This is a genomic window from Pedobacter faecalis (assembly GCF_030182585.1).
Lineage (GTDB): Bacteria > Bacteroidota > Bacteroidia > Sphingobacteriales > Sphingobacteriaceae > Pedobacter > Pedobacter faecalis.
In genome coordinates this window covers 2707719-2765389 of sequence record NZ_JARXOW010000001.1, presented here as the reverse complement: position 1 = coordinate 2765389, position 57671 = coordinate 2707719, and the positions used below count along the sequence as shown (strand labels likewise).

General features: G+C 46.5%; 50 protein-coding genes (2 of these 50 cut by a window edge). 11 read left to right on the top strand and 39 right to left on the bottom strand.

Annotated features, from left to right (window positions below):
* The 5 genes in view from QEP07_RS12550 to QEP07_RS12530 are tightly spaced (at most 26 nt apart) and all read left to right on the top strand, a layout consistent with a single transcriptional unit that may run on beyond the window.
* On the top strand, window positions 1-230 hold the final stretch of the coding sequence (locus QEP07_RS12550; protein WP_285010480.1) for a cupin-like domain-containing protein. It extends 652 nt beyond the left edge of the window; the window shows 230 of its 882 coding nt (coding positions 653-882); the start codon falls outside the window, past its left edge; its stop codon occupies window positions 228-230.
* A gap of 26 nt (window positions 231-256) precedes the next feature.
* The gene (locus QEP07_RS12545; RefSeq protein WP_256002043.1) at window positions 257-1351 is read left to right on the top strand and encodes a vWA domain-containing protein; all 1095 of its coding nucleotides are present in this window, start codon (window positions 257-259) and stop codon (window positions 1349-1351) included.
* A gap of 9 nt (window positions 1352-1360) precedes the next feature.
* The gene (locus QEP07_RS12540; protein ID WP_285010479.1) at window positions 1361-2857 is read left to right on the top strand and encodes a sigma 54-interacting transcriptional regulator; all 1497 of its coding nucleotides are present in this window, start codon (window positions 1361-1363) and stop codon (window positions 2855-2857) included.
* A 10-nt stretch (window positions 2858-2867) separates the two neighbouring features.
* Entirely contained in the window at window positions 2868-4139 is a 1272-nt protein-coding gene (locus QEP07_RS12535) for a metallophosphoesterase (RefSeq protein WP_285010477.1), read from the top strand.
* Window positions 4140-4160: 21 nt separating this feature from the next.
* Window positions 4161-5054, top strand: coding sequence for a UbiA prenyltransferase family protein (locus QEP07_RS12530; RefSeq protein ID WP_285010475.1), 894 nt, complete (start codon window positions 4161-4163; stop codon window positions 5052-5054).
* 2 nt (window positions 5055-5056) lie between these two features.
* On the opposite strand, the gene QEP07_RS12525 is transcribed toward QEP07_RS12530, so the two are convergent.
* The 3 genes from QEP07_RS12525 to QEP07_RS12515 are packed head-to-tail and all read right to left on the bottom strand — an operon-like array spanning window position 5057 to window position 9317.
* A complete protein-coding gene (locus QEP07_RS12525) occupies window positions 5057-5743 on the bottom strand; it encodes a response regulator transcription factor (protein WP_256002047.1) in 687 nt (228 codons plus the stop codon).
* A gap of 5 nt (window positions 5744-5748) precedes the next feature.
* Entirely contained in the window at window positions 5749-7416 is a 1668-nt protein-coding gene (locus tag QEP07_RS12520) for a sensor histidine kinase (RefSeq protein WP_285010474.1), read from the bottom strand.
* Between the two features lie 8 nt (window positions 7417-7424).
* Entirely contained in the window at window positions 7425-9317 is a 1893-nt protein-coding gene (locus QEP07_RS12515) for a S9 family peptidase (protein WP_285010472.1), read from the bottom strand.
* Window positions 9318-9423: 106 nt separating this feature from the next.
* Here QEP07_RS12515 and QEP07_RS12510 point away from each other — a divergent pair, with 106 nt between their 5' ends.
* On the top strand, window positions 9424-11232 hold the full coding sequence (locus tag QEP07_RS12510) for a tetratricopeptide repeat protein (protein WP_285010470.1): 1809 nt from the start codon (window positions 9424-9426) through the stop codon (window positions 11230-11232).
* 16 nt (window positions 11233-11248) lie between these two features.
* Complete coding sequence (locus tag QEP07_RS12505) at window positions 11249-11548, top strand: DUF4286 family protein (RefSeq protein WP_285010468.1); 300 nt, start codon at window positions 11249-11251, stop codon at window positions 11546-11548.
* Between the two features lie 2 nt (window positions 11549-11550).
* On the opposite strand, the gene QEP07_RS12500 is transcribed toward QEP07_RS12505, so the two are convergent.
* The 26 genes from QEP07_RS12500 to QEP07_RS12375 form a co-directional block, all read right to left on the bottom strand.
* Entirely contained in the window at window positions 11551-12393 is an 843-nt protein-coding gene (locus tag QEP07_RS12500) for an OmpA/MotB family protein (protein ID WP_285010466.1), read from the bottom strand.
* A gap of 34 nt (window positions 12394-12427) precedes the next feature.
* Window positions 12428-13090: a DUF2461 domain-containing protein gene (locus QEP07_RS12495; RefSeq protein ID WP_285010465.1), complete on the bottom strand. Its 663-nt coding sequence runs from the start codon at window positions 13088-13090 to the stop codon at window positions 12428-12430.
* On the bottom strand, window positions 13087-13485 hold the full coding sequence (locus tag QEP07_RS12490; RefSeq protein WP_285010463.1) for a DUF983 domain-containing protein: 399 nt from the start codon (window positions 13483-13485) through the stop codon (window positions 13087-13089). Before QEP07_RS12490 ends, QEP07_RS12495 begins: the two co-directional genes overlap by 4 nt.
* Entirely contained in the window at window positions 13469-13723 is a 255-nt protein-coding gene (locus QEP07_RS12485; RefSeq protein ID WP_285010462.1) for a hypothetical protein, read from the bottom strand. Before QEP07_RS12485 ends, QEP07_RS12490 begins: the two co-directional genes overlap by 17 nt.
* A gap of 70 nt (window positions 13724-13793) precedes the next feature.
* Window positions 13794-15104 carry a DUF4302 domain-containing protein gene (locus QEP07_RS12480; RefSeq protein WP_285010460.1) on the bottom strand — a complete coding sequence of 437 codons (1311 nt, stop codon included), beginning with the start codon at window positions 15102-15104 and terminating at the stop codon, window positions 13794-13796.
* Between the two features lie 4 nt (window positions 15105-15108).
* On the bottom strand, window positions 15109-16440 hold the full coding sequence (locus QEP07_RS12475; protein ID WP_285010459.1) for a zinc-binding metallopeptidase: 1332 nt from the start codon (window positions 16438-16440) through the stop codon (window positions 15109-15111).
* Between the two features lie 17 nt (window positions 16441-16457).
* Window positions 16458-17906 (bottom strand): RagB/SusD family nutrient uptake outer membrane protein, encoded by a 1449-nt coding sequence (locus tag QEP07_RS12470; protein WP_285010457.1) that lies wholly within the window; start codon window positions 17904-17906, stop codon window positions 16458-16460.
* A gap of 12 nt (window positions 17907-17918) precedes the next feature.
* Complete coding sequence (locus tag QEP07_RS12465) at window positions 17919-21530, bottom strand: SusC/RagA family TonB-linked outer membrane protein (RefSeq protein WP_285010456.1); 3612 nt, start codon at window positions 21528-21530, stop codon at window positions 17919-17921.
* A 25-nt stretch (window positions 21531-21555) separates the two neighbouring features.
* Entirely contained in the window at window positions 21556-22521 is a 966-nt protein-coding gene (locus QEP07_RS12460) for a FecR family protein (protein ID WP_285010455.1), read from the bottom strand.
* 107 nt (window positions 22522-22628) lie between these two features.
* Window positions 22629-23243, bottom strand: a complete 615-nt coding sequence (locus QEP07_RS12455) for an RNA polymerase sigma-70 factor (protein ID WP_285010454.1) — start codon at window positions 23241-23243, stop codon at window positions 22629-22631.
* A 131-nt stretch (window positions 23244-23374) separates the two neighbouring features.
* Window positions 23375-23947: a DUF420 domain-containing protein gene (locus tag QEP07_RS12450; RefSeq protein ID WP_285010452.1), complete on the bottom strand. Its 573-nt coding sequence runs from the start codon at window positions 23945-23947 to the stop codon at window positions 23375-23377.
* Between the two features lie 16 nt (window positions 23948-23963).
* Window positions 23964-24674: an SCO family protein gene (locus QEP07_RS12445; RefSeq protein ID WP_285010451.1), complete on the bottom strand. Its 711-nt coding sequence runs from the start codon at window positions 24672-24674 to the stop codon at window positions 23964-23966.
* A gap of 3 nt (window positions 24675-24677) precedes the next feature.
* Window positions 24678-25031 (bottom strand): cytochrome C oxidase subunit IV family protein, encoded by a 354-nt coding sequence (locus tag QEP07_RS12440; protein WP_256002058.1) that lies wholly within the window; start codon window positions 25029-25031, stop codon window positions 24678-24680.
* 12 nt (window positions 25032-25043) lie between these two features.
* Window positions 25044-25751, bottom strand: a complete 708-nt coding sequence (locus tag QEP07_RS12435) for a cytochrome c oxidase subunit 3 (protein WP_256002059.1) — start codon at window positions 25749-25751, stop codon at window positions 25044-25046.
* 30 nt (window positions 25752-25781) lie between these two features.
* On the bottom strand, window positions 25782-26372 hold the full coding sequence (locus tag QEP07_RS12430) for a cytochrome c oxidase subunit 3 (protein WP_285010450.1): 591 nt from the start codon (window positions 26370-26372) through the stop codon (window positions 25782-25784).
* A gap of 2 nt (window positions 26373-26374) precedes the next feature.
* Window positions 26375-27253 carry a heme o synthase gene (gene cyoE / locus QEP07_RS12425; protein WP_285010448.1) on the bottom strand — a complete coding sequence of 293 codons (879 nt, stop codon included), beginning with the start codon at window positions 27251-27253 and terminating at the stop codon, window positions 26375-26377.
* A 10-nt stretch (window positions 27254-27263) separates the two neighbouring features.
* Window positions 27264-28328 carry a COX15/CtaA family protein gene (locus QEP07_RS12420; protein ID WP_285010447.1) on the bottom strand — a complete coding sequence of 355 codons (1065 nt, stop codon included), beginning with the start codon at window positions 28326-28328 and terminating at the stop codon, window positions 27264-27266.
* Window positions 28329-28407: 79 nt separating this feature from the next.
* Window positions 28408-30297 carry a cytochrome c oxidase subunit I gene (locus QEP07_RS12415; protein WP_256002063.1) on the bottom strand — a complete coding sequence of 630 codons (1890 nt, stop codon included), beginning with the start codon at window positions 30295-30297 and terminating at the stop codon, window positions 28408-28410.
* 23 nt (window positions 30298-30320) lie between these two features.
* Window positions 30321-31556 (bottom strand): cytochrome c oxidase subunit II, encoded by a 1236-nt coding sequence (locus tag QEP07_RS12410; protein WP_256002064.1) that lies wholly within the window; start codon window positions 31554-31556, stop codon window positions 30321-30323.
* Between the two features lie 65 nt (window positions 31557-31621).
* Window positions 31622-32842, bottom strand: coding sequence for a quinol:cytochrome C oxidoreductase (locus tag QEP07_RS12405; RefSeq protein WP_285010446.1), 1221 nt, complete (start codon window positions 32840-32842; stop codon window positions 31622-31624).
* Between the two features lie 12 nt (window positions 32843-32854).
* Complete coding sequence (locus QEP07_RS12400; RefSeq protein ID WP_350223373.1) at window positions 32855-33442, bottom strand: c-type cytochrome; 588 nt, start codon at window positions 33440-33442, stop codon at window positions 32855-32857.
* Window positions 33435-33971: a DUF3341 domain-containing protein gene (locus QEP07_RS12395; RefSeq protein WP_256002067.1), complete on the bottom strand. Its 537-nt coding sequence runs from the start codon at window positions 33969-33971 to the stop codon at window positions 33435-33437. Before QEP07_RS12395 ends, QEP07_RS12400 begins: the two co-directional genes overlap by 8 nt.
* Window positions 33972-33973: 2 nt before the next feature.
* Window positions 33974-35446 (bottom strand): NrfD/PsrC family molybdoenzyme membrane anchor subunit, encoded by a 1473-nt coding sequence (nrfD, locus tag QEP07_RS12390; protein ID WP_285010443.1) that lies wholly within the window; start codon window positions 35444-35446, stop codon window positions 33974-33976.
* A gap of 18 nt (window positions 35447-35464) precedes the next feature.
* Entirely contained in the window at window positions 35465-38557 is a 3093-nt protein-coding gene (locus tag QEP07_RS12385) for a TAT-variant-translocated molybdopterin oxidoreductase (RefSeq protein ID WP_285010442.1), read from the bottom strand.
* Window positions 38558-38604: 47 nt separating this feature from the next.
* Entirely contained in the window at window positions 38605-39909 is a 1305-nt protein-coding gene (locus tag QEP07_RS12380; RefSeq protein ID WP_285010441.1) for a c-type cytochrome, read from the bottom strand.
* Between the two features lie 253 nt (window positions 39910-40162).
* Window positions 40163-41143, bottom strand: coding sequence for a deoxyhypusine synthase family protein (locus QEP07_RS12375; protein WP_285010439.1), 981 nt, complete (start codon window positions 41141-41143; stop codon window positions 40163-40165).
* Between the two features lie 279 nt (window positions 41144-41422).
* Between QEP07_RS12375 and QEP07_RS12370 the strand changes: the two genes are divergently transcribed.
* Window positions 41423-42553, top strand: coding sequence for a BamA/TamA family outer membrane protein (locus QEP07_RS12370; RefSeq protein ID WP_285010437.1), 1131 nt, complete (start codon window positions 41423-41425; stop codon window positions 42551-42553).
* Here the strand turns inward: QEP07_RS12370 and QEP07_RS12365 are convergent.
* Window positions 42550-43332, bottom strand: a complete 783-nt coding sequence (locus QEP07_RS12365; RefSeq protein WP_285010434.1) for an O-methyltransferase — start codon at window positions 43330-43332, stop codon at window positions 42550-42552. The two genes, QEP07_RS12370 and QEP07_RS12365, sit on opposite strands and share 4 nt — an antisense overlap.
* 40 nt (window positions 43333-43372) lie before the next feature.
* Here QEP07_RS12365 and QEP07_RS12360 point away from each other — a divergent pair, with 40 nt between their 5' ends.
* Window positions 43373-44242: a transglutaminase-like domain-containing protein gene (locus QEP07_RS12360; protein WP_256002074.1), complete on the top strand. Its 870-nt coding sequence runs from the start codon at window positions 43373-43375 to the stop codon at window positions 44240-44242.
* A gap of 20 nt (window positions 44243-44262) precedes the next feature.
* Here the strand turns inward: QEP07_RS12360 and prfB are convergent.
* A protein-coding gene (gene prfB / locus QEP07_RS12355; protein ID WP_256002075.1) for a peptide chain release factor 2 occupies window positions 44263-45337 on the bottom strand; the annotation gives its coding sequence in 2 pieces (ribosomal slippage) (window positions 44263-45276 and window positions 45278-45337; 1074 coding nt in all).
* Window positions 45338-45388: 51 nt separating this feature from the next.
* Here prfB and pgi point away from each other — a divergent pair.
* The gene (pgi, locus tag QEP07_RS12350; protein WP_285010432.1) at window positions 45389-47035 is read left to right on the top strand and encodes a glucose-6-phosphate isomerase; all 1647 of its coding nucleotides are present in this window, start codon (window positions 45389-45391) and stop codon (window positions 47033-47035) included.
* A gap of 113 nt (window positions 47036-47148) precedes the next feature.
* The gene (locus QEP07_RS12345; protein ID WP_285010430.1) at window positions 47149-47685 is read left to right on the top strand and encodes a DUF4251 domain-containing protein; all 537 of its coding nucleotides are present in this window, start codon (window positions 47149-47151) and stop codon (window positions 47683-47685) included.
* Window positions 47686-47703: 18 nt separating this feature from the next.
* Here QEP07_RS12345 and QEP07_RS12340 read toward each other — a convergent pair whose 3' ends face one another.
* The 8 genes in view from QEP07_RS12340 to secA are tightly spaced (at most 53 nt apart) and all read right to left on the bottom strand, a layout consistent with a single transcriptional unit that may run on beyond the window.
* Window positions 47704-48753 (bottom strand): glutaminyl-peptide cyclotransferase, encoded by a 1050-nt coding sequence (locus tag QEP07_RS12340; RefSeq protein WP_285010428.1) that lies wholly within the window; start codon window positions 48751-48753, stop codon window positions 47704-47706.
* Between the two features lie 31 nt (window positions 48754-48784).
* Window positions 48785-49147, bottom strand: coding sequence for a YraN family protein (locus QEP07_RS12335; RefSeq protein ID WP_285010426.1), 363 nt, complete (start codon window positions 49145-49147; stop codon window positions 48785-48787).
* Window positions 49148-51109 carry a DNA primase gene (dnaG, locus tag QEP07_RS12330; RefSeq protein ID WP_285010425.1) on the bottom strand — a complete coding sequence of 654 codons (1962 nt, stop codon included), beginning with the start codon at window positions 51107-51109 and terminating at the stop codon, window positions 49148-49150.
* Window positions 51110-51120: 11 nt separating this feature from the next.
* Window positions 51121-51786, bottom strand: a complete 666-nt coding sequence (locus tag QEP07_RS12325; RefSeq protein WP_285010423.1) for an SGNH/GDSL hydrolase family protein — start codon at window positions 51784-51786, stop codon at window positions 51121-51123.
* A gap of 53 nt (window positions 51787-51839) precedes the next feature.
* The gene (locus QEP07_RS12320) at window positions 51840-52781 is read right to left on the bottom strand and encodes a hypothetical protein (protein ID WP_285010421.1); all 942 of its coding nucleotides are present in this window, start codon (window positions 52779-52781) and stop codon (window positions 51840-51842) included.
* A gap of 11 nt (window positions 52782-52792) precedes the next feature.
* The gene (locus tag QEP07_RS12315; RefSeq protein WP_285010419.1) at window positions 52793-53980 is read right to left on the bottom strand and encodes a M20 metallopeptidase family protein; all 1188 of its coding nucleotides are present in this window, start codon (window positions 53978-53980) and stop codon (window positions 52793-52795) included.
* Entirely contained in the window at window positions 53980-54408 is a 429-nt protein-coding gene (locus QEP07_RS12310) for an SPOR domain-containing protein (RefSeq protein WP_285010417.1), read from the bottom strand. Before QEP07_RS12310 ends, QEP07_RS12315 begins: the two co-directional genes overlap by 1 nt.
* A gap of 12 nt (window positions 54409-54420) precedes the next feature.
* Window positions 54421-57671, bottom strand: the 3' portion of a protein-coding gene (gene secA / locus QEP07_RS12305; protein WP_285010416.1) for a preprotein translocase subunit SecA. Its footprint extends 61 nt past the window's final position; 3251 of the gene's 3312 nt are visible here — the last part of the coding sequence; its start codon lies off the right edge, out of view — the gene reads right to left on this strand; its stop codon occupies window positions 54421-54423.

Sequence of the window (57671 nt, the reverse complement as noted above, 5' to 3'; positions counted from 1 at the left end):
CCACGGGATACTGGCACTGGATGAAATACCTTGACGGTTCCTTTTCGATCAGTCTGCGTGCATGGGATAAATCCTGGGCGGTAAAAGCGAAAAGCTTGTACAACCTGACCCTGCAGCGTAAGTTTGACGACTTTATGAAGGCGAACTTTCGGGAAAAATATATGTCCTGGAAAGAAAAACTGGCCGTTAAACGTGCAAACCGGGCGCTCGCGAACAAACAGCCATATTAAATCACCTAAAAAACCGTTGACCGTGTATGAGAGGGTTTCATTTTTCTGATTTTAAGCCCGATGATGCACCCAAAGGCGGATTCGAGGATTTACTGAAGTTGTTCATGCAACTGCTCAACTACACCTCGGGCGATGTGGGCGAGGCCTTGGCCTGGATGAACGAGCTGGATAAGCAGTATAAGCTTACGAACAACGAATATGGCATGGGCGACTTTATTGATGAACTGAAAGAGAAAGGTTACATCACTGAAGACGGGAATAGTAATATGACCATGACTGCCAAGGCGGAACAGACCATCCGTCAATCGGCCCTGGAAGAGATTTTTGGCAAGCTGAAGAAAGCCGGAAAGGGCAATCACAATTCAAACATTTCAGGCACAGGTGAAGAGAAAAATGCTGATCGCCGCGAGTTTGCTTTCGGCGACAGCCTGGACCAGATCGACATGACGGCCTCCATTCAGAATGCGCAGGTGAATCATGGCATCGGTAATTTCACGCTCACGGAGCGCGATCTGGAAGTGCAGGAGAGGGACTACAAGACGCTGACCTCCACGGTGCTGATGATCGACATTTCGCACTCCATGATCCTTTATGGGGAAGACCGCATTACGCCGGCAAAAAAGGTAGCCATGGCCCTGGCCGAGCTGATCCGTACGCGCTATCCGAAAGATACGCTCGACATTGTGGTGTTTGGCAATGATGCCTGGCCCATTACGGTGAAGGACCTGCCTTACCTGCAGGTTGGCCCTTATCATACCAATACCTATGCGGGTCTGGAGCTGGCGGCTGATTTGCTGCGCCGCAGGAAAACACATAACAAGCAGATCTTTATGATCACTGATGGCAAGCCGACCTGTCTGAAGGAAAACGGGAGGTATTATAAAAACAGCATCGGGCTGGACCGTAAGGTGATCAACAAGACCTTGAATATGGCGGCCCAGTGCAAACGCCTGAGGATTCCGATTACGACCTTCATGATCGCTAAAGACCCTTATCTGCAGGAGTTTGTACGCCAGTTTACCGAAACAAACGGAGGCAAGGCTTTTTACAGTTCGCTGAACGGCCTGGGGGAATATATATTTGAAGACTACATTAATAACAGAAGAAAGCGCTATAACTAAGATTATTACATGGATTACAATCATATAAAAACGCTCGGACAACTTAAGGCATCAGCATATCAGCCATTTTCTGTAAAAGACGAGCTCCGCAAGAACCTGATCAAACAGCTTCAGAACAAGGAGGCCGGATTTGAGGGCATACTGGGGTACGACGAAACGGTGATACCGGAACTGCAAACGGCTATACTTTCGAGACATAATATTCTGCTGCTGGGCTTACGGGGACAGGCAAAAACGCGTATTGCACGGCTAATGGTGAACCTGCTCGACGAGTATATTCCATACGTGACGGGCAGTGAGATCTTTGATGATCCGCTGAACCCTATTTCCTGGTATGCGAAACACGAGATCATGATCCACGGCGATGAGACGCCTATAAGCTGGCAGCACCGCAACGAACGGTACACGGAAAAGCTGGCTACGCCGGATGTGACGGTGGCCGACCTGATCGGGGATGTGGATCCGATTAAAGCGGCTACATTGAAGCTTACTTATAACGACGAAAGGGTGATCCATTTCGGACTTATTCCGCGGGCGCACCGCAGCATCTTTGTGATCAATGAGCTGCCCGACCTACAGGCGCGTATCCAGGTGGCGCTGTTTAATATGCTTCAGGAGAAAGACATTCAGATAAGGGGTTTTAAGCTGCGTTTGCCGCTCGACGTGCAGTTTGTGTTTACCGCCAATCCGGAAGATTATACCAACCGCGGCTCTATTGTAACGCCGCTTAAGGACCGTATCGAAAGCCAGATCCTGACGCACTATCCAAAGAGCATAGGCATTTCAAAGAAGATTACCTTCCAGGAGGCCAGGCTTACGGATACGCAGCGGCTGATTGAGGTAGACGGGCTGCTGAAGGACCTGGTAGAACAGGTGGCATTCGAGGCGCGAAAAAGTGAATTTATCGATCAGAAGTCGGGCGTATCTGCCAGGCTAACCATCAGTGCCTACGAGAACCTGGTGAGCACGGCAGAGCGAAGGATGCTGATCAATGGGGACAAGAACACGTTTGTGCGGCTGTCTGACCTGACGGGGATCATTCCGGCGGTAACCGGCAAGATAGAACTGGTTTATGAGGGCGAGCTGGAAGGGCCTGCCAAGGTGGCCAACATTCTGATCGGTAAAGCCATTAAAAGTCTTTTTGCAAAATATTTCCCCGATCCGGAAAAAGCAAAGAAAAGCAAATCGGCCAACCCTTATTCGGAGATCACTGCCTGGTTTACCGAAGGGAATACAATCGATATCTCTGACGCGCTGAGTACTTCTAAATATAAAAAGACCCTGATGCAGGTGACTGGCCTGAACGCGATGGTACGAAAGTTTCATCCTAAGCTGAGCGAAAATCAGACCCTGCTGCTGATGGAGTTTGTACTTCATGGCCTGGCCGAGTATTCGCAATTGAACAAAAACTACCTGGAAGGCGGCTTTGGCTTTGCAGATATGTTCGACAGCCTGTTTAACGCCGGGGATATGGACGATGAGGATGATTATTCGGATTTCAGATAACGCAGCATAGATGGGCCGTTTACCTCTTATTCTTCTCTTGTCGGTATTCCTGCTGGCATTCGATCTGTATTGCTTCAGGGCCATACTGAGTGTATTTAAATCGTGGCGACCAGCCACCCGCCGATGGTTCACCATCTTGTGGTGGGGCTATACGGGCCTGCTGGTTATCGGTGTGTTTGCTTCTATCTATCTCCCTTTGTTCCTCACGCTCCGTTCGGTAATACTGGTGGCCTTCTTTCTGACTGTAACCTGTAAGATCGTAATGCTGCCTTTTTTGCTTGTGGATGACCTCCGACGTGGGTTTATTGCTTTAACGGCTAGAAAACGGGCCAGGCCTGTCGACACAGCTGCGGTGACACCTGCAGGCACTGACCCTGCGCAAAAAGGCATCAGTCGATCGGAATTCATTATTAAAGCGGGACTGATCACTGCGGCTATTCCGCTGACTTCGCTGACCTGGGGCATTGCAAGTGGTGCCTACGATTACCGGGTTAAGCGCAGGAGACTGGTGTTGCCGAATCTCCCTTCTGCCTTTGAGGGCATGAAACTGGCCCAGGTGTCTGACATACACTCGGGAAGTTTTTATAACCAGCGGGCTGTGCGCGGGGGCGTGGAAATGCTGATGGCTGAGAAACCGGACCTGATCTTTTTCACGGGCGACCTGGTGAATAATGTAGCCAGTGAAATGCGCGACTACCAGGATATTTTCAGCAAACTGAACGCACCGCTGGGCGTGTATTCGGTATTGGGCAATCATGACTATGGGGACTACTTTTACGGGCGGGAGCCTTCTGCCGCAAAAGCGAAGAATCTACAGGATTTGATAAAAACCCACGAGCTTATGGGTTGGGACCTGCTGATGAACGAGCACCGGCGGATCAAAGTAGATGGCGCTGAGATTGGAATTCTAGGTATTGAAAACTGGGGTATGGGGCGTTTCCCGAAATACGGCAAAATGGATCTGGCAGTTAAGGACACGGACGACCTGCCGGTGAAGCTTCTGCTTTCGCATGATCCGTCGCATTGGCGGGGACAGGTGATCGGCGGCTATCCGCAGATCGATGCGATGTTCAGCGGTCACACACACGGGATGCAGTTTGGCGTGCAAACGGAAAGTTTTCAGTGGAGCCCCGTCCAGTATATCTATAAGGAATGGGCGGGTTTATACCGTGAAGCTGAGCAGCAATTGTATGTGAACGTAGGATACGGCTTCCTGGGCTATCCGGGAAGAGTTGGTATTTTGCCTGAAATCACGATATTTGAGTTGACCCGCAAGGCATAATGGCCTGTTAAGGCAGAACGTATGATGAAAAAAGTACTCCAGCCTGTACTCGATTTTCTGCTCTTTTCGAATCTGTTCATTGCCATTTGCGCAGTGGCGCAGGGATTGGTAACTTATCATTTGCTGAACGCAACGCCAGATATCTATATCCTGGCCTTTTTGTTTTTTGCCACGATAAGCCAGTATAATTTCAGCATGGTACTTTCCAAACCGAAGAACCCGTCGCATTCGCCCTATCTGCGTGTGAGGTGGATCTTCTCGCATTACCGCCTGATCATTTCCATTACCCTCATCGCGGGACTTTGCCTTATCCCGTTGTTTCTTTGGTACCTGAGTATTGAAGGCCAGTTGCTCATGATCTTTATAGGGGTTCTGGCGGTGGGCTACAGCCTCCCCTTCCTTACGCTTAATCACCAGAAGATCGGTCTGCGCAATATTCCGGGCATTAAGCTATTTTTAATCGCCTTTGTGTGGTCGGCCGGCACGGTACTGCTCCCGATTGTGGAGATGGAGCACAATCACCAGATCAACATTTCGACCGTAGACGCGTTGTTGCTGGTCGCCAAGCGCTTCCTGTTTGTAGCGGCCATAACAGTACCTTTTGATATCAGGGACTTGTTCCAGGACAAATTGTATGAGCTTAAAACTATTCCGGTGATGTTGGGTGAACGCAAGGCCTATATCTTTTGCCAGGTCCTGCTGGTAGGCTACCTCTTATTTCTGCTTTTATTTAATCAGGCAACAACCAGCGATGTGCTTGCACTAAGCGCTACGCTGATCGTTACCGGATGGCTCATTTTTCATTCGGGGATCAGAAAAAACGAGTATTACTATTTCCTCTGGCTTGATGGCACCATGCTGCTGCAATATCTTATGCTGCTAGCTTCGGGCTACATCACAACCGTCGTGGGTTAGTATTATGGATTGAAACGATAGCCCACACCGCGCACGGTTTGCAGCAGCTGCGGGTTATCCGGGTTTTCTTCTATTTTTTTACGCAGGCGTACAATGTGCATATCGAGTGTCCTGGTATTTACGTCGGAGTTATAGCCCCATACCACCAGCATGAGCTCGTCTCGGTTAATGACCTTGTTTGGATTCCGCAGGAAATACAGCAATATCCGGTTCTCGAGGATGGTAAGCTCGATCTTTCTACCATTCCTGAACAGCGTATGGATATTAGGCTGATGCTCCATATCGCCGAAACGGTGCACTTCTGTACGGTCGCTATTTAAAATGTACTTTACCTTGTTGTCGAGCATGGCCACCAGCACATCCATATTGAAAGGCTTGGTGACATAGTCTGACACGCCAACGTTATAAGCATCTATTTTGTCTACATCCTGGGCTTTGGCCGTCATCATAATGATCAGGTTATCGAAGCCCTGTCGGCGCACAGACTCACATACGTCTGCACCCTGCTTACCTGGCAGCATCCAGTCGAGCAGCACGATATCAGGCTTTTCTTCAAGGATGACCTTTTCTGCCGTTTCCCCATCTCCCACTTCCAGTATGTCATAGTCTTCAGCTTTCAGACGGTGCGCCACCAGAAATCTAAGATTTTCATCATCTTCAACAATTAGTATTTTAACCCCTTTTGACATACAATTTAATCATGATATGGTAATACAATTTTAAATTCAGTTCCTTTGTCGACCCGGCTTTTCACGCTGACCTCTCCGCCCATAAAGTTGACCAGTTCCTTACAGAAAGCCAGCCCCAGGCCTACGCTGCCGTTCTGGTTATATTGGTTCTGTATCCGGAAAAACTTCTTAAAGATATTATTTATTTCGGAAGCAGGTATACCGATACCCTGATCGGCAAACCTGAACACCGCTTTTCCCTTGACAAGCATAGCACTCACGTGCAGCTTTTTACGGTTGGGCGGCGAGTACTTATACGCGTTTTCGGCCAGGTTATCGAACAAACTTCCCAGCAAAACCGGATCGGTAATAATGGTCTTGAAGCCAGACACCTCGTAGGTAAATTCGAAGTCAGGGTGCTTGAGCTTATGCGATTCGACGGTACCTGAGATGAACTCCTCAATATTGATCAGGTCCTGATTAAGCTTAATAGCGCGGTTCTCGATTTGGGTGAAAGCCAGCAGCTTGTTCATTAAGCCGTTCAGCTTGTCAGCTTCTTCGTCGAGTATCTTTCCGTAATGCGACAGCTCACGCTGCGAAAGTGCCGCTGCGCTTTTTATGTTATTGCCGGCAATCTTAATGACGCTCACCGGCGTCTTAAATTCATGCGTCAGGTTGTTTACGAAATCGTACTGCAGTTTAAACATTTTCTGGTTGATGTTCAGGTTGCGGTAGATGAGGAAGGCCACCAGCACCACAATGCCGTAAAAGAGGAGTATCCCAATGGCAATCGGCAAAAAATAATTGAATATTTCTTTGTCGATGAAAGACTGCGAAGAGATTAGGTAAAGCTTATAGTCCGAAAAAGGCCCGGGAAGAGCAATTTCCGTAGAGACGTAGGATATAGAGGTATCGAGCGGATCGTAAGTAAGCGGCTCAATTCTAACGTGCTGATACAGGTGCGGGCGGGTATTGGCGATCCGTATCTTATAAGGGTCGAGCTGGAAGCTCAGCATGTCCTGCTGGTACACCGGCTGTGGTTCCAGGCGCCTGCGCATCATGCGTTTGTACATCTTCAGGTCTTCCATCCTTGGAATGTTCAGATAGCTGATCTTATTGGCCCGCACAATGCTGAAATTACTAAACAGTTCCTCCTGACTGGGCATACTAGTCGTATCCAGGCTTTCTACATAGGCCGCCAGTTTAAGTGCCAGCTGGTTAAAGTCATCACCAGCAATAAAGTTGCGCGTATGGTCGGTAGAAAAAAGCAGGACAGAATCGGCCGGTACCAGGCTGCCAAACTGATAGATGCGCTTGGGGCCGAAGGAAAACCGCCCGGTGTTTAAGCCGTCGCTTACCGGCGTATTGCGCACCTCCGAATCGTAAAAGATGACCTTAGACACGAAGGGATATTCCAGCAATACCGTATCCACAAAGTGGGAGGCCGTGGCAGAATCGAGATAGCCGTTATAATAAGAAACCTCGGGAAGCTTTTTCTGGAAGAAATCGTTATATGCTTTTATGCTTTCTTCCAGGACATTAACCTTCTCGGAAGCAAACTCATTCTCTATGATCTTGGTACTGAACCTGTACGCAAGGAACAGCGAGAGGATGAACAAGACCATCATCAGGATGATGAAGGTGATGATCAGCGAAAAATTCTTCCGGTAGCCGCTCTTTTTGTCTGAAGACATTACCTAAGTTACTTCTTTTTCAGGTTAACTTCCAGAAATTGTTCGAGCGCATGGTAATAACGCTGCCGGTTTGTGTCGTCTTTGCCGTGATGAACATTCCCTTCGTTTTCCAGATAGGTAACACTGACTTTGCGCTTTTGAAGGTTGCGGACGAACTGAACAGTTTCACTGGTATTGTTGTTCGGATCTTTAACGTCCTGTGCAATAAATACCGGGATGTTGATGCGCTCGGTTTGAAACAATGGCGAGGTATGCCTCATCTTGTCTACATCGGTTAGCGGATTGCCAAACACTTCGTAAAACATCTGCAGATTAGGCTTCAGATACGGCGGGATGGATTTAAGAAAGGTAAACAGGTTGATAACGCCTGAATTGGATGCCGCACAGGTAAAAAGCTCCGGTTCCGAACAGACGGCACTGAGCGCGATGTATCCGCCGAAACCGGTTCCGTATATCCCAACCCTGCGCGGGTCGGCAATCTTTTGATCTATAAGCCAGTTTACCCCATCGGTAACGTCGTTCTGCACTTTGCCGCCCCATTCCTTAAAGCCGGCCGACATAAATTCCTTGCCGTAGCCGGAAGAGCCCCGGTAATTGATCTGAAACACGGCGTAACCCCTGTTGGCCAGAAACTGCACCTCCGGATCGTAGCCCCAGAGATCACGACGTACGGGACCGTCGTGCGGAAGGACGACCACCGGCAAATTCTGCGACGCCCCGCCTGAAGGGAGCGTCAGATAACCGTTGATCTTCATGCCGTCGCGCGCCAGAAAACTTACAGGCTTCATATCGCACATAATAGCCTCGCGTATGGCCGGGTTAAAATCACTCAGTTTCCGGAGCTTGTTGGCGTTCTCAAAATACAGGTAATAAGCGCCTGGATTTCGGTCGGTAAACGTTCGTACAATATAAACAGACTCGGCCTCGTCGCGGTCAATGATCCTGGTCTCAGTTCCAGGAAGCAACTTGTCGAGTTTTTGATAAAGTGCCTTCACAGAATCGTCGAGGTAATGCTTTTCCTTTTTCCAGGTTTGATACACCACGAAGGCGATCTTCCGTTTTTTCCGGGAGTATTGGGCGTCGGTGATATTCAGTGTGTCGCTGGCAAACACCTGCCGGATCTCTTTGCCTGTACGGCAATCGAATTCTACCAAAGCACTTTTATCGCGGTTTATGCTGGAAATGGCGTATACAACGTGGGAACTTCCGAAGGCAAAGGCTACCGGCCTGAAGGCTGTTTTGAAGTTATTGGTAATTACTGGTTTAAAACTGCTCTGCTCACTTTCCCGGTACAGCAGGGTTTCGTTAATCCCGTCGCTGCTTGTGGCCAGGCGGAGCTTCCCCTCGGCATCTGTAGTCCAGCTTGTAATGTTTCCCGGGTTTTGGGCGGCCATTTCCATAGTGCCGCTACGCACATTGAGGCGGTAAACATCAAAAACTGTTGAATCGCGTTTGTTGGACGAGATCAGGATATACTGGTCGTCGATGAGCTGGTCTTCCAAAATTTTGATCTGCCCACGCTCGTTGCTGGTAAGCTGGCGCGTGTCTTTTCCGTCCTTGTTGACGATGAAAATATCAGACAATTTCTTTAGCGGGTCGGTTTGCTTGAAATAGATCAGCTCGTCCTGGTCCACCCAAAAGTAAAATCCGATATCCCTATCCTTCAGGTTGGTGATTTTCCTGGCCTTGCCTGTCTGGATGTCTTCCACGTACAGATTCTGATTTCTGTTTTCCAGCTTGAGGTAAGCCAGGTTGAGCCCATCCGGTGATATCCGGTAGCTGGTCCTGTCCTGCGCCTTAAAAAAGGCGTCGACCGGCAACCTTTCCATCTCCTGCCTTTGCTGGCAGCCTATGGCAAATACCGCCAGGACCAATAAGATATATTTTTTCAGATTGCTCATACTTTCTGCCCGACAAAACTACGCATCATCAGTTTGGTATAGCTACTCTACACTAATATTGTTACTTTGCTTTTGTAATTTGTAATTTTAAGAATTCCCTTCGAATATGAAAAATCTCATTGTTACGCTGTGCATATGGATGTCCTCGCTATGCTGCTTTGCGCAGCAGAACACCGGCGAGATGCAGGCTTATGAGCACTATCATCGGGGCGAATTTGACGAAGCCGCACGGCTTTTTGAACAGGCCTTTGCACGCTCGGGAAACGATCAGATCTATGATTTTTACGTTAACGCCCTGTTTAAACTGAAAAGACTGGAGGAGGTAGAGAGGCTGACTAAAAAACTGCTGAAACAGGATGCAAAAAACCCGCACTACCGCATTGCGCTGGGCAGGCTGCAGCTAGAGAAAGGTTCGGCGGAGGCAGCAAACCGGACCTTTGCTTCTGTGATCAACGACCTGCCGGCAAACGAGCTTCGGATACGCGAGCTTTCTAATATCTTCAATAGTTTTCAGGCGTACGACCAGAGCGTATCCACCTTGCTGCAGGGACGAAAAATACTCAATAACCCCATGGCCTTTCATTACGAACTAGTGAGTGTTTACCGCTTTCGTAAAGACAAGTACATGCTGATTGGCGAATACCTCAACGTACTCGAGGAAGAACCTGAACTTTTGCCTCAGGCAGAGAGTGTATTGTCGACCGTCCTCAGTGAACGCAGTGATTTTCTTACGCTTCAATCGGCGCTCCTCAAGAAATTACAAAAAAACCCGGACGCTGAAGCGCTTACGCAATTGCTTATTTGGCAATATATGCAGTTGCAGGAGTATGAGATGGTATTAAAGCAGCTGATCGCACTCGATAAACGGCTGAAGGGCGACGGAACGCCGCTGTTTCATGCGGCTTCGACTTTTTTGGGCAACAAGGCTTACCACACTGCTATAAAAGCTTTTGAATATCTGACGGCAAAGGGCCGCGAAAACCCTTACTTCATCCAGGCCAGGATCGGGCTCATTGAAACCAAATACGAGCTGGCTGTTTCGGGTAAGTTTGAACGGAAGGATATTCTGACGCTGGCGGCTCAATATGATACGCTGATCAACGAATTCGGCAAGACGGCGCAGACAGTATTTGCCATGAAGAAACTGGCCAACCTGCAGGCGCATTATGTTAAGGATCTCAAAGCAGCGGAAAGGACTTTAGAGGAAGCACTTGCTGTGCCGCAGCTCAGGCCTTTGCTGCTTGCTGAAATCAAGCTTGATCTGGGAGACATTTATGTGCTGACCAACCAGCCATGGGAGGCTTTCCTGGTGTATGAACAGGTATCGAAGCAGTTTGAAGGGCAGCCCGTAAGCAGCGAGGCCCGTTTCCGTTCCGCGCGGTTATCTTTTTACCAGGGAAATTTCGACTATGCACGCTCGCAGGCCGATGTGTTGAAGGCTTCGACTTCCCAGTTGATGGCAAATGATGCCCTTAATCTGAGCCTGCTTATTTCAGACAACCTGCAGAACCCGGCAGACAGCAGCGCGCTGAAGATGTACGCGGATGCGAAGATGCTCGAGTTTAGAAACCTGCGTCAGCAGGCGCTTGCGAAGCTGGACAGTATCGGCAAAGCCTTCCCGCAAAACAGCCTGGCCGACGACATACTGATGGCCAAGTCGGCCATTTACATCAGCACCGGCGAACTGCGTGAGGCAGAGAAAGTGCTTAAGGCGCTCATTGGCCTGGGCAATCAAAGCATCTGGGCGGACGATGCGCTGTTTACCCTGGCCGGTCTCTACGAGAAAGACCTGCAGCAGCCGGAACAGGCCAGGCTGCTGTACGAGCGACTTATCAACGAGCATCCGGGCAGCCTGCTTGCGGACGAAGCCAGGAAGCGCTTCCGTAAACTTCGGGGCGACAATATTGAGACTTAGTCGCTATCTTTACCACATGCTTTTATACAACGTTACCATTATTATTGAAGAAGATATTGCGGCCGACTGGCTCCGGTGGATGCAGGAAGATCATATCCCTAAAGTGCTGGCCACCGGCAAGTTTGTATCTAGCAGGCTCCTGAGAGTGCTCGATTCGCCGAATGAGGGGGTAACCTATTGCGCACAGTATGTTGCGGAGAATATGGAGGAGTATAACGACTACCAGCAACGTTTTGCACCCGGTCTGCAAGCAGAACTTACAGACCGGTATGAAAACAAATTCGTAGCCTTCAGAACGCTTATGGAATACGTTTAAGCTTATTGCTTAATCAATTCATAGAGTTCGTCGAGTTTAGGCGACAGCACTATCTCGATCCTGCGGTTTCGGCTGCGTCCTTCCGCGCTCGTATTTTCGGCAAGAGGCTGGTATTCGCCCTTACCTGTAGCGGTCATGCGTACGCTTTCTACTTTGCTCACTTCGGTAAGATACCTGACCACGGAGGTTGACCGCAGTACACTTAAGTCCCAGTTGTCTTTGATCTGCCCCAGGTTGGTGATCTTTTGAGAATCTGTATGGCCTTCTACCGCGATGTTGATCTCGGGCTGCTGCTTGAGCACCTCGGCCAGCTGACTCAATGCCTGACGGCCTTTTTCATCGATAATGATGCTTCCTGAGGGGAACAATAGTTTATCGGTAAGCGAAACGTATACCTTTCCGTTCCTGATCTCGACAGTAAGTCCGCTCTTGGCAAATCCGAGCAGAGCCTGCTGTAGTTTTTCTTTAAGTTGGTTGGTTGCCTCATCGCGCTTGCGCAGGATCTCCTCTACCTCCTTGAGTCGCTGCTCACGTCGTTTCAGGTCGCCCGACAATTTATTGATCTCGTTCGAACTGTTCTGGCGCAGCTTGGCGTAGTTGCTGTCCATCTCGGTATAACGGTTTCTGAGCTCGGCCAGGGCACTGTTTAAACCCGTAGTGTCACGCCGTAAACGATATATGAGGTTTTCAAGACTTTCGTTTTTAGCCTGGGCTTCCGTCCACCCTGCACTTAAAGAATCTTGTTTAGCAAGCAGTGATTTGTACTTTTTGGGCGATAAGATAACGCAGGAACTGAATGCACTTGCCATCATCACGGCAAATAATAGAAAACTGATCTTTTTCATCTGGTTGTTGGTTTCATTTGAGTGTGTGCCCGCACTATTGTACTACGGCATTCCTCAAAAATAGCATAAAAGGATATACAGCTTCAAACGCAGTTTTCAACTTATCCACGATTGCTGGCTGCAGAAAGTCTTTCTCTTTTAACGGATAAATGGCTATAAAGCTCTTCAGTTTAAGCAATTCAATCTGGGGGTGACTGGCCTCATAGCCTTTCGGAGCCGTTTTCAGCTTGTCTTCGTCGCTCAAACTAAAGCGTTTGCGAAATTCAGGCGCATCAATGATCTCCAGAAACTCGGTGGTGTTGTAGTCAATTTCTTCACGTATCTTTTTCAATACATGACTTTCGGGCATCCAGAAGCCTGCTGCAAAAAAGCATTCGCCGGGCTGAATGTGCAGATAGTATCCGGGTTGGGGAGTACCTTTGCCTTTGGCAGTAAAAGAGATCCCGTAATTGGTTTTATACGGGTCTTTGTTTTTACTGAAACGTACATCCCGATAGATACGCAAAAGGCACTTTTTAGCAGGCGTATCCAGGGGAAACTCCGGATCAACCGCTGCAAGTTCGGGAATAAGCTGCTCAACGAAGGCGAGGACATTGGCCTTGGCATCCTCATACCGGTGTTTGTTTTCAGCAAACCACTCCCGGTCGTTATTTTCTGCAACGTCTGCAATAAACTGTAAACTTTCAGGCCTGATCATGGCTTATCATACTGGGGTTTATACGATATTTTCGGTGAGAGCAAATGCAACAGCAGCACCCTCGAATAACGGTAATTGAAAGGCGCCAGCAACAGACAGCCTACCAAGATAACGGTAAGATAAAGCCACAAAGATTCATAACTGAGATCACCCCCCGAAAAAACATAGGTTGCTACAGCCAGGGTAACCATTTCGGCAACGTTCATGGCGTAACTGACATACATGGCCGCATAGAAATATCCGGGCTCGATCTCAAACCGCTGACCGCAGTGCTCGCAGGTTTCCCTCGTGCGTTGTATGTTGAAGCCGTATAAACTGCCTGTAAAGATATCGCCTCGTCTGCACTGGGGGCATTTGGCGTTTACAATAGCGTAAAACTTAGATGTTTCCGGCATATCCTGTCGTTTTTTTACGGTATTTCACATACCATAATATGCCCATACCCGATATAAGCAGATAGGGAATAGCTAAAAGATACAAGATACCTGAATTGAGACCTTTACCCTGGGTATTGCCGTTTTTTACGCTTTGCTCCGCATTAACGCTGCACATGGCGCACTGCGCTGAAGCTTGTTTTGCAGAAGCTGCCGACAGCAACAATACACAAAAGAAGATATAGACTATCTTTTTCATGTGGTAAATATACGAAAGAAATAAGAAAGGAGACCAGGTTAGGTCTCCTTTTCACTGATCTCCAATCAGATTACAAAAATCCGTATATAAATGATGACGGATCTGCTGTTCTATAGAAGCCACCCAAGGGGTTGGTAACTGCTGGGTTCGACGAACTAACCCAGTCAATTTTGAATGGCCCCGAAAGCATATAATTGTTCAATGGTGCTATCTGAACCGCCCTGGTAGTCCAGTTTGCACTGTATACCGGTGCGCTCAATGTAAATGTATCGCCTACCCTGGTATAGGTGTAAGTTGCGCTGGCTACAAACGGTGTTGAGGAAGCATAATTAACATCTACCGTTAAGGTGTTGTTACTTGTTAACGTAAACGTAGTTGAACTAATCGTTCTTCCGGAAGCAACAAACAAACTCACCATGGAGTTGTACACCGCAGTGAAGCCCGATGTTACTCCTGCTGGCAACCCGGCGGCTGGTATCGTAATTTTTCTGTACGCAAAAGAATTGGGGTAACCAAACATTAAGGTTAACGGAGTAAGTGGCGTTGGTGAATTGACTACATTGACTTTTGTCGTTCCCGACATCACATTGTAGGATTTGCTTTCCGCATCCCACAGCAGCTCATTGAACGAAAAATCGCCATACTTGATGTAATTACTCAGGCTCAGCTTGTTCACGTTGAAAGCGAATCTAGCCAACTGTGTCTCAATGCTGTTGTCAGCATTCAAATATGTCATTTTCAAGGTTTTGGTGGCCGCGTCAATGGTCAGCGCACCCTTGACCCCGTCAGAAAAAGTTATATAAGGATTTCTGTTTGCGGTGTTATATGCGGCGTTCGCATCCATCATGGATTTTAACCCTCCGTTCACCAGGCTTTGCGCCTCTGCGGCGCTCAATTTTACCATACTCATCAGATTGCCGTTGTATGTGCCCTCAAATTTCAAAGTATCGCCAACTGTCTCGGTAAACGCAAATTCAAAATCTGAGGCCAGACCTGTGGCATTCGTTCCCCCGCTTATGCTACCGTCAGGATCTGCCGCCAGGTGGAGGTAATTGTAAGTGTCGAAGATCAGCGTGGGCCGTTGCAAGGCTTTCAGACGGTAAGTACTTTCCTGCACAGTAGATGCAGACGTACTGTTAAAATCTGAAAGCATGCTCACCTTCCCATCCGCGGTGAACTTAAAATAATAGGAGAACCCCTTTCCCCCCCAGGGATAAATTGTAGCCTTCCAACCATGTTCTGCAGAAAGCAGCTTCGCCTGGTCTTCGGCGAGTGCAGCTGCCAGACGCGTGTCCGGATCGGCAAAGATCGGATCTGTATCTTTTTTACAACCGGCAATAACACCTATCGCCAATATCAAAAACAAATAAATTCTTTTCATAATGTTAGTTTGTTAAAGCTCCGTAGGTGAATGAATTTGCATCTGTTGTTCTAACTAAGCCACCAAATTCTGCTTTCATATCTGTTGGGTAGAAGTAGTTGATCAGGAATGGGCTTGCGGTAAAATAACCGGTCAGCGGCGCTACAGAAGCAGCGATGACGTTAGCATTTGCATCGCGCGACACATACGTGAATCTTACCTGATTACCTGTAGTGGTATAAGAATGCGTAAACAAGGCCACATAATTGGTACCAGCCGCAGTTCCGGCCGTGGCATGGAAATTAAGCTTCAATTGCATTTCTGTAGCGCTGGTAAAAGCAAGAGTTATATTGTCCAGTTCGTATTTTGCTGTAGAGTTAATGCCAAGCAACGCTGCTTTTGAATTGTTGTACGCAGTTTGGAAGTCGGCCGACATCTCATTGGCAACCGCCGGATTAATGTTAAGGGTGGTAAACGTTTTGCCAAAACCTAAATAGGTTGTGAGGTTTGCAGGCGCGTACTGCCCAAGTTCCTTTTGCACACGCGTTTGCAATGTATAGAAATCAATACCCCAGGTTTGCTTGAAATAAGCAACCACCATATCTTCCTTAGCCCTGATTGAAGTAACAGCCGATGCCGTAGTATTTGCCTTTAAAATAGCTTCGTAACCAGACCTGCCCTCGGTTAACATGATAGACACCATCTCCGCAAAATCTTCACCTGGTGATGCCTGCGCGTATTGAGAAATAAATCCTGCCGGCGCAAAGCTGGGGCTGTTGTTCCAGTCGCCTGTATAACCTGCAGGTGTTACACGCGGGAATTCCTTTTGATAAGTAATGGTTTGATTTAGAATGTGGGTAAACTCGTGGTGAATGGTTTTCAATACTCTTTTTGACACCGCTCTATCGGTTTTCACGAAGTTGTTGACGTTGAACAAAGTCACCTTTATACCGCCCTCTGCTTCTCCAAGGGTTACTGTACCGCCCGCATTATATTGGTAGCTGCCAACCAGTACATAGTTTTTAGGCGCATATTTCTTGATGAAATCCTGTCCGGCCTGTGCAGTATAAGGATCGATCCAGGAGGAACGAACCACCTCCATAAGTGGCTGAACTTTTTCGAGTTTCGGCGGAGTCAACGTCTTCGACACATCGTATTCTGTACCGTCCCAGCGGTATTTAACAGAGATGTTGTAAGGCGTAGTGAAGTTGTCGAGCAACCATTTGTCGAGGGCCGACTCTATAATCGTCTCACCTCCAAGACCCACAATCTCCCTGTCCAGATTCTCCTTCTCCTTTTTACAGCTCACCATTACGCTGAGTAGTGAAACTGACAATAATATATATAGATTTTTCATGATTATATTTTTTGATGTTAGCGTGGGTTTTGTTCAATTCCCGAGAGCACCACCTCTGCAGGGAGTAACCACTGTTTTCTGTTGTCTTCTTCAGTAAGGGTAGCGGTGAAACCGTTAGCATCGTCGCGCTTAACGACCAGCTTATGTCTCAGGATATCCATCCAGCGGATACCTTCGTGTAGGAATTCGGCTCTCCTTACATCTAGCACAGCATTGATATAGGCCTGCTTTGTATCGTTAGTGACTCCGTCATAGAACGCCTTAATCTTCGCATCAGTCAGATTGTGGGTGCTTGGCGAATAGTTCGTAATACGGGCGCTAAATAAAGTATTGATGTCGGTAAGCGCGTCGGCGTACTTATCCTGCATAATATAGGCTTCTGCACGACTCAGCAAAACTTCCTCCGTGGTTAGTAGTGGCATCATCACGTAGCCGCGACCAGTGGTAGCGTTAATACTGTTGCGCACAAAATGCTCGTAAAACTTAGGCACAAAGTAGAATGTTGATGAGAACGAGTAAATACGGAAACTGCTGAGTGTGGTGCCTATAGGGGCTATAATTGACCTTAAACGGTTCTGGCTAAGTGAGAAAATGCCTCGGGCATAGTAGCGCTGTGCCCATGAAGTGGTTTCGCCCAGCAACAGGTTGCCCGGATTAGCTGCGCTGTTAAAAGCCTGAGCGATCTCCGTGGAGCCGCTGAAGCCTGCATAGGAATTCCATGGGCGAAAGTTCGCAGCAAAATTATTTGCCGGGAAAGCAAGGTTGGCATACTCAATTACTTTGTCTGCTTCTTTCTTAAACAAGTAATACCGGGTTGCAAAAGCATAAGCCGCCTTACGGGTAAAGTGATATGCCAGAACGCTGTAGTTGTCGTTAATCAGCGGCATACCCTCAAGGAGGTCCTTTTCAATCTGTGCGTAAACATATGCTACAGTTTTACGCTCATAATTTTTGAATACGACATTTTCAGGCTCGGTTACATACGGAACACCGGGATCAGTTTCTGAAGAAACTTTATCATACGGTTTTGAATAGAACGTAACCAGCATGAAATGCGCATAAGCTCTTGCCACAAGCGCTTCGCCACGTTGGGCCGTATAACTCGACGGATTGTCTGACTTCTCAATGGCATCAAGCGCCTGGTTGGCAGCGGCTATGGCAGTGTAGCAACTGTTCCAATAGTAATCTGGCGAATCCTGCTGATCGTCTTCAATACGCTCCCAGAAATAACCATTTCTGTTGATCGCACGGTCGAGCCCGGAGGCGCTGTTGAAGATAGGGTTGTCTGACATAGCTTCGGCTACAAGCGCATAGTTACCCCGCGGATAGGCGGTAACCAGAAGCTCTGATATTTTACTCGGACTGTTTAGTGTGGAGCGCTGATCGGGCGCCTGTTCCAGATACTTTTTACAGCCTGTGCTTACTGATATAAGCAGCACAAAAAGATAAATGATATATTTTTTCATAGTATTTTCTAATTAAATCCCAACTTTTAGTGACAAGGTGAACTGTCTTGGTATCGGTAATGCCACGCCTCCGGAACTAAAGAATTCCGGATCCTGACCTTTTAATTTCTTGTCGGCATAGATGAGCCACAGGTTGTTGGCCTGAAGTTTAAGCGAAAGTGAGTTAACCCCGATTGAATTTGATAGCGCTTTTGGTAATCCGTACATCATCGAAACCTGCTTTAACCGAACGAAAGACCCATCAGCAACACGCTCTGTGGAGTAGTTGTATGCGGTATACGGATAGCTTCCGCTCAGTGTACTCCTGAGCAGGTAATCTGCGATAGATGGGGCATTGGTATAGTTCTCATCCAATGGAAGCGTAAACCTGTCTAAAAACTCCCTTGGCAGCGCCTCGAAATCTGAATAGCTTGCCGAATACACATTGTTCAGCCTGATCTTATTACCCGCCTGATAAGAAACATGGAAGGAGAAAGTAAGATCCTTGTAACGCAGGTTATTGGTCCAGCCTCCAGTAATGGTTGGGTCTACCGGCCCTTCATACTTCAGGTAGTCAATGATGTTGCTCTGAACATAAACGCTGTTTGTGACTTCCCCATTCTCGTCTACAAAGGTAGGCACACCCAGACCATTCAATCTCTTGAAATCGATTGAATACAGTCCCCTTACAGCGCCATTCTGAGCCGGTCCACCTTCCGGAATGATCTGGTCATAAATCCTCGGCAGGTTTTTAAGGTTGGTGATCTTGTTTTTGTTGTAACCAAAAGTAAGGTTAGATGACCAGGTGACGTTAGTCGTTTTTACCGGCGAGCCGCCTAATGTAAATTCAACACCGTTCGATACCATGTCGGCATAGTTTGCACTTTTCTCCGCTTCGCCACCAATTCCTGATGTCCGAATGTCTCCGATCAGGTCAAAACCGTTACGTCTGTAAACATCGGCAGAGAAGGTTAACCTGTTGGCCAGTAAACCAAGGTCCAGACCAATGTTCCCTTCGTACTGCTTCTCCCAGGTTAGCTCTGAGTTTTCAAGGCTAGACAGCACAATTCTTGGCTCCACTTCAGAAAGGCGGGGTCGAAGCGTTGTACTGTTGTTAAGCACAATCGCTGAATTCGTTGCGCTTCCCACACTGGCGGTAAGACCATAACTTCCCCTCAGCTTGAGATAGCTGATCTTATCGAACTGCCTCATGAAGTCTTCCTCGTCAATGTTCCAGGCAGCACTCAATGTCCAGGTTGGCAGCCATCGGGCGGTTCTCGACTGACCCATTTTGTTACTTCCGTCGTAACGGTATGTTCCGTTGAACACGTATTTAGACTTGTATGCGTAACTGGCGTTTGCGAAGAATGCAGCATAGCGATCAAAAAACTGATCCATGCCGTAATAGTTATAATTGCCCTCCAGGAGCATCTTGATAATACGGTAGTCGGTAAACGGCACGCCGCCTTTATCGTATTGATAGCCATAGCCGTTATTAAAGCTGTTCTGGCGATCGGCATATTTGGTTTGCTGACCGATAAAGGCACTTACTGCATGATTGCCGTATTCGTGTCTCCAGTCGACCTGGTTCCTGATGTCATAGCTGTACAGGAAGTCGTCGTTACGGTTGTAAAAACCACCCTGCGGCAGTACGCTTTCCTTGTCGATGATCTCCGGATAGTCCGGGTCATCATACAGATAGATGTTAGCATTCGCTATGGTCGAGTTAGGCGCATAGCGGTAGGCATTGGCCATGTTAGAGAACTCGGTTATCTTGTGTTCCCTTGTGGTTTTGACATAACGCAGGGCACCTACCGATTTAAACTCGAAATCTTTAAGAAACTTGTAACTCAGTTCGCCCTGCAATTTAGCATCGAGCATATCCAGGTCGATCTGGTTATTGTCAAGCTCCTCTATAATATTGAAAGGAGCATAGTTTCTGGTGAAATACTCCAGGTTTCCATGCTCATCGTAAGGCGTGATGGTTCTGCTTGTGTTAAGGGCATAACTGAAAGGGTTGATGTCAAAGTCGCGGGTGTACTTTCCTTCCACAACGTTGCTTGTACGTCCTAGTGTACCAGGAGCTGTTTGCTGACGCAATGCACCGGTTCCAAGGATACCTAAGGTAAGGTTTGGAAGCAGGTTATAGTTACCGCGAAGGTTCATGGTATACCGCTTGGCCTGATCTGCGATGGTCCAGCCGTTATCGTTGTAATAGCCTACGGAGAAATAGTGCTGCGACTTTTCGGAACCAGACGAGATGCTTACAGAGTGCTCCTGAACGAATGAGTTCTGGAACAACACATCAAACCAGTCGGTATTCGCTCTTGCATACCGCTTTAAAAACGCTGCCCGGCCTTCTGTAGTGTTTGGGACGCCAAACTGTCCTGTAGACTCGTTGTACTCGTTGATTTTCTGGTACATCTTTGCGTAGACACCTCCTGTCATACCGTTCACGATATTGGCGGTAAGTCCGCCTTTACGGGCAATCTCCGCATAAACCGACATTTGGTCGGCCGAGTTCATGATATTATAAGTACTATAATCTGGCTTAAGGAACGACGAAAAGTTACCGCTATAGTTTACCGTAGTTTTTCCGGCCCGTCCTTTTTTCGTGGTGATAACCACCACACCGTTCATAGCTCTTGCTCCGTATAATGCGGTAGCTGATGCGTCTTTCAGAATGTTAAAGCTTTCTATGTCATCGGCATTGATACCTGCCACAGACGAACCCAGCAGTGTTGTGGCGTCGCCGCTCGAAAGCTGGTCGTTCGAGATATTCACGATATCTTCTAGGACTACCCCGTCCACTACCCATAAGGGTTTGTTCTCACCAGAGATAGAGGTAGCACCACGTACCCGGATCTTAGGCGCCGTACCAAAGGTGCCAGATACGTTCTGTACCGACACACCGGCTACTTTACCTTCAAGCATACGGCTGATGTCGACTACACCGTCCTGCTTAACATCTGCTCCGCTGATACTTGCGGCAGCTCCGGTAAACAGCTTCTTCTGAATGTTCTGGAAACCGGTAGAAACGATGTTAACTTCTTTCAGCTGACCTTCGTCTTCTTCCAGCGTTACGTTGATCGTGGTTCGGCCATTGACCGGTACTTCCTGCGCTTTGAAACCAATATAAGCAAAAATCAGCGTTGCGCCCTCTCTTACACGTATTTGATAAAGGCCCTCGCTATTGGTTGCTATACCATTGGAAGCGGCACCTTTTTCGACAACACTTACTCCTGGAAGCGGCGTGTTGTCGGCCCCGGAAATGACCTTCCCCTTCACGACGATATCCTTGGCAACTACAGGCCTGATCTCAGCTTTTTTAAGGATTACCTGTTTCCCAACAATGTTGTAGTTAATCCCTTTCTCTTTAAGTGGTATCAGATCGGAGGTAATAGATATCAATCGCTGAGGCGCGTTAATTGTCATCGCTTTGTTGATTTGGGTAGCGTCGAAAACGAAGCTTACCTGGTAGGCAAGCTCAATCTTTTTGAGGTAGTTGTCTAGTCTCTCCTCTTTAAGTCCGACAGGCTGCACACCTTCGGCCCTTAGCAGTGAGACAGAAAAAATCGCAAGGCAAAGTATGGCCTTCAAGCGATACTTAAACTTCCGCATGTGCTTTTTGTAATGTTTCTCCATAAAGAATAATTAAGTGGTTTGTAGGTTAGTTAAGGTTTTTGATAATAATGGTTTCGCCGTGTTGTTCGATCTGTATAGGGTAGGTTTCCCGGAGCAGGTTAAGCGCGTCGTTAAGGCTAACGTCTTTAAATCTCGCATTGAATTTCTTGATGTTCCTTATGCTGTCGTGTAACACGATGTTCTTTCCATAGTAATCACTAAGCTGTTTGCATACCTCGTCCATAGGCATATCCACGAAATGGAGTTCACGGGTTATCCATGCATTGGCATTCGATCCGTTCTGAGCCTGTATGGTATTTGCTGCATAGTCATATTTGATCCCCTCGCCAGCGCCAAGAATAGATGAGCTGCTTTTACTGTTAGGCCTGAACATTACCCGACCGGTTTTAACGGCCAGCTCAATCTTTGATGTGTCGTAGTTGATATTGAACGATGTGCCAAGTACCTTTATCTGGGCGCTGCGTATGGCTATTTCAAATGGCCTCCGAGTGTCTTTAGCGACCTTAAAGAACGCTTTACCGCGCAACAATTCCACCTGCCTGTGGTTGTCTTCGAATTCCTGAGGGTAACTTAAGGCCGTATGAGGTGCCAGGGCTACCAAGCTTCCGTCGCTAAGCCTTATGGAGTCTATTTGTGCACTAGTTTCTTTAGTGAGGTAAACTGCCGCAGTATTCCTGTTATAAACCCACAAACCGAACGTAGTAAGGATAATAACTGCTGCGGCGACTCTGATCCATGCGAAATGCCTGATGCCCACATGATTTCCAGGCTCCCCTAGCTTATGCTGGAAATTGACAACAGCATCTTTACTTAGGCCTTCAAGTCGGCGGGCATGTTCAGATGCCTGCCACAGACTTTTATAATCTTGATAAAAGTGGTCGTTTTCAATGGAAATTGCCCGGAGTCGGTCAACTTCGTTCTTAAGGGCTGTATCTTCAGGATCATTGAGATGCCGTAGGACAGCGATTTCGAGTTCTGATTTGTTTGGCAAGTGGTTTAGTTTTCATAGATGACAAACGACTTCTAAAAAACCCTTAGTTCGCCCGGAAATTTTTTGTTTTTTTTTGAAGACGGCGCTTTTTGACGGTTGTGCGTCTTTTAATATAGATACAATGCCAATAAAAGCAAAAATACCGGATGTTCTCCTCGCCCCCGCTCCTCCGATCGCTTCAAAACACGCGCACGAAGAATTTTTAACGCATTACCCATGTGACTTTCTACCGTTTTTTCAGATATATCAAGTTTAGCTGCAATATCTCGGTACTTTAACCCCTCAAGCCTGCTTAATTTGAACACCTCCCGGCATTTTTCAGGCAGCAGTTCTATTTCCTCATAAAGTAGCACGATCATCTCATTTTTAAGATCATCCTCTTCAATTTGTGCTTCGGTGAGTTGCTCGGCTATCTGAAGATGGTGCCGTTCCATGTTTTTTTGCCGGTTGACGTAGTTAATACTTGCGTTTACAACGCTTCTATAGAGATAGGAACGGACGGACTTAATAGTTTCAATCATCCCTTTGTCTTCCCATAGTTTAAGAAATACATCCTGCACGATTTCTTCCGCAACGGCTGTGTCCTTTACATACTTATCCGCCACCAGGATCATCCGTTTAAAATTCGATGAATAGAAATCCGTGAAAAGGGTTTTATTACCCTGTTCTATTAGCAAAAGCAAATCTTTCCCAGTTAATATAGTTTCCTTTTTTGGAGTCATATGCTACTATGCTAAGCAGAATTTCCCGGTCACAGAATAGGCCGCCCATTATAAAGCAGGGCGTGCGGCCGCTATATTATTGGCGACAATTAAAATGCCAGAGATTGCCGTTTAAGCGAGAACAGCAAGCCCTAAAAGTTATAGTATGGCGAGATCATCAGATATACGATGACTCCCGTCACTGCCACATAAAGCCATACCGGAAAAGCCCATCTTACAATTTTTTTATGCCGCTCTATCTGCATACTGAATCCTCTTAGGAAGCTGATCAAAATCAACGGCAGCACAATAATCGCCAGTAATATATGCGTCAACAATATGAAGAAGTAGAAATACCTTGTCGCGCCCACCGCCGCGAGTTCAGTTGCAGAAAGCAGCCCGTCATGATCCACGTCACCAAAACGTGTGTCCTTTTCGTACAAGTGAAACAGGATATAGAAAATCAGAAAGATAGCTGACAAAATGAAGGTAATCACATTAGTCACCTTATGTGCCTGAATGTTCTTGCGCTTGATGAATATGAAGGATACCATAAGTAAAACCGAGCATGTGGCATTAATGGCACCAATAAGGTGCGGAAGGATATAGATAAAGGAAGGCTTCGCTTCCGGTGGCGGTACAAGCTTAAGCGCTATAACAACCAGCAGCACAACTGCAGTTACGATCCATATGAGTTTAGAAAAAAGCTTATCGCTTGAATTCATCGGGGGAGTTTGAAGGCTACCTTCCATCTTTTGTATTTCTTAAAACTTCGGCAAGTAAAACTTTAATCTCGTCATTCAGCCTTGCCACTGCTTCATGATTATAGGCCTCGTAGTAGCCCCTGATCTGCCGGTTGGGGTCAACCAGTACAAGCATGTTCCCGTAGGAAAACTGTTTGCCGCCGCGGCCATAAGCCGTTGCTGCATCAACAAACAACTGCTCGTTGATAAACTTGAAAACCTGGGCACTATCACCGGTCACCAGATTCCATTTTCCAGGCATAGCGTTCAGGCTGTCTGCGTAAATGCGCAAACGATCCGGACGGTCTGCTGCAGGATCAATGGAAAGGCTCACAAATCTTATACGCGGATTTCTCTCGTACGCTTTATTCAGCATCTGCACTACGCCGTTCACTGCTTTCAGTCCGTCGGTATGACCCCAGGTGTAAAACAGGTTGAACACTGTAATATCGCCCCCATAATTCGCCCAGCTTAAGGTATCGCCCTTCTGATTTAAAAATTTAAAATCACCAACCTTGTGAAATATGGTGTCCGGTATCAGCTTGCCCCGCTCTGAATGGAAGCTTCCGCCAATCTTTACCGGGTGAAAACGCGGTAAAGGCCTGTACCTGTTCTTTCCCTGATCCTGAAGGATATAATATAAAAATCCTGGCACCGCCAATATGGTTACCAGGATTAATACTTTTTTTAATGAAGTTTTATTATTCATCGCCTAGCCCATATGCACGCGCAGATAATCGCCCTCAATAAGCATCAGGACGATAAAATATATGATGAAAATGAAAGACAGTGTCAGCGACAGCTGCAGTCCGACTTTCTCATATTTCAGGTGCATGAAGTAAGCAACGATATAATAGGCTTTCAGAATCGTTAAGGCGATGTAGATGAAGTTTCCAACACCGTGAGACATATAACCTTTTGGAAGAACCCAAAGTGCTATAAAAAATTCAATTACAGTGATCAGCAACAGAATACCGAATACCTGCCAGATTCTCTTTTTGTCCAGTCCAGCATGCTCTTCGTGTGCATGCGATTCATTAGCGTGGTCTGTATGTATTTGTGACATAATTTTTGAAGATTAAACAAGATAGAAGAATGTAAATACGAATACCCATACAAGGTCCACAAAGTGCCAGTATAAGCCTACTTTTTCAACCATTAGATAATGGCCGCGTCTCTCAAACGTGCCATTGATCGTCATGCAAAGAATAATGATATTGATGATGACACCGCTGAATACGTGGAAACCGTGAAAACCCGTGATCGTAAAGAAAAGGTTCGAGAATTGCTGTGCAGCTACCGTGTCCACCTCACCGTTAAACAAGTGACTCAGCGTCTCCATGTTCGGGATTTTGCCCCAGCCAAACCCTTCGTGGAACAAGTGGGTCCATTCTGCAGCCTGACAGCCAAGGAACATGAAACCACCAATAATGGTAGCTACCATCCACCAGATCACTTCCCGTTTAGCACCCCTGTGTCCTGCTTCAACAGCTAGTACCATTGTTACCGAACTCATAATCAGGATAAAAGTCATAATACCTACGAACACCAAGGGGGCGCCGCTGTCGGTTATACCGGGTATAGACTGAAATACCAGATCCGGATCAGGCCATGTAAATTTACTGAAGCGCTGAGCTCCATAATAGATCAATAATGACGAGAAGGTAAAGGCATCGGAAACAAGGAAAAACCACATCATTATTTTGCCGTACTCTACCGACCAAGGTGAGCGGCCTCCACTCCATGGAGTAGTTTTTACCTGATCCAACTGTGATAATGAACTCATTTTATGTTTAGTAATAATTTGTTAAAAAATCTAACTGTTCAAAAGTAAAAAAACATACAGATATATCCACAATATATCTATAAAATGCCAAAATATGGATGCTATATCCATGCGGTATTTGCGTCGCTCCGCGCTGATCTGTCCATACGATCCGGCGAGTGCAGATACCATCAGCGCGATGCCGGCAACGATGTGCAGCAGGTGAAAGCCCGACACAATGTAGATCATGGAGATAGCGGCATTATTGTTCGTCAGAAATGCCCCGGTGTCTACCAGGACGCGCCAGGCAGAAAACTGCATATATGCAAAAACAAGGCCCAGAATCAAGGTGATCCACAACCATACGCGCTGCTTACCCAGTGCTCCCGACTTGAGGGCACGGGAAGCCAGAAACAAACAGGCACTGCTTACAACCAGTACGATTGTGCTGTAAGTAAACAGCTCCGGAAGCACCAGGCCATGCCCTTTACCTTTCGCCGCCGAGAATACGATGTAATAACTTGTCCAGCCACCGAACATAATTGTCGAAGACACGACAAACAGCCAAAGAATAAACTTCTTTGGTTTCATATCCATCCCTTCCCCTAACCCCTCATTTTGCTTGTCTAATGTATGTACCATATCTATTTATTTATAAAATCAAACAATAATACCAGTTGTACAACCGGCAGGTAAAAGAACGAACAGAACATCACCTTTCTGGCACTGCTCATCTCCATATTCATCCACATTTTAAATGCCAGCCAGGCAAATACGGCTCCGAAAATGACCGATGCCCCGGCTATATAATAGCCGCCAAATCCGTAGAAGACAGGCAGTAAACTTACCGGTATCAGCACCAGTGTACTAAGAAATGTGATAAAGGCGCTCGCCTTGTCCCTTTTGGTGGTTGGCAGAAGTCTGAATCCCGCCTTCTTATAGTCGTCATCCAGCACCCAGGCGATCGACCAGAAATGCGGGAACTGCCATACAAACTGAATAAGAAAAAGGATAACCGCAATGCCGTCTATTCTGCCATGGGCGGCGACATATCCGATCAACGGAGGCAGGGCGCCTGGAAAAGCCCCGACAAATACCGCAATAGGCGATTTCCTTTTCAGCGGCGTATATGCAAAGGCATATAAAAATATAGAGAATACCGAGAGCAACCCGGTTTCTATGTTTAGTTTGCCCAGAAGCCAGGTACCTAACATACCCATCACCAGGCCTGATACGAGTCCCTGACCCGTGGTCATGTGCCCGGCCGGCATAGGCCTGTCCTTGGTACGGCTCATCAGCTTGTCCAGGTCAACTTCAATAACTTCGTTGAAACAATTGGCGGCCGAAGTTACCAGAAAACCTCCCGCAATCAGGATAAGCCAGTTCATCCAGTTGATTCCAGGCACAACACCGTCTACAGGTACCTTAGAGCCAATCAGGAAGGTGACCGAAGCAGAAAACACCACCAGGAAGGTAAGTCTGAACTTAATGAGCTTGGAAAAATCTTTCAAAAACTGCTTCAAGATATTTATATTAATTCGTTTGGTTAAAGCTGCCTGTCTTGTAAACTAATAAATACAGATAATATTGCAGCCCGAACAGCATGGTGCTGAAAAGGATATGCATAGCCTGTGCATACGGCGGTAAGGCAAAATTAGCAAGAAGCACCCCGGTGAGCAATTGTATCAGCAAAACGATCATGACGGCATTGGCAACGAACATTTGTTCTTTGCTACCTTTGTACAGGCGCCTCATAATCGCATATATAATAATATTCAAGACCAGCACAGCGATTGCCAGGTCCCTGTGATATAGAAAATGTGTTCCTACTTTGCCCACCCAGGTCTCGCGCTGAGCATAAAAAAGTGACTTTGCAATAGCGTCGATAGCCTCCCTTACTTCCGTTCCCACTACGATCTGCACAACACTTAATGCGATTGACAGAAACAGTATCATTGTTAATGTACCGGTTTTACCGGCAGCAAGAACAGCCTGCTGCCTCATCTTCCTCGCGTAATAATAGGTGTAGATGAGTATGGCAAGGATTACCAAGGCCAATAACATGTGTACAGTAACAATCCAGGGCATCAGGTTGGTAGACACGACAATGGATCCGAGCCAAGCTTGATAAGCCACTACAAAAATGTTCAGTATGCTGAGCACAACGATGCGCTTCGCGGTTTTACGATACGTAAAAGACGCGATGGCAACCGCCAGAAGCATAATGCCTGTAAGCGCTCCGACCAGACGGTTTATATATTCCGTCCAGGTTTTTGCGACATTAAATTCCTCTGGTTCACGAATCGACTCGTCATGCCTGATGCTGTCAGCGAGATGCCCCTTACCTAACCTTTCCAGGGTTTTGGCAAAACGCTCATTCTTGGCAATACGCCCGTTCACATATTTCTCCTTATAGTCGGCCGGCAACTGAGAGGCAGAGGTAGGCGGCACGTACTGGTCGAAGCATTTTGGCCAATCCGGGCAGCCCATGCCTGAGCCCGTGCTGCGCACAACCCCTCCTGCCAGAATAACCAGTAGGGTAATTACAATCGTAATTAGGTTAAGCCTGATAAATCTACGCTCAGATTTAGGAACCATTATATATGTGAATTTAAAAAGAAGGGTATCTGGTAAGCTTATACTTACAGCAGATACCCGTCCCGTTATAAACTATAAATTAGTCTAGTTTTGATCCTGCTGAAGCTTTCTCCTGCTCCTCCCACTCTCTTTGGATACGCTCAAATTCAGGATTTCCTTCAAAATCGTGCGGCATATTAGAACTCATGGTTTGTGAGAAAGGAATTGTCTGAGGAATAAAGTCCTCTTCTGCACCAGGCTTGCTATAGTCATACGGCCAGCGATATACTGTCGGAATTTCTCCTGGCCAGTTTCCATGGATATGTTCTACAGGAGCGGTCCATTCCAGTGTATTCGCGCCCCAAGGGTTTTGAGGAGCACGCTTTCCTCTGAAGATCGAATAGAAGAAGTTCCAAAGGAATGCTACCTGAGCTAAAGCTCCGATGATAGCCGCCCAGGTTACAAATACGTTTACAGTAAGCCATTTTTGCATAAACTCAAATTCCGTAAATGCATAGTAGCGACGCGGAACGCCGTCCAGACCGAGGAAGTGTAATGGGAAGAACACCAGATAGGCTGCGATGAATGTTAACCAGAAATGCAGATAACCTAATTTGGCACTCATCATACGTCCGAACATCCGGGGATACCAGTGATATACACCAGCAAGCATACCGAAGATAGCCGCCGAACCCATTACCAGGTGGAAGTGAGCGACAACGAAGTAAGTATCGTGAAGGTTGATATCGAGCGATGCGTTACCCAGGAATATACCCGTCAAACCACCTGAGATGAAGAATGACACCAAGCCAATTGCGAACAGCATAGCTGGCGTAAACTTGATATTACCACGCCAAAGTGTAGCCAGGTAGTTAAAGGTCTTTACAGCGGAAGGCACAGCGATGATCAGTGTGGTAATCATAAACACACCACCCAGCAACGGATTCATACCCGTCACAAACATGTGGTGACCCCAAACAATGAAAGACAATACGGTGATACCGATCAGTGAATAGATCATCGCATGGTATCCGAAGATCGGCTTCCTTGAGTTAACCGAAATTACTTCCGATGAGATACCAAGGGCAGGCATGATAACGATATATACCTCTGGGTGACCCAGGAACCAGAACAAGTGCTGCCACAGAATCGGCGATCCACCCTCATTTGGCAGAATCTGTGTACCCAAAACAATATCAGATAAGTAGAAACTTGTCCCAAAACTACGGTCAAAAATAAGAAGGACGACACCCGCAACCAACACAGGGAATGAAAGGATACCCAGGATAGCGGTAAGGAAAAACGCCCAGATAGGCAGCGGCATTTTCCAAAGGTCCATGCCTTTTGTACGCATGTTCAATACTGTACTCACATAGTTGATACCACCCATAAGCGATGAAGCAACGAACAGCACCATACTGATCAGCCAAAGCGTCATACCAAGTCCGGACCCGCTGATTGCTGTTGGCAAAGCTGACAGCGGCGGATAAATTGTCCACCCCGCACTGGCCGGACCAGTCTGGATGAAGAACGAACTCATCATGATAACGCAGGCGGTAAAAAAGAACCAGTACGAAAGCATGTTCAGGAAAGGAGATGCCATATCGCGTGCACCAATCTGCAGTGGGATCAACAAGTTACTGAACGTACCACTCAGCCCTGCAGTCAATACAAAAAATACCATGATGGTACCATGTATAGTAACCAGCGCAAGATAGAAATCAGGCTTAATTCTGCCGCCCTCAGCCCATTTACCAAGGAAGCTCTCCAAAAGCGGGAAAGTTTTGTCTGGCCAGGCCAATTGTAACCGGAAAAGGATCGATAAGATCATTGCAATCACAGCCATGATAATACCAGTTATCAAGAACTGCTTGGCGATCATTTTATGGTCCTGACTGAAGACGTATTTCGTGAAAAACGTCTCTTTGTGATGACCATGATCGTCATGGCTATCGTGTTGGTGAGTATCGTGTAATGATATAGTTGACATAATATGCTAATCCAGTATAAATATTAATTGTTTGGGGTAGAAGTCGCAGTTGTATCACTATCTGTCGACGTTGAATCGTTTAACGCTGGCGAAGTAGCCGGTGGAGCGATTACAGGGGAAATGTACCTGTTCCTCAGCTCATCGGTAATATACGTTGGCTGCTCAGCCACCCACTCTTTGTATTCCTGCTCCGAAACCACGCGAACTTTACGCTGCATCTTGTAGTGACCATCGCCACATATTTTGGCGCAAAGAAACAGGTAATCAAATTTAGGGTCATTTGTTTTCGCCTTCATCTCCTCTGTGGTGATCGTTGGAGTAAACTCGAAGTAGCTGGTCATACCAGGAACAGTATTGAGCTGAACCCTAAAATGCGGCATATAAAAACTGTGGATAACGTCTTTACTGGTCAGAATAAGACGTACCGGCTTATTTACAGGAATAACCATTTCGTCGGCGATCTGATCATCCAGTGCCTTCCTGTCTTTGAAATCAACACCCAAAGCATTTTCTGCCGTGATCAGCTTGTAGTTCTTTAAACCTACCACACCATCAGCTCCGGGATAACGGATAGCCCAGGCGAACTGCGATGAGGTAACTTCAATGTTGATCGGCTTGTTATTCGGATCCTCAATTTTGTAGAAAATAGACCTCCAGGTGAAGAAACCCATAAGTACCAAAACGGTTAACACCAATGCCGGAATAATAGTCCAGATTCTCTCCAAAGCATTATTATGCGGATAGAAATAGGCTTTTCTCTTGCCGTCGAACTTATAGAAATAAGCAAAGGCGAACAGCAGGATGTGTGTAAGGATAAATACAATGGTAGTAATGATCAGTGTGATCTCAAACATGTTATCGATCTTGGCACCATGCTCTGAGGCCGCCTCCGGAAGGATCATGCTTCCGTGTACGGTATATTCCCAATAAACACCATACAAACCAACAATAAGGAATAGTGCGAACAGCACACCGTTAACGGTATTCCAGTTGATACCCCGTGTCCTTCCCTGCGCCTCTCTTGTAAGTTCGTATACCTTTAACGCTTTACCGACTATTGCTATAAATAAGCAAACCAGTAAAAAGGCCATCACATAAAAAACTGCCGACTTATAAACAGGCCCCATATCAACGGCCTGCTCTGCACTTGCAGCGCCTGCAGCCGCCTGGGCGAAGGCCCCGCGTGTATCAGCAAACACAGTTACAATCGCCGCCAATGCTGCTATTGTCTTATTACCTATATATTTTCTTAAACTCATTTCCTTAAAGTAGTAACGCTGTACTTCTGTTGTACTATTATTTATTTTACTCTTTTGAATCAATCCTACAAATGATGATGTAAACTCTCCTGCAGGAACGGATGGTTCCTTGCTATTAGCGCACGCTTGCTTAGCGCTGATAATACGGTGAAAGTAAACAATCCGACAAATCCTAAAGCGACACCGATCTCGATAAATCCAAAGCCGTTATGGGTATCAACAGTTCCCGGCATGATCATCTGGTAGTAATCTACCCAGTGGCCGCACAATACTACGATAGATACACCAAGCAATACATTTTCATGACGTTTATTATCCCTGTCCATCAGCAACAGCACAGGAGCCAGGAAATTCAGGACCAGGTTCAGGTAAAACCAAAACTCATAGCTCTCGAAGCGCTTGTAAAAGTATACGGTTTCTTCCGGAATGTTCGCATAGTAAATCAGCATAAATTGTGCAAACCAGGTGTAAGTCCAGAAGATAGAAAAACCAAAGATAAACTGGCCAAGGTTGTGCAGGTGGCTATTGTTCACCCAACTCATATAACCCGACTTCTTCAAAAGGATAATGATGATCGCTATCGTTGCCAGACTGCTCACCCACATTGCAGCAAAGTTATACCAGCCAAACATGGTGGAGAACCAGTGCGCCTCAAGAGACATCACCGTATCGAAAGCAAATACCGGCGTGGTAAAGCCATAGATAACCAAAAATATACAAGAGTATTTGAAACTCTTCCTGTAAGAGTTCAAACCGCCCTCCAAATCCTCATTTGCAGACAGCTTGGAAAGAAGCACCGCAAAAATACTGTATGCGCCCAGGAAAATGACCTGACGTGCCATAAAGAAAGGCACATTAAGGAAAGACGACTTTCCGTCGATCAGCTTGTCGTAGTTGGGGCTGTTGGGGTCGGTAAGACCTTCGGCATGCCAGTGGTGGTATAAGTTATGTGTATAAAGTCCGGCTCCGATAATGGCGATCAGAATAACAACTGCAATAGGCAGTGTTCTGGCCATAGCCTGAGGTACACGCAGAATGGAAGCCGACCATCCCGCCTGAGCAACGAATTGTACAGCAAGGAAAAAAGCACCCGACATACATACGCAGGCGAAGTAATAAGCCATTAGCAACAGGTTCGCAAACGTACGCTCATGCATGATGTGGTCGTGGCTCGAAAATCCGTAGACAATTGCTGCCAGTCCGATCACAACGCCGATGATGCTCAACGTTTTTGCCTTCCCTGCAAACTCAAACTGTTCAGTTAAATTATAATTATGAGTTCCCATTTTTCTTCTTTACTAATTTCCTTTTTGTAATTCTTGTACGTACATCACCACTTTCCATCTCTCATCAGGCGTAAGCTGTGAAGCATATGAACCCATCATGTTAACACCATATTTAATGGTATGATAGATCTTACCTGCAGTCAGGTCTTTCATCAAACCACCGCGCGACGACGCCTTTTCCGGATCAAAAAATGACGGCACACCGCTGAATTTCTCAATCTTAACAAGGTGTCCCTGTCCGTCACCTTTCTCGCCGTGGCAAGGTCCGCACATCACCATATATAAATGCTGTCCGTCTTTAAGGTTCTTCTCAGAAATTTCCAAAGGGTTAACCAAGCTGCTTGAGGCTTCATAACCTTCCTTGGTATTCGGGTAAACGTCCGATTCTACAAATCCGACCGGTGCCGTGTGAGCGGGAGGCGTCTGTGCAGTCTGTCCGTTTGCAAAGTTCTTATTGGGCTGGTCCGGGTTATAAGCAAGCGGATCATACATATTTCTTGCATACTCCATTCCCGTGCTGCGTTTGTCCCTGCATGCCGAAAATACAACAGCACTGGCCAGGATACAAAACGAAGCTAAAACCACTCTATTCTTATTCATAGCTAACATACTTCCTTTCATTGTACTTCACTTCCAAAGCACCAGCATCTTTTAATAATTCATCGATTTTACTATGTGCTACATTCTGGTTTGCATCGATGGCGATAACAAACCTGTCATCTGTAGCTCTCAGATCCATTACCCTTGGTGCGCGACCCGGGAAAAGATGCGTAGATGCATAATATGCGCCGACCAAACTAAATGCACAGAACAAAACGGTCAGCTCGAACATAATCGGAATAAAATCCGGAAGCGCAAAAGCAGGCTTACCACCAATATTATGCTTCCAGTCAACCACAGAAGTCAGATAGATCAGCGCAAAGGCCGACACGGTGCCTGTCAATCCGCAGAAGAATGCAAGAACGTCAAGTCTTGATCTTTTTACTCCCAATTTTGCTTCGATGCCGTGAATAGGCATTGGTGTATACACATCATAAATCTTGATGTTGTTTTCCTGCAGTTTTTCGATGCCGTGCATCATCTCGTCAGGATCACCAAAACTGCCTAAAATATATTTGATATTACTCATTGTTATATTTTTGCGTATTCTTCTTGTTTAACACTATCAAACTTATTTAAAGAGTCGATATACTCAGCCACCTGCTCTTTATCCAGATGACCTTCCTTGATCTCCTCAAGCTTAGCCTGCTCACTCGCACTCTTAAGCAAAAGTTTAACTTCAGCTATAGCGATAGACGGCAGGACTCTTAAGAATAACAGGAACAAAGTGAAGAATACCCCGATTGAGCCTACGAAAACGCTCACATCCACCCAGGTTGGATAGAACATGGTCCAGCTTGATGGAATATAATCCCTGTGCAGTGAAGTAACGATAATCACGAAACGCTCGAACCACATACCGATGTTTACCACGATAGAAAGAATCCAGGTAGCCGCGATGTTGGTACGGATCTTCTTGAACCACAGCAACTGCGGAGAAATCACGTTGCAGGTCATCATCATCCAGTATGCCCACCAGTACGGACCGGTTGATCGGTTGATGAACGCGTACTGCTCATACTCAGAACCTGAATACCAGGCAATAAAGAACTCGGTTAAATAAGCCACACCTACAATAGAACCTGTAAGCATAACGATCTTGTTCATCGACTCAATGTGGAACATGGTGATGTAGTTCTCAAGACCCAAAACTTTACGGGCAACAAGCAAAAGCGTCAATACCATCGCGAAACCAGAGAAGATCGCACCTGCCACGAAGTATGGCGGGAAGATCGTGGTATGCCATCCCGGGATAACTGAGGTAGCAAAGTCCATGGATACGATGGTGTGTACCGAAAGTACCAGCGGTGTAGAAATACCAGCCAAAATCAGAGATACGGCCTCAAAACGCTGCCAGGTCTTAACGCTTCCGCTCCATCCGAAAGAAAAGATAGAATAGATACGGCGTCTTAATCCGGTAGCACGGTCGCGAATCGTTGCGATATCAGGTAACAGACCTGTATACCAGAACAGCAGGGATACCGAGAAATAAGTCGAGATCGCAAACATGTCCCATACCAGGGGTGAGTTGAAGTTTACCCAAAGTGACCCAAACTGGTTTGGCAGGGGAAGTACCCAATACGCCAGCCACGGACGGCCCATGTGGGAAACAACATAAGTTGCCGCACAGATTACCGCAAAGATGGTCATCGCCTCAGCAGAACGGTTGATGGAGTTACGCCAGTTTTGACGGAAAAGCAAAAGTACTGCAGAGATCAGTGTACCGGCGTGACCGATACCTACCCACCATACGAAACCAGTGATATCCCAGGCCCATCCCACAGTCTTGTTCAGACCCCATGCTCCAATACCTTCCCAAAAGGTGTAACCTACCGCTACCACCCAAAGTGTAGCGCCACAAAGCGCCATGATAAATCCAATCCACCAAGCTCTGTTAGGCTTGTTCTCAACCGGCAACAGAATCTCGTCCGTTATTCTGGAATAGGTGATGTCCTTTCCGGTGATTAGTGGTTCTCTTAATATTGATTCCTTATGTCCTGACATAATTTATATTCTTTAAGCTTACGCTTGAACTGTTGTACCTGTATTTCTAATTTTTGTCATGTAACCGATGCCTGGCTGAACGTTGATCTCTTCCAGCACATAGTAAGTCCGCTCACTGCGCAACGCTTTTGAAACCTCCGAATTAGGATCGTTGCCATCACCAAAGATGATTGCGTTTGCAGAGCATGCTTCCTGACAAGCCATTTTGATCTCACCGTCTCTAAGCGGACGTTTTTCCATTTTAGCCTGCAGTTTGCCCCCTTGTATACGCTGAATACACATCGAGCACTTCTCCATCACCCCTCTTGAACGTGCAGTTACATCAGGGTTCAGCAACAGCTGCGTAAATTCATTGTTCAGATAGTTGTCAAAACGGGAATCGTTCCAGTAGTTGAACCAGTTGAAGCGACGTACTTTGTACGGACAGTTGTTCGCACAGTAACGTGTACCCACGCAACGGTTATAAGCCATATGATTCAAGCCGTCTGATGAGTGTACAGTAGCAAGAACAGGACAAACCGTTTCGCAAGGTGCGTGCTCACAGTGCTGACAAAGCATCGGCTGATGTACCACAGACACGTTGTCAAGATTCTCCATCTCGGCGATCTCTTTCTCTTTGGTTACCGAATTGATACCATTGCCATGCGTACCGTGGGCACCTTGAGACTTGTCGTGCTGACCATGATCTTCACCGCCTTCTACATTGTTATAGCTATAATAACGGTCGATTCGGATCCAATGCATCTCCCTCCGGTTACGCACCTCTGTTTTACCAACGACCGGAATATTATTTTCTACGTTACAAGCCACCACACATGAACCGCAGCCGGTACAAGCATTAAGGTCGATGGCCATTACCCAGTTATGACCAGGCTTTTCGTAGGTATCCCAAAGATCGTAGGTCTTGTGCTTAGGATGATCGTTACCCGAACCTGCGGCCGGATTTTTCTTATAGGCCTCAAAGCTGGCTTCACGAATAACATTTCTGCCTTCAAAAGAGTGGTGCGTCTGTGTCTGCGCCAATTCTTCCCTTCTGCCTGTTCCGTCTAACTTAACCGTAGTGGCATACTTTAACGTACCATTAGCGAAACCTACAAACGGATAAGCATTCTTACCAACGTTATCACCGGCCTTACCCGCTTTAACGCGACCGTAACCTAAAGCGATCGAAGCAGTTCCCTGAGCTTGTCCGGGTTGGATCAACACCGGCAACTCAATGGTATATCCTTTATCGTCTTTAATCGAAACAATGTCAAATTCCTTATAGCCCAGTTTCTCTGCAAACTTAGGTGCAAGGGAAATATAATTGTCCCAGGTAACTTTGGTTACCGGATCAGGAAGTTCCTGAAGAAATGCGTTATTGGCATACTTACCATTCCGCATTGGAACACTTTCGTAAACCTGAAGTTCAATATCCTTAGCAAGCGCCTTGCTGTTGTTAACAATTGTTGGCACAACTGCCGCGAGCGACTGCGTGAACGTATACGTTCCAGCCGGCTTAGCCACAGAGGCAAAGACACCAGTTTGCAAAACATCCTGCCATGTTTTACCTAAAGCAGGTAAAATGGTCGACTCCCAGTTGTTGCGTACATACTGATAGTAGTCTTTAACTGGTGCATTAGACCAGATCAGTAAGCTCTGCTCAGCCTGCCGTGAATTAAATACCGGGTTGATGGTAGGCTGTACAATAGAGTAATACCCCTCATAAGTATTGGCATCACCCCATGACTCCAGATAGTTATGGTTTATTGCCACAACATCACAAAGATCAGCAGTTTCGTCATTCCTGTCAGAGAAAGAAACTTTCAATCCAACCTTAGCCAAGCCTTCTGTAAACGCCTTGGTGTTAACCGCGTCATAAGCAGGGTTGCTGTCAAGGAAAAATACCGCGCCAACCTCACCCCTGTTCATCTCATTAACGAACTCAGCGAACTCTGCATCATTACCAGCAAAACGCTTACAAGGATTATCCAGGTCGATGGTTGTACCGTAGCTGCCTATAGCTGCGTTGATAGCATTTACCAGAATCTGGGTAGACACATCATTTGATCCGCACACAACCAAGCCTTTACCTTTGTTCTGCAAAAGCTCTTTAGCAACAAGTTTAATCGCCTTATCAGCGATAGTATTATTTGGCAAAGAACCGCCTGCAAGGTTAGCGCCTGTAAGCGCGTTGTACAAAGCGATCAGCGCCGGACCTTCTTCAGATAATTTAACCGGAATACGGGTATCAGCATTGGTACCAGTAAGGCTCATGCCTGCTTCAAACTGGAAGTGACGAGACATTTTGCCCGCTTTCAGTGATTTGGCATTACGGTTACTTACATACTGCGCAGTAAATTCTTCGCCGCTGATCCATGTACCCAGAAAGTCGGCTGCAAAACTCACGATCAGGTCTGCCTGATCAAAATTATACTTAGGCACAACCGCTTTACCAAAGCTATTCTCGTTCGCTTTAATAATACCGGTATATGAAATTGCATCGTACTGAACATGTTTGGTGTTCGGATATACCCCAGTGAAATCAGCAATGACAGCTTTTGTAGAAGGGCTATGCACTGATGATGAGACAATCCTGATTTTTTTGCCTGAAGCCTGAACCTTGTTCAGTTCAGCAGTGATGAACTGATCAACGTTTGCCCAGGTACTCTCCTGCTTTTTAACCAGAGGAGACTTAAGTTTAGATACATCGTAAAGATCTAAAACAGAGGCCTGAGCCTGAGCATCCGTACCACGGAAAAACTCACCCGCATTTGGATTTGGTTCGATCTTGATCGGCCTTCCCTCTCTCGTCTTAACTAATACACTCTGACCGTTAAAGCTGGAAACATAATAGTTCGGGATACCCGGAACTACTTCTTCAGGCTTAACTACGTAAGGAATGGCTTTGTGAACCGGGGCCGACTGGCATGCCGCCAGTGTAACAGCACCCAAACCGAATCCAAGGGCCTTAAGAAAGTCCCGGCGCGGCGTTACAGTACTCAATCCTGCTTCGTTTAAAACATCTTCTATTGGAAGCGGTTCAGCAAATTCGTTTTTGTTTTTTTCAACAAAATCCGGAGTGTTGTTATACTCTTCTAAACCCTTCCAGTATCTCTTATTGCTTTCCATTTAAGCTATATTACTGTTATCGAACGTTCTTTTTTAATAAACTCTAATTAATAGTGGCACTTACCACACTCTAAACCACCCAAAGCAGCAGGAGTCATTTTCTCTCCTTTTTTGATCTTCTCGTGAGCTTCAATGACTTTATCGTAGTAGCCATTGCCCTTCACGTCAAGCTCAGCTTCGCGGTGACAGTTGATACACCATTTCATGGTTAGCGGAGAGTACTGATAGATTTCCTCCATGGTATTCACCGGACCGTGACAAGCGAAACATACCGGTTCATTTGGCTGCAAGCCTTTCTGCTTTCTGATCGCCTGCTCACCAACAACAGTGTGCTGCGAGTGATTGAAGTAAGCGAAATCAGGCAAATTGTGAACCCGTACCCACTCAATTGGTTTCTCTTTGCTCTTATCGTAAGTCATAGTTTCCGGATCATAACCGATGGCACTATAGATCTTCATGATTTCAGGAGAGATTTCCCCGTCGTACTTTTCTGTAGCCTGAACCGACTTGTGACAGTTCATACAAACGTTAGCCGATGGAATTGTTGCATTTTTTGACTTAAACGCACCTGCGTGGCAGTACTGACAGTCTATCTGGTTAGTTCCGGCATGCAGTTCGTGAGAAAACTTGATTGGTTGCACAGGCTGGTATCCGGTATGAACACCAGTATCCCACATGCCCATCCATCCATAAGTACCCAGACTTACCACAAGACACAGAATTAAGAAGAATACAAACTTCTTATTTTTGAACAATCTTCTTGAGCCCTCAGCAAAAGACAGGCTCTCTTCTTCTACAATGACAACGCCCTGCTTCTGAAGAATCAGGCGCTCCAGCATTTTTATAGCGCGACCTAAAACCACCAGCACAGCGATCGAAATCAGGATGATTACAGCAATACCTGCGATAGAGAAGTCAGAAACCCCTTCAGATGTACCAGCCTCCGCACCCTGTCCTCCGGCAGCTTCGCCTTCCTTTTTAGGTTCACCAGCCTGAGCATACGCAATGATGTTTTTGATCTGATCATCAGTTAGACGGGTAAAAGCAGTCATCTCCGCAGGAGAAAACTTAGATGCCTCAACCGCCTGAGGATCGCCCGAGGCAATAAGCGCAGGGGCATTGCGGATCCATTTGATTGCAAAAGCTTCATCAAGCTCTGTAAGCTTTGGTGTTAACGCCGGACCGGTGCTGTTGCGGTCCAACTGGTGACAAGAGGCACAATTATCCTTAAATAACTTTCGGCCCTCAGCTACATCTTGCGCGTGTGTTACAGAAACGGTTAAAACAGATAAAGCCGTCAGCATAAACGTCGACTTCAAAACTCTTTTAACGATCAATGAGATATCCCTCATAATGAGTACTTTATACTATTTTTTAAAAAACTTGTTTAACGTAATTGATGTTTGAACTCAGGTACTCCACCAAAACGTCCACAAAAGTAAAATTTATTAAATTACCAATGACAAAGAAATGACAGTAAATACAATTTATAATCAATCTAAATAGGTGCCTTCAAAGGCCTTTAAACGAAGAAAATCAGCAATTTTCTAAGGATTGCTGATTTTCAAACCGAGGCTCATCCGCTGCCGGATTTGCATATATAAATTACATTTTCAATATCCACGCAAACATCAGCGGAGCCACTATTGTAGCATCCGATTCTACGATAAATTTGGGGGTGTTAATGTCGAGTTTACCCCAGGTAATCTTCTCATTCGGCACCGCTCCTGAGTATGATCCGTAAGAGGTTGTTGAGTCGGAAATCTGACAGAAATAACTCCAGAACGGAATGTTCTCCATCTCCATATCCTGGTATAGCATGGGCACTACACAAATCGGGAAATCACCGGCAATACCACCCCCGATCTGGAAGAAACCAATGCCCTTACCTTCGCTGTTTGCGATATACCAGTTGGCCAGCCAGCCCATATATTCGATCCCGCTCTTCATGGTAGAAGCCCTGATTTCGCCCTTCATCACATATGACGCAAAAATATTGCCCATCGTAGAATCTTCCCATCCCGGAACCACGATTGGGAGGTTCTTTTCCGCGGCTGCCAGCATCCATGAATTTTTGGGATCTATTTCGTAGTATTGCTCCAAGTCGCCGCTGAGAAGCATTTTATACATGAATTCGTGCGGAAAATAACGCTCACCTGCATCATCGGCATCTTTCCATATCTTGTGAATGTGCTTTTGCAGTCTACGGAAGGCCTCTTCTTCCGGGATACAGGTATCGGTTACGCGATTATAATGGTTCTCAAGTAAGTCCCACTCGTCTTGTGGACTAAGATCGCGGTAATTTGGCACTCTCTTGTAATGCGAATGTGCTACCAGGTTCATAATATCCTCTTCAAGATTGGCCCCGGTACATGATATAATGGAAACTTTATCCTGACGGATCATTTCAGCAAGGGAAATACCTAATTCGGCTGTACTCATCGCGCCGGCAAGTGTTATCATCATTTTGCCGCCCTCATCCAGATGTGCTTCATATCCTTTCGCTGCATCCATCATGGCCGCCGCATTAAAATGGAGATAGTTACGCTCCATAAATTGTGATATAGGTCCTCTTGTTGTATTCATGCTCTTTTTTGTATTTTCTTATTGAAGCGCAAAAATAGCTATTTAATTACAGCTTCCATAATCACCATTTGCAGCCACCTCGTGGGTGGTGAGTCCGCCATGAGTCCGCCATGAGTCCGGGGTGAGTCCGCCTTTTCCCGGAAAAAAGGCGGACTCATGGCAGTGCCATAGTGGTAGCAAGGCGCTCTCACCCCAAAAGGATATAGGGCAGTAGCCGTATTATGGCCTTAAACTTGCTTCGCTGAACGAAAAACAAAAATATTCTTTTATTTTAGGCAGATGAAGAAACTATCGCTTTGCGCCATGCTGGTCGTGCTGGCGTTAAACGTTGTGGGACAGAAAAAGTTAATCGAGCGCTATTTATCAAATAAAACGGACTCCTCCAGAGGGCCAAGTTTTATGCCCGTGCCTGTTTTCCGCTACAGTCAGGAAATTGGCGCCGAACTGGGCCTGGGACTGATTTATTCGGCCTATATGGACCGGGCCGACCTGACTAACCGAAGTTCGAACTTTACCGGCGTGGCCTCTGCTTCTACCAAGGGGCAGTACAACATCTCTTTAAAAAGCGATATTTGGACTAAAGGAAACATCTATCACCTCGTCAACGAGATCAGGTTCAGAAAAATGCCGTTCGACTTCTTCGGAGTTGGTAATGAAACCATCGAGGCAGACAAAAACAGGCTGGTACAGGGCTCGGTAAAAATAGTTGTGGAAGCAGAAAAGAAGCTTGTACCACGAATGTATACCGGTATTTCTGCGGGATTTGAAAACTATCATTTTACCGATAAGCAGGTAACGGGAACATTTGCTGCGAATGAAGAACTGGTCCATAAGGTAGGGGGGTCTGTAATTTATGCCGGGCTTTCGCAAAGTTTCGACACGCGGGACAATGCAAACTATACCACTGCAGGTTTTCTAGGAAGGATAAGCTACCAGTATGCGCCCGACTTTTATGGGGGCGATAACTTTACGGGTTCCATGATCAGGGCCAATGTACGCAACTTCTGGTCGCTCAACCGCAAACTTGTCCTCGGACTAAACGGTCTTTATCACACCGTACAAGGCAAAAATACGCCGTTTTATATGTTGCCGCAACTCGGCAATGATGAGATGATGCGAGGGTATTATACCGGAAGGTACCGCGACAGGAACCTGCTTGCAGCACAGGCAGAGTTGAGGTTCCGGTACAATAACCGGTTTGGACTGGCTGTATTTGGTGGAGGCGGACAAGTTTTCGACAATGGCGGCTTTGCTTTTAAGTCTTTCAAGCCATCATACGGCGCTGGTGGCCGCTATTTCTTTGATCCGGAGAAAGGCCTGAGTGTTCGGGTCGACTATGGCATAGGCGAAAAACGCGCCAACGAGAAGCGTCAGGCCGGCTTTTACGTAAGCTTGGCCGAAGCGTTTTAAAACTTCAGCTTAAAGTGCTCTTTGGCCTGACCCTTTCTGAAAAACACCAATCCTATCCAAAAGAGGTCTACAGTTACCCGCACGTCGGGATGAGCCTTGATCTCTTCCCAGGCTTCTTTCATGCCCGGGCTCCAGTAAATATCGTCGAAGATCAACAGTGTGTCTTCGTGGACTCGGGGCAAACACCATTTGAAGTAGTTTAAGGTTGCGTCTTTACGGTGGTTGCCATCGATATAAACAAAATCCAGCTTCTCCAGCTGTTCGAGCAGATCAGGCAGCAGCAGATCGAAGTTTCCTACCTGAAGCTCTACATTTTCGAGTCCGAGTTCCCTGAAATTCCGGTAGGCTACCTCCGCTGTTTCAGGACAGCCTTCTATGGTGATGATATTGGTATTGGGGCATGCTTTGGAAAGGTAAGCGGTGGTGATCCCCAGGCAGGTGCCCAGCTCGATGATGGTATCTGGCTTGGCCATTTTCGCAAGGCGATAGATGAGCTGCGCCAGCCTCGGGCTTTTTAGCGCATTCCTCGCAATCTGACTGATCTTCTTACGCCGATTCCTGTTGAGGTGCGAACCAGCACCTAGGTCGGTCACTGTAATGGTGGAATCGTCACGGTAAAGTTTTTTTCGCTGCGCCTCCACGGCTTCGTATGCATCTTTATTGCTAAAGTCGTAAATTACCTCATCGGCTAGCTTGTATATGAATGGGGAATGTGTCCCATGCCGGCTCTTAGCAGTGAGCCGGTGCGCCACATAATCCCTGAAAAAGTTCAAGACCATAGCTGGCAAAAATAGGCATTCAATTTGATTGGACAATAAAGTGGAACACAGTAAAGAAATAAGTGCTTTAGTAAGGCTGCTAGATGACCCTGATATGGAAATTTATCAGCATGTGGAAGACAAGCTTCTTGGCTATGGCAATGAGGTGATCGGGTATTTGGAGAATGCCTGGGAGCAGTCGCTCGACAGCCTGCTGCAGCAGCGTATCGAAAATATCATCCATAAAATTCAGTTTTCTACGGTTAAGGAAGATCTTAGTTTATGGTTTCAGAGTGGGGCTTTTGACCTGCTTCAGGGTGCACTCATCATCAACCGCTATCAGTATCCTGACCTGGATGAGGAGAAACTGATTCTACAGATTGAGGATATTAAGCGTGATATCTGGCTAGGTCTGCAGTACGAGATGAGTGCGATTGAGAAAATTAAACTGATTAACCACATCTTTTACAATGTTTACGGCTTCGGGGGCAATACGAAGAACCATCAGGATCCGCAGAATTCCTACATCAGCCAGGTGCTGGAGAGTAAAAAAGGCAACCAGATCTCGCTGGCGATTATCTATTCCACGCTTGCACAGAAGCTGGATATTCCTGTGTACGGCGTCAATCTGCCACAGCATTTTATCCTGGGCTACATTGATGAAACGCGCCGCGATGAGCAGGAATTCGGCGTACTGTTCTACATCAACGCCTTTAACAAGGGCGCTATTTTTGGCAAACATGATGTAGACCAGTTTTTGCGCCAGCTAAACATAGAGCCGATGCCCGGTTTTTATATGCCCTGCAGCAACGTAGAAATCATCAGGCGTGTGATCCGCAACCTGATTACGGCCTATCAGAATCTTGGGTCGGCAGAAAAGGTCGAAGAACTTAAAGAACTCCAGGATATCCTCAATATTCCTGAAGTATAAGCCTGCATCGTATTGCCTGTTTAAAATTCCATCAGGTAGGCTTTCAGAAAGCCATTTAGATCGCCGTCGAGCACTGCCTGCGGATTGGAGGTCTGGTAGTTGGTCCGGTGGTCTTTAACCCTGCGGTCGTCGAGCACGTAACTCCGAATCTGAGAGCCCCATTCTATTTTCTTTTTACTGCCTTCGATGGCGGCTACGGCTTCCATGCGCTTGCGCATCTCGATTTCATAGAGCTGCGACTTTAGCAAGCGGATGGCGTTTTCTTTGTTCTGAAGCTGTGAACGTGACTCCTGGTTCTTAATGATGATACCGGACGGTTTGTGATAAAGCCTGACTGCGGTTTCCACCTTATTTACGTTCTGCCCACCGGCCCCACCGGAACGGAACGTCTCAAATTCTATATCTGCGGGGTTAACCTCGATCTCTATGGTGTCGTCGACCAGCGGATAAACATACACTGAGGCAAATGAGGTATGCCTGCGCGCATTAGAATCGAAGGGAGAAATACGCACCAGGCGATGAACGCCGTTCTCGCCTTTGAGATATCCGTAGGAAAAGTCGCCCTGAAACTGGAGGGTCACGGACTTAACACCAGCAACCTCACCTTCCTGATAATCCTGCTCGGTGACCTTGTAGCCATTCTTCTCGCCCCACATAATATACATCCGCATAAGCATGCCTGCCCAGTCGCAGCTCTCCGTTCCGCCGGCACCGGCTGTGATCTGCATAACGGCCTGCAACTGATCTTCTTTGCTGCTCAGCATGTTCTTCAGTTCGAGTTCTTCTATGGTTTTCAGCGCCTTATCGAACTGCTCCTGCATTTCTTCGGCAGAAGCATCGCCTGCCTGAAAAAAGTCGAAAAGAACTTCTGTGTCTTCAAGAACAGCGTTGGCCTGCTGCCAGCCATCGGTCCATACTTTCTTGGAATTGATGGAAGCGAGAAGCTGTTCGGCTTTTTTGGGATCGTCCCAGAAGTTGGGATGGAGCGTCATCTGCTGCTCCACATGTATTTCCTCTAAACGTGCTTCGACGTCAAAGATGCCTCCTCAGGGAAGTTACTCTATCCCTTAAATCCTGAATTTGTTCTTTTGTCATAACTGCAAACTTAGAGAAAACCCCTACATTTACAAAAACACAATATTAATTATGCTTCCTACGGTCAATTTTACTGAAACAGCAGCTTATAAATACCTTGCTGACCATTTTATCGATATTAACGAAAAGAGCCTGAAAGAATTGTTTGCGGAGGATAAGGGCCGCTTTGAAAAATTTTCCATTTTATTTGAGGATATCCTGGTCGACTACTCGAAAAACAGGATTGATGATACCACACTGGCCTTACTGATACAGCTCGCTAAGGAATGTAAACTGGACGAGGCCATTAAGGCTATGTTTACCGGTGCCCGCATAAATCAGACAGAGGGAAGGCAGGTGCTTCATGTGGCCTTGCGTAAGCCGGCAGATAGTGCTCTGGAAGTGGAGGGCCGAAATATTGTTGCCGATGTGCACGCTGTCCTGAATAAAATGGAGAAGTTTAGTGATGCGGTGATTTCAGGTGCATGGAAGGGCTATACCGGAAAAGCCATCACTGATGTTGTGAATATTGGCATAGGTGGTTCAGATCTGGGTCCGGTTATGGTCACTGAAGCTTTAAAAGCTTACAAGAACCACCTGAACATGCATTTCGTGTCGAACATCGACGGCACGCATATCGCCGAAACGCTAAAACTGGTAAATCCGGAGACCACACTGTTCCTGGTGGCCTCGAAGACCTTTACCACACAGGAAACCATGACCAATGCGAATACAGCACGCGAATGGTTTCTGAACAGCGGCGCTTCCAAGGGCGATATTGCGAAACACTTTGCCGCCTTGTCTACAAACGCTAAGGATGTATCTGCGTTTGGTATTGACACCGAAAACATGTTTGAATTCTGGGACTGGGTAGGCGGACGGTATTCGCTGTGGAGTGCTATCGGATTGCCGATTGCGCTTAGCATCGGTTTTTCCAACTTCAGGCAGTTGTTGGAGGGGGCAAATGCAGCCGACGAACATTTTGAGAAGGAAGAGTTTGGCAGCAATATCCCAGTAATCCTCGGACTGATCGGTATCTGGTATATTAACTTCTACGGAGCTGAGACCCAAGCTATTTTACCATACGACCAGTATATGCACCGCTTTGCCGCTTATTTCCAGCAGGGCGATATGGAAAGCAACGGAAAACATGTGGACCGCAATGGCAATGAAGTGTCGTATGAAACAGGGCCAATTATCTGGGGTGAGCCGGGAACTAACGGTCAGCATGCTTTTTACCAGCTTATACACCAAGGGACAAGGCTTATTCCGTGCGACTTTATCGCTCCGGCGCAAAGTTTGAACCCGCTGGGCGACCACCATCCTATCCTGTTGTCTAATTTTTTTGCGCAAACAGAAGCGCTGATGAATGGAAAGACTCACGAGCAGGTGGTAGCAGAACTTGAGAAAGAGGGCAAGACTACCAGTGAGATTGAAAAACTGGCGCCTTTTAAAGTGTTTGAGGGTAACCGGCCAACGAATTCTATTTTACTGAGAAAAGTTACGCCACGCAGCCTGGGCAGTCTGATTGCTTTCTATGAGCATAAGATATTTATCCAGGGCATCATCTGGAACATCTTCAGTTTTGACCAGTGGGGTGTTGAACTTGGCAAGCAACTCGCCAAGAACATTCTGCCTGAACTCGCCGATGAGCAACCTGTTTCTTCGCACGATGCTTCTACAAACGGCCTGATCAACCAGTATAAAGCCTGGCGATAATGACCTTGGTTTTACAAAATTCGGCGCCGGAAGTTTAAACCATACCGGCGCTAATTTGTTCTAATACAATACCGTAGATATAAATTCGTATATTTATGATAAAGGGAGTTGTTATGAACACTATAAAGAATTTTTTGGTTGCTGTAGCTGTGCTGTTGGCGGGACATGCATCGGCGCAGACCGACAAAGCGACGACTGCGAGGCTGGTTGACGCTAAAACACTTGTTTTTAACGCCACAACCGCTATGCCGCTTGCCAATGCCGACATCAATGCTGTGCTTAGCAAGATACCTGGTGGACAGGGCGGAAACATCATGCTCAGCGGCGGACAATACCAGCTTGTGATTGGCAAGGACAGCATTGAAGCTCATCTCCCGTACTATGGAAGAGCCTTCAGTCCGCCAACACGCGATATTAATGATTCCGGGATCAAATTCAAGTCGAAAGACTTTGAGTACACCAGCAAAAAGAATAAGAAGGGAAACTGGATAATCAGCATTGATCCTAAAGACACCAGGGATGTGCAATCGATGACGCTGACCGTTACTCAGAACGGATATGCTTCACTTCACGTGAACAGCAATTACCGTCAGCCCATAAGTTTCAACGGTTTTATTTCCGAGCCGGCAAAGAAACAGGCTTCAAAATAATGAGGCGGCCTGTACTGGCTATTTTTTGGGTACTAAGACGATCTCAAAAAGTTTCGGCCATTTTTTGCCGGTAACGAAAAGGCGTTTGCCTTCCTTATCCCAGGCTATACCGTTTAAGACATCATTGGCTCTTTCGAATTCATCTTTGAAATAGCTTTTGCTGAGAAGGCCCTGAAGATTTATCTTTTTCTCCACAATCCCCGTAGCCGGATTAATCACAACGATATAGTCTTCCTGATAAACGTTGGCGTAAACTTTTCCGTCTATGTATTCCAGTTCGTTGATGTATGTTACTGCACCTTTGTTATCGTACACATCGATATAGGCTTCTTCCTTAAAGGTATCCTTGTTTAAGAAGTACAGGCGGTTAGTACCATCTGATTTGATCAGTCGGCTACCGTCGAAGACCAGGCCCCAGCCCTCTTTACTGTTTTCGTAAGGAAATGTGGAAAGCTGTTTGAGTGTTTTTGCTTCATACACAAAGCCCATATTGCTTCTCCAGGTAAGCATAACGATCTTATCCCCAACCAGGGTTGCACCCTCACCAAAGTATTGGTCAGCCAACTTTTCCATCTGCACCGGCTTACCGCTGGCTGGTTCTACCCATCTTAGTGTTGAGTGTCCTTCCTGCCCTGTGCTCTCCAGAAATAAGCCATTGTGATATTCCAGGCCTTGAGTGTAGGCGGAGGTATCGTGCGGATATTCCTTAACAATCTTGTAGGCATATTCTTCCGGAGGCAGACCTGAGTTCATCTGTACCTTTATTTCGAGTGTATCTTTATCGCCGTCCTTGTCTACAATAGCGGCAATGGTTTTAAAACCTACTGATAGCCCTTTGGTGCTGATCATGAAAGGTGCTGCGCCCTGGCCTGTACCCATACTTTTACCGTCAATCAGGTATTCGACCGACCCGATATCCTCACCTTTTGGCACATCAAGCTCCACTTTGATGTCCTGACCCAGGGGGAGGGACTGATCGGACATGGGCGACTTAAACCAGAGCGTTGAAACAGCCGGCCTATCCTGACAGGAGGCGGTAAACAACAGGGCTAGCAGTAAGCATACCATGGATAATGCGTTAGATGGTTTATTAAAAGTCTCAACTGGGCCAGAATGCATCTTCAATATGATTAATTTTATAAATGTCCTTATTTTCAAAAACAATTGCAATAACATCGAACCGAATCTCCTTCTGATGGTTCGTCATGTCTATATAAACGGACGAAGCGTACTCCAGTTGCCGTTCTTTATGGTAACTTACAAACTCTTCGGGCTGGCCGTAATCTACCGAGCTGCGTGTTTTCACCTCGACAAAGATCACCGTGCCCTCATAACTTGCAATCAGGTCAACTTCAGCGCGTCCGCATCGCCAGTTCATTTTAAGAATGGAATAGCCTAAATTTTCCAGATACTCCCGCGCAATCTGTTCTCCGCGCTTTCCCAGATCGTTGTGAAATGCCATTTATTTTATAATAACCGATCCAAGGTACTTCGATATTTCCCGTTCGACGCCCTTGATGAACGTATAACGCTGCATTAATATTTCCTGATTGGCGGCGTCTGTCTCGGTCCTGAGCTCCTGAAGCAGGCTGTCCAACATCCTTTCTACTTTGCGCTTTTTTAAATGAAAGAGGCCTCCAAGGATCGTCGCTTTTAGGTTCACCGTTTCGTCGCGCACGTAGATGAGATGCTTGTTATACCAGTTATCGCTCAAGGTATAGGGCGAAGTTGAAAGCGTAATGGCGAGATCAGCGATGTCGCGGTCGGGGCTTTTAATAAACTGACTGGCTACGGGGAGGTGACCACTATCTATTTCCTGCCGGTAGGTGTCGATGATCCGCACACAAAGTGGGTCTTCAAAGGTCACATCAGCCAGGTTCTGCACAATAAACGAACCTATGTACATGTTATCGATGTCGTCCCAGTTCACGAGCTCATGACCAAAGGCAAGCAGTAACCGCACAATTTCACGTTCCTGTATCTGATCATTATCGGCAGCAGCTTCAGTTGCTATACCAGAAAGCGGGTCAGGGTGCTCAAACAGATTGTCGGGAGGCATATCTCCAGAAAATGCTTCAGGAGCCTTAGCCTGGGGCGCAGCCTGACCAGTCTTCTTAAGCTTTGCTGCTCTGATCTTGTTAAGCTCAGACAGAAGCGTTCGTTCCTCGATCTGCAGCAGGTGGCTGCATTCACGGATAAATACCGAGGCTTTTATATCGTCTGGAATCTTCGCAATACTTTCCACGATGTCTCGTATGATACTCGCACGCCTGATGGGATCCTTTCCAGCCTCTTCGAGCAAGATGCCTGCCTTATAAAGAATAAAATCCTTCCGGTTGTTCTCTATGTATTTTCTGAACTCACCAGACCCTACATGGTGCATATAGGAATCGGGATCGTGGCCATCCGGAAACAGGACGACCTTGACATTGAGCCCTTCTTCAAGGATCATGTCCAGTCCGCGCAATGACGCCTTAATACCTGCGGCATCACCGTCGTACAGAATCGTCACATTCTGGCTGAACCTGCCAATCATCCTGATCTGCTCTGTGGTTAGCGAAGTACCAGAAGAAGCGACAACGTTTTCAATACCTGCCTGGTGTATCGACAGGACGTCGGCATATCCCTCTACCAGATAGCAGTTATCCGCATCACGTATGGCTTTCTTGGCATGATATAGGCCATATAGAACGTTGGACTTATGGTAAATATCGCTCTCCGGGGAGTTAACGTATTTAGGGACGTTTTTGTCGGTTTTTAAAGTACGTCCGCCAAAACCAATGATACGGCCTGTAAAGTTGTGGATGGGAAACATGACACGACCGCGGAAACGGTCGTACAACTTACCCTTGTCGTTCCGTATAGCCAGTCCGGTCTTTTCAAGGTATTCCTCGCGGTGTCCGGCATTGGCTGCATGCTGAATGAGCGCATCCCAGGCATCCGGGGAATAGCCCAACTGGAATTTTTTTATAATGTCTTCGCGAAAACCTCGCTCCTTAAAATAGCTAAGCCCTACCGCCTTGCCTTCCTGGCCGGACCAAAGCTCGGTGGCAAAGAACGACGCTGCATATTCCGATACAATGTACAGGCTTTCCCTCGCATTCTGGGCCTCAATGTATTGTGGCGATTGTACCGTTTCCTCTACTTCAATATTGTACTTGGCAGCCAGGTATCGAAGTGCTTCCGGATAAGAATACTTCTCGTGATCCATGATAAAATGGACCGCATCGCCACCTTTACCGCAGCCAAAGCATTTATATATGCCTTTGGCTACCGAAACATTAAATGAGGGGGTTTTCTCGTTGTGAAAGGGACAATTACCGATCAAACTGGAACCACGCTTTTTTAAAGCTACGAAATCACCAACCACCTCTTCAATACGGGCGGCATCCATGATTTTATTTATGGTGTCCTGGTTGATCACTTGCTAGGTTCCTATTTAACCAATGGCAGTAAACTATCGGCCACAGTTTTGTTCCCTTTCTCATTCAGGTGTACCCGATCAGTCGTAAGAATGCCGCGATCGTTGTCGCCCGGGTTGTTAGTCTTGGCATACTCCGTAAAAATGGTTCTCAGATCGCACAGTGGCAGGTTGTTTTTCGAAGCGATTTCACGTATTGCCCCTGAATATTTATCGAGATCGGTATCCATTTCGTTAGCACCATTTTTCTTTTCACCGATCACTGCTGGCGTGCAAAGGACGACTTTAGCGCCATTGTTCTGAATCTTCTTGATAAGTGCCTCGTAAAAACGGATAAACTTGTCGTAATCCGTGCCGGTCTTGCTCAGTTGTTTGTGCCAAACATCATTTACACCGATATAAATAACTACCAGGTCGGGCTTTTTATTAAGCACATCCTCTTCCATGCGGAGGTAAAGATCGTAAATTTTATTGCCTCCGATACCTGCGCCGATGACTTCATATTTGGCCGGATCGAGAGCCTTGCGGATGAGGTCGACATACCCTCCAGGCTGCACGCCGGCCTGAGTAATTGAATCTCCGAAAAAGATAATTTTTTTGGGTTTGAAGGTCATTGCCGACAGTAATACAACCACGGCGATGGCCAGGGTAACGGTAAGGGTTTTAGTAGCGGTTTTCATTGTGTTGGTTTATTAAGGTTAAGTATTGCTGGTCTGTTTACGAAGTTATAAAATTACTCGCCCTTTTCAAGCCGGTAATCCTTATGGACGATGAGAAAACTAGCGCGCTCTTCTTTCTTAAAAGGATGGTCCCAGTTTCCCTGATACGCAACTTTTGTGGGTAGTTTCTCACCCTCAAAATAGCTCATTTCTATGTTCATCTGCACATCAAAATCGAACAGCATATTTCCATACTTCATATCTACATACCTGCCCAGTATCTCGAAGTTTCGCTTGTCAAAGATGGTGGTCAGCGTCTTGATCATCAGTCCATTTTTGGTACCGCGGCTGATATCGTCTTTTACAGATACCGTGAAGCGGTACACCGGAATAGAATCAAGATAGGTTCCACTTTCATACTTATAGTCGTAATACTGACGCATGTTTGCCGTGAACAACTCCGTTTTATTGCCAATGAAAGGCAATCCTTTAATGGGCTTCCCAGGTGAAAACAAAAGCGTTCTAAGCTTGTCCTTGTAACTTTCGTTGGTACTGCCGGGTTTCCCCGCTGTTCCTGTAGCCTCCACATAAGGCGTCTGATAAGCGTTCAGAAATATGAAATCGAACATTTCGACCGTATAGAGCTGATACTTACCGTTCTTCTTATACACGTTACCCTGATCTGACTTAGCCAGATACTCCATTTTCTTAGGCCCCGAGTTGTAATGCTTGATTTTACGATACAACCGGCCATCTACCTTGTTCTGTTTGTTATATGTATAGATGTTGTTCTCGGCAATAAAGCTATAACGCTTCATTTCACGGAATGCCTGATAGAAGGTATTGTCATTGATAATGGCATTGATGAATGTTTCCACGCCGAACTTCTGCGCTTTGATGTTAATTACAGAATCGAGCTGTATGGTCTTGATCGTGTCTGGATTAAACCGCTCTATCTCCTGTGTATATGCTCGAACAGGCAAAAACGCCACTGCAAACAGCCATAAATACCTCATAAAATTTGTTGTTAATTACCCAACTGCTTCAGTGCAGCATAGGCCATTAAGCCGGTTGATAGCTGAAGTGCATCTTCGTCGATATCAAAATTTGGCGTATGTACAGAATACGTTGTATTTTTCGCTTTATTGCCTGTGCCCAGCCGATAAAAACATGCATTGGTGACCTGCGAATAATAGGCAAAATCCTCGGCGGCCATCCAGATGTCGAGGTCGACGACATTCTCTTTGCCCAGGTAATCTTCTGCAAATTCACGGACGTTAGCCGTTAATGCCGGTTCATTGATGAGAAACGGATAGCCGTCCATAATACGAAATTCACAACTGCCGCCCATACTCTCCGCCATGCCTTCAGCCATCTTTTTCATACGCAGCTTAGCCTCTCTTCGCCAGTCCTCATCAAGTGTACGAAACGTACCCTCTATCTTGACCTCGTTGGGGATAATGTTGGTAGCTCCGTTTGCCTCCACTTTACCAAACGAAAGGACAGAGGGCAATCTAGGGTCGGCATTGCGGCTTACTATCTGCTGAAGCGCTACAATAATATGCGATGCGATGAGGACGGGATCAATATTCTGATGTGGCTGTGCCCCATGTCCGCCTTTTCCTCTGACAGTCACATAAAGTTCATCAGTAGAAGCCATATAAATGCCCGACCGGAAACCTACCTTGCCTGCATCGATAAGCGGCATTACATGCTGACCGATGATGTTCTGCACTGGAGGACTTTCAAGAACACCCTCTTTAATCAGAATGCTGGCACCACCCGGAAGCAATTCTTCTGCGGGCTGAAAGATAAGTTTAACGGTTCCTGCAAACTTATCTTTTAGTGTATTTAGGATATATGCGGTACCGAGCAAAGAAGAACTGTGTACATCATGACCACATGCATGCATAACCCCAGCATTCTTTGACGCGTATGGCTTGTCATTTGCCTCCAAAATAGGCAAAGCATCCATATCCGCCCGCAGGGCGATAACGCGTTCTGACGGCAAAGCTCCTTCTATCAATGCCACTACACCGGTATCCGCCATCTCTTTAAAAGGAATCCCCCATTCGGAAAGCCTGGCTTTGATAAATGCAGACGTCTCATATTCTTTAAACGACAGTTCAGGATTCGCATGAAGATGCCTGCGATAACCCACCACCTGCTCAAAGATATCAGCAGACAACTGTTTGATCTGGTCTTTGTGTATCATTAGTATTCTAAGCTTGGTGCATTGATCTTCTCTCTGTAAATAAAGAGTGTAGGGAAGTCGGGTCTAAGCTCATTCATTAATCGCTGGGCTTCGAGCCTGGTACGAAAATCTCCTACTCTTAAATAATAATTCGGCTCCTTATAGGTGATGTAAGTATTTAAGGAGGGGTACAGTACTTTGAAGCGAGCCTGTTCGCTAAACACCTTCCGACGGTCTGATCCGTAAAATATCTGCACGCGGTAACCCGTCTGTGAAACAACCGGGCCTGGCTTTGGTGCTCCCGGACTGGCTGCTTTGGTACTGAGCTGAATTCTTTTGACAATAAGACTATCGATCATGGGATCTTTAATAACCGTGACAGTGCCGCGCGACTGCGAGAACAGCTGCAGTGAACAGAAACAAAAAATCAATATGACCGATAGTCTCATCTGAGTGCTTATTTATAGGCCGGCACCATGACAGTTCTTGAACTTCTTCCCGCTTCCGCATGGGCAGGGTTCATTCCGTCCTATAGTTACTTCTTTACGGACAGGCTGTTGAGGTGTCATTTCCCTGGTATCTTCCATTTCCGGCATACCCGAATTGCCCGACTGTGCAAACTCTGGCTTTGAGGTTTTAAGTTTAGCCGGTGCCGGACGTGGGGCTTGCTGAGCAACCCTTACATCGTTAGGGTCGGCCTGGACGGGGATGCCGCCCTTAAACAGGAAGCTTACTACCTCCTTATTAACAGCATTCAGCATGTTTTTAAACAGATTGAAAGCTTCCATTTTATAAATAATCAGCGGATCTTTCTGCTCGTACACAGCGTTCTGCACGGACTGCTTTAACTCATCCATTTCACGCAAATGTTCCTTCCATGACTCGTCGATCAAGGCTAACACTATTGTCTTTTCGAAAGACTTTGTGACCTCCCGGCCGTTGTTCTCAATCGCTTTCTTTAAACCGACCGGAACCTGGACATGTCTCAATCCATCTGTAAAAGGCACAACAATCTGCTCAATCTGCTCGCCTCTTTCGGCATAAACCTGCTTAAGCACCGGCAAGGCCTGCTCAATAATGGCGTCTGACTTACGTACATAAAACGCGCTCACCTCATCAAACAGCTTTTCTGTCAGGAGCGCGATGTTTTTAGAACCGAATTCAGCCTCGTCAATAGTTGTATCAGCTGAGAAGTTTTTGATCACCTCCAGCTTAAATCCTTCATAGTTGCCTGCTTCTTTATATTCAGTAACAATATCTTCTGCAACATCAAAAGTCATGTTGCTCATGTCTACATCCAGACGGTCGCCAAACAACGCATTACGGCGTTTTGCATAGATTACCGAACGCTGAGAATTCATGACATCGTCATACTCCAGCAAGCGCTTACGGATACCGAAGTTGTTCTCTTCTACTTTTTTCTGTGCACGTTCTATGGACTTGGTAATCATAGAATGCTGAATCACTTCACCGTCTTCAATGCCCATGCGCACCATGATATTAGAAATCCGTTCCGACCCGAAAAGCCTCATCAGGTTATCTTCCAGGGAGACAAAGAACTGGGAAGAACCGGGATCGCCCTGCCGGCCTGCGCGACCACGCAACTGCCTGTCGACCCGCCGCGATTCATGTCGCTCAGTACCTACAATCGCCAAACCTCCGGCCTCTTTAACGCCCGGACCCAATTTGATGTCGGTACCACGGCCCGCCATGTTGGTAGCAATGGTAACCTGACCCGGTTGACCTGCTTCAGCAACAATGTCCGCTTCCTTCTGGTGCATTTTTGCGTTCAGTACGTTATGCTTAATCCCTCTGAGTTTAAGCATGCGACTAAGTAACTCGGATATTTCCACAGAAGTGGTACCCACCAGGACCGGCCTGCCTGCTTCAGTCAGTTTTACGATCTCTTCGGCTACGGCGTTATACTTCTCCCTTACGGTGCGGTATACATAATCCTGATGATCCTTTCTGGAGATTGGCCGGTTGGTTGGTATCTCCACAACGTCGAGTTTATAAATAGACCAGAACTCCCCAGCCTCCGTTGTTGCCGTACCTGTCATACCGCAAAGCTTGTGGTACATCCTGAAAAAGTTTTGCAGGGTAACCGTTGCGTATGTCTGTGAAGCATCTTCTACTTTAACATTCTCCTTTGCTTCGATTGCCTGGTGTAATCCATCAGAATAACGGCGCCCGTCCATAATACGGCCGGTCTGCTCATCAACGATCTTAATTTTACCTTCATCAATGATATACTCCACATCCTTCTCGAAAAGCGTATAGGCTTTTAACAATTGGTTTACGGAGTGAATGCGTTCTGCTTTGATAGAATAATCACGCATCAGGGCATCCTTCTGCGTAATCTTGTCCTCGTTGCTTAATGAAGATTTTTCTATATCGGCGATGGCTGTACCAACATCCGGCAAAACAAAGAATTGCGGATCTTCACCTGATTTGGTAATCAGTTCTATTCCCTTTTCTGTCAATTCGACCTGATTATTTTTTTCATCAATGTGAAAATACAGCTCTGCATCCACTTTGGGCATATTCTTCGACTGATCTGCCATATAGTGATGTTCCGTTTTTAACAAAGTCTGCTTTACGCTGCCTTCACTTAAAAACTTAATGAGTGCTTTATTTTTAGGCAAACCGCGATAAGCGCGCAATAATGCAAGTCCGCCTTCCCCTTCTTCGGGGCCGGGTTTACCATCATTGATCAATTTCTTGGCTTCGTTTAATGCACGTGTAACGAATTCCTTCTGGGCTGTAACCAAACGTTCAATTCTTGGCTTCAGCTCATAGAACTCATGCTGATCACCAAATGGGACAGGACCTGAGATAATTAAAGGGGTACGTGCATCGTCGATAAGTACAGAGTCGACCTCATCTACCATGGCAAAATGCAGTTTGCGCTGTACCAACTGATCAGGCGTTTGCGACATGTTGTCGCGCAGATAATCGAAACCAAACTCATTATTTGTGCCATATGTGATGTCGGCCAGATACGCATTTCTGCGTTCCTGAGAGTTAGGTTCGTGTTTGTCGATACAATCAACTTTTAAACGGTGGAATTCAAACAGCGGACCGTTCCACTCAGAGTCACGACGTGCAAGGTAGTCGTTGACCGTAACGATATGAACACCCTGGCCGGCAAGGGCATTAAGGTAAGCAGGTAATGTACTAACCAAGGTTTTACCCTCACCAGTAGCCATCTCCGCAATTTTACCTTCATGCAACACCATACCCCCGATCAACTGCACATCGTAATGAACCATGTTCCATACTACGTCATTCCCTGCGGCTTCCCATTTGTTGGCCCACACAGCTTTATTACCAATGATGGTCACGTTTTTCCTTCTGGCAGCATATTCCCGGTCAAAGTCGGTCGCGGTAACCTCTAGGTCGCCTTGAGAAAAACGCCTTGAAGTTTCCTTTACCACGGCAAAGGCCTCGGGCAATATTTGCTTTAAGACTACCTCTAACGCTTTATCTCTTTCTTTGGCAAGAGCATCAATCTGGTCGTACAACGCTGTCTTTTCAGAGAGGCCCTTCTCAGGCTGTTCTGCCTCGTGTTTCAGTACCTCCATTTTGCCATCTATTTCTGTGAGGGCAATGGCGATGGTCTCCTTAAATTCGGCTGTTTTACTTCGCAACTCGTCATTACTAAGTGTTGCAAGCTTCGCATAAGCTTCGTTGATCTGACTTACTACCGGCT

Bases quoted from the DNA above. Each gene is read 5' to 3' on its own strand.
- QEP07_RS12340 (WP_285010428.1), bottom strand. From the start codon at position 48,753: ATGGTATGCTTACTGCTAGCCCTGTTGTTTACCGCCTCCTGTCAGGAT.
- QEP07_RS12410 (WP_256002064.1), bottom strand. From the start codon at position 31,556: ATGAGTTTAAGAAAATATATAGGTAATAAGACAATAGCAGCATTGGCG.
- QEP07_RS12465 (WP_285010456.1), bottom strand. From the start codon at position 21,530: ATGGAGAAACATTACAAAAAGCACATGCGGAAGTTTAAGTATCGCTTG.
- QEP07_RS12475 (WP_285010459.1), bottom strand. From the start codon at position 16,440: ATGAAAAATCTATATATATTATTGTCAGTTTCACTACTCAGCGTAATG.
- QEP07_RS12495 (WP_285010465.1), bottom strand. From the start codon at position 13,090: ATGATCAGGCCTGAAAGTTTACAGTTTATTGCAGACGTTGCAGAAAAT.
- QEP07_RS12315 (WP_285010419.1), bottom strand. From the start codon at position 53,980: ATGATACACAAAGACCAGATCAAACAGTTGTCTGCTGATATCTTTGAG.
- QEP07_RS12530 (WP_285010475.1), top strand. From the start codon at position 4,161: ATGATGAAAAAAGTACTCCAGCCTGTACTCGATTTTCTGCTCTTTTCG.
- QEP07_RS12325 (WP_285010423.1), bottom strand. From the start codon at position 51,786: ATGAAAACCGCTACTAAAACCCTTACCGTTACCCTGGCCATCGCCGTG.
- QEP07_RS12310 (WP_285010417.1), bottom strand. From the start codon at position 54,408: ATGAGACTATCGGTCATATTGATTTTTTGTTTCTGTTCACTGCAGCTG.
- QEP07_RS12345 (WP_285010430.1), top strand. From the start codon at position 47,149: ATGAACACTATAAAGAATTTTTTGGTTGCTGTAGCTGTGCTGTTGGCG.
- QEP07_RS12380 (WP_285010441.1), bottom strand. From the start codon at position 39,909: ATGAGGGATATCTCATTGATCGTTAAAAGAGTTTTGAAGTCGACGTTT.
- QEP07_RS12440 (WP_256002058.1), bottom strand. From the start codon at position 25,031: ATGTCACAAATACATACAGACCACGCTAATGAATCGCATGCACACGAA.
- QEP07_RS12535 (WP_285010477.1), top strand. From the start codon at position 2,868: ATGGGCCGTTTACCTCTTATTCTTCTCTTGTCGGTATTCCTGCTGGCA.
- QEP07_RS12510 (WP_285010470.1), top strand. From the start codon at position 9,424: ATGAAAAATCTCATTGTTACGCTGTGCATATGGATGTCCTCGCTATGC.
- QEP07_RS12500 (WP_285010466.1), bottom strand. From the start codon at position 12,393: ATGAAAAAGATCAGTTTTCTATTATTTGCCGTGATGATGGCAAGTGCA.
- QEP07_RS12415 (WP_256002063.1), bottom strand. From the start codon at position 30,297: ATGTCAACTATATCATTACACGATACTCACCAACACGATAGCCATGAC.
- QEP07_RS12395 (WP_256002067.1), bottom strand. From the start codon at position 33,971: ATGAGTAATATCAAATATATTTTAGGCAGTTTTGGTGATCCTGACGAG.
- QEP07_RS12470 (WP_285010457.1), bottom strand. From the start codon at position 17,906: ATGAAAAAATATATCATTTATCTTTTTGTGCTGCTTATATCAGTAAGC.
- QEP07_RS12375 (WP_285010439.1), bottom strand. From the start codon at position 41,143: ATGAATACAACAAGAGGACCTATATCACAATTTATGGAGCGTAACTAT.
- QEP07_RS12320 (WP_285010421.1), bottom strand. From the start codon at position 52,781: ATGAGGTATTTATGGCTGTTTGCAGTGGCGTTTTTGCCTGTTCGAGCA.
- pgi (WP_285010432.1), top strand. From the start codon at position 45,389: ATGCTTCCTACGGTCAATTTTACTGAAACAGCAGCTTATAAATACCTT.
- QEP07_RS12420 (WP_285010447.1), bottom strand. From the start codon at position 28,328: ATGGTTCCTAAATCTGAGCGTAGATTTATCAGGCTTAACCTAATTACG.
- QEP07_RS12490 (WP_285010463.1), bottom strand. From the start codon at position 13,485: ATGCCGGAAACATCTAAGTTTTACGCTATTGTAAACGCCAAATGCCCC.
- QEP07_RS12505 (WP_285010468.1), top strand. From the start codon at position 11,249: ATGCTTTTATACAACGTTACCATTATTATTGAAGAAGATATTGCGGCC.
- QEP07_RS12435 (WP_256002059.1), bottom strand. From the start codon at position 25,751: ATGAGTTCATTATCACAGTTGGATCAGGTAAAAACTACTCCATGGAGT.
- QEP07_RS12405 (WP_285010446.1), bottom strand. From the start codon at position 32,842: ATGGGAACTCATAATTATAATTTAACTGAACAGTTTGAGTTTGCAGGG.
- QEP07_RS12445 (WP_285010451.1), bottom strand. From the start codon at position 24,674: ATGAATAATAAAACTTCATTAAAAAAAGTATTAATCCTGGTAACCATA.
- QEP07_RS12525 (WP_256002047.1), bottom strand. From the start codon at position 5,743: ATGTCAAAAGGGGTTAAAATACTAATTGTTGAAGATGATGAAAATCTT.
- QEP07_RS12515 (WP_285010472.1), bottom strand. From the start codon at position 9,317: ATGAGCAATCTGAAAAAATATATCTTATTGGTCCTGGCGGTATTTGCC.
- QEP07_RS12385 (WP_285010442.1), bottom strand. From the start codon at position 38,557: ATGGAAAGCAATAAGAGATACTGGAAGGGTTTAGAAGAGTATAACAAC.
- QEP07_RS12520 (WP_285010474.1), bottom strand. From the start codon at position 7,416: ATGTCTTCAGACAAAAAGAGCGGCTACCGGAAGAATTTTTCGCTGATC.
- QEP07_RS12455 (WP_285010454.1), bottom strand. From the start codon at position 23,243: ATGACTCCAAAAAAGGAAACTATATTAACTGGGAAAGATTTGCTTTTG.
- QEP07_RS12485 (WP_285010462.1), bottom strand. From the start codon at position 13,723: ATGAAAAAGATAGTCTATATCTTCTTTTGTGTATTGTTGCTGTCGGCA.
- nrfD (WP_285010443.1), bottom strand. From the start codon at position 35,446: ATGTCAGGACATAAGGAATCAATATTAAGAGAACCACTAATCACCGGA.
- QEP07_RS12400 (WP_350223373.1), bottom strand. From the start codon at position 33,442: ATGAATAAGAATAGAGTGGTTTTAGCTTCGTTTTGTATCCTGGCCAGT.
- QEP07_RS12335 (WP_285010426.1), bottom strand. From the start codon at position 49,147: ATGGCATTTCACAACGATCTGGGAAAGCGCGGAGAACAGATTGCGCGG.
- QEP07_RS12450 (WP_285010452.1), bottom strand. From the start codon at position 23,947: ATGAATTCAAGCGATAAGCTTTTTTCTAAACTCATATGGATCGTAACT.
- QEP07_RS12370 (WP_285010437.1), top strand. From the start codon at position 41,423: ATGAAGAAACTATCGCTTTGCGCCATGCTGGTCGTGCTGGCGTTAAAC.
- QEP07_RS12430 (WP_285010450.1), bottom strand. From the start codon at position 26,372: ATGGTACATACATTAGACAAGCAAAATGAGGGGTTAGGGGAAGGGATG.
- QEP07_RS12365 (WP_285010434.1), bottom strand. From the start codon at position 43,332: ATGGTCTTGAACTTTTTCAGGGATTATGTGGCGCACCGGCTCACTGCT.
- QEP07_RS12480 (WP_285010460.1), bottom strand. From the start codon at position 15,104: ATGAAAAGAATTTATTTGTTTTTGATATTGGCGATAGGTGTTATTGCC.
- QEP07_RS12545 (WP_256002043.1), top strand. From the start codon at position 257: ATGAGAGGGTTTCATTTTTCTGATTTTAAGCCCGATGATGCACCCAAA.
- QEP07_RS12540 (WP_285010479.1), top strand. From the start codon at position 1,361: ATGGATTACAATCATATAAAAACGCTCGGACAACTTAAGGCATCAGCA.